This window comes from Acetobacter sicerae (assembly GCF_011516765.1).
In the GTDB taxonomy this organism is placed as follows: Bacteria; Pseudomonadota; Alphaproteobacteria; order Acetobacterales; family Acetobacteraceae; genus Acetobacter; species Acetobacter sicerae.
This window is the reverse complement of the sequence record NZ_JAAABN010000004.1, coordinates 1-57,671: the sequence shown is the minus strand read 5'-3', so window position 1 is coordinate 57,671 and position 57,671 is coordinate 1. Positions and strand designations below refer to the sequence as shown.

Annotated in this window: 45 protein-coding genes (1 of these 45 running past the window's edge); 35 read left to right on the top strand and 10 right to left on the bottom strand. The window is 56.3% G+C overall.

Annotated features, from left to right (window positions below):
* The 16 genes from GVI59_RS05815 to GVI59_RS05740 all read left to right on the top strand — a co-directional run.
* Positions 1-156, top strand: the end of a protein-coding gene (locus tag GVI59_RS05815; protein WP_173573366.1) for an ABC transporter ATP-binding protein. Its footprint begins 633 nt before the window's first position; only the last 156 of its 789 coding nucleotides appear in the window; its start codon lies off the left edge, out of view; it ends in the stop codon at positions 154-156.
* A complete protein-coding gene (locus GVI59_RS05810) occupies positions 153-908 on the top strand; it encodes an SDR family NAD(P)-dependent oxidoreductase (protein ID WP_173573365.1) in 756 nt (251 codons plus the stop codon). The genes GVI59_RS05815 and GVI59_RS05810 overlap by 4 nt, the downstream gene beginning before the upstream one ends.
* A 39-nt stretch (positions 909-947) precedes the next feature.
* Entirely contained in the window at positions 948-1,625 is a 678-nt protein-coding gene (locus GVI59_RS05805; RefSeq protein ID WP_338422072.1) for an SDR family NAD(P)-dependent oxidoreductase, read from the top strand.
* 31 nt (positions 1,626-1,656) lie between these two features.
* Positions 1,657-2,430: a creatininase gene (locus GVI59_RS05800; RefSeq protein ID WP_173573363.1), complete on the top strand. Its 774-nt coding sequence runs from the start codon at positions 1,657-1,659 to the stop codon at positions 2,428-2,430.
* Positions 2,427-3,377 carry an agmatinase gene (gene speB, locus GVI59_RS05795; RefSeq protein WP_173573362.1) on the top strand — a complete coding sequence of 317 codons (951 nt, stop codon included), beginning with the start codon at positions 2,427-2,429 and terminating at the stop codon, positions 3,375-3,377. Before GVI59_RS05800 ends, speB (GVI59_RS05795) begins: the two co-directional genes overlap by 4 nt.
* Positions 3,374-4,336, top strand: coding sequence for an agmatinase (gene speB, locus GVI59_RS05790; protein WP_173573361.1), 963 nt, complete (start codon positions 3,374-3,376; stop codon positions 4,334-4,336). Before speB (GVI59_RS05795) ends, speB (GVI59_RS05790) begins: the two co-directional genes overlap by 4 nt.
* A complete protein-coding gene (locus tag GVI59_RS05785) occupies positions 4,326-5,309 on the top strand; it encodes a LysR family transcriptional regulator (RefSeq protein ID WP_242012968.1) in 984 nt (327 codons plus the stop codon). Before speB (GVI59_RS05790) ends, GVI59_RS05785 begins: the two co-directional genes overlap by 11 nt.
* A 246-nt stretch (positions 5,310-5,555) precedes the next feature.
* Complete coding sequence (locus GVI59_RS05780) at positions 5,556-6,017, top strand: GatB/YqeY domain-containing protein (RefSeq protein WP_173573360.1); 462 nt, start codon at positions 5,556-5,558, stop codon at positions 6,015-6,017.
* A gap of 11 nt (positions 6,018-6,028) precedes the next feature.
* Positions 6,029-7,894, top strand: coding sequence for a DNA primase (gene dnaG, locus GVI59_RS05775; RefSeq protein WP_173573359.1), 1,866 nt, complete (start codon positions 6,029-6,031; stop codon positions 7,892-7,894).
* Positions 7,895-8,065: 171 nt separating this feature from the next.
* Entirely contained in the window at positions 8,066-10,057 is a 1,992-nt protein-coding gene (gene rpoD / locus GVI59_RS05770; protein WP_173573358.1) for an RNA polymerase sigma factor RpoD, read from the top strand.
* 4 nt (positions 10,058-10,061) lie between these two features.
* Entirely contained in the window at positions 10,062-10,622 is a 561-nt protein-coding gene (locus GVI59_RS05765) for a GNAT family N-acetyltransferase (RefSeq protein WP_173573357.1), read from the top strand.
* A gap of 200 nt (positions 10,623-10,822) precedes the next feature.
* On the top strand, positions 10,823-11,284 hold the full coding sequence (gene rpsF / locus GVI59_RS05760; RefSeq protein ID WP_173573356.1) for a 30S ribosomal protein S6: 462 nt from the start codon (positions 10,823-10,825) through the stop codon (positions 11,282-11,284).
* A 6-nt stretch (positions 11,285-11,290) separates the two neighbouring features.
* Positions 11,291-11,566: a 30S ribosomal protein S18 gene (gene rpsR, locus GVI59_RS05755; protein WP_010668229.1), complete on the top strand. Its 276-nt coding sequence runs from the start codon at positions 11,291-11,293 to the stop codon at positions 11,564-11,566.
* 11 nt (positions 11,567-11,577) lie between these two features.
* The gene (gene rplI / locus GVI59_RS05750; protein ID WP_173573355.1) at positions 11,578-12,162 is read left to right on the top strand and encodes a 50S ribosomal protein L9; all 585 of its coding nucleotides are present in this window, start codon (positions 11,578-11,580) and stop codon (positions 12,160-12,162) included.
* A 406-nt stretch (positions 12,163-12,568) separates the two neighbouring features.
* Positions 12,569-13,786: an SAM-dependent methyltransferase gene (locus tag GVI59_RS05745; RefSeq protein WP_173573354.1), complete on the top strand. Its 1,218-nt coding sequence runs from the start codon at positions 12,569-12,571 to the stop codon at positions 13,784-13,786.
* 350 nt (positions 13,787-14,136) lie between these two features.
* Entirely contained in the window at positions 14,137-15,606 is a 1,470-nt protein-coding gene (locus GVI59_RS05740) for a sugar porter family MFS transporter (RefSeq protein ID WP_173573353.1), read from the top strand.
* A gap of 121 nt (positions 15,607-15,727) precedes the next feature.
* On the opposite strand, the gene ubiG is transcribed toward GVI59_RS05740, so the two are convergent.
* Complete coding sequence (gene ubiG / locus GVI59_RS05735; RefSeq protein WP_173573352.1) at positions 15,728-16,522, bottom strand: bifunctional 2-polyprenyl-6-hydroxyphenol methylase/3-demethylubiquinol 3-O-methyltransferase UbiG; 795 nt, start codon at positions 16,520-16,522, stop codon at positions 15,728-15,730.
* A gap of 269 nt (positions 16,523-16,791) precedes the next feature.
* Between ubiG and GVI59_RS05730 the strand changes: the two genes are divergently transcribed.
* From GVI59_RS05730 to GVI59_RS19360, 7 genes are all read left to right on the top strand, one after another.
* On the top strand, positions 16,792-18,045 hold the full coding sequence (locus GVI59_RS05730) for an aspartate kinase (protein ID WP_173573551.1): 1,254 nt from the start codon (positions 16,792-16,794) through the stop codon (positions 18,043-18,045).
* A 20-nt stretch (positions 18,046-18,065) separates the two neighbouring features.
* On the top strand, positions 18,066-19,148 hold the full coding sequence (locus GVI59_RS05725) for an NAD(P)H-dependent flavin oxidoreductase (RefSeq protein WP_173573351.1): 1,083 nt from the start codon (positions 18,066-18,068) through the stop codon (positions 19,146-19,148).
* A complete protein-coding gene (locus GVI59_RS05720) occupies positions 19,149-20,435 on the top strand; it encodes a helix-turn-helix domain-containing protein (RefSeq protein ID WP_173573350.1) in 1,287 nt (428 codons plus the stop codon). It begins immediately after the preceding gene.
* A 170-nt stretch (positions 20,436-20,605) separates the two neighbouring features.
* Positions 20,606-21,766, top strand: coding sequence for a flavodoxin-dependent (E)-4-hydroxy-3-methylbut-2-enyl-diphosphate synthase (gene ispG, locus GVI59_RS05715; RefSeq protein ID WP_173573349.1), 1,161 nt, complete (start codon positions 20,606-20,608; stop codon positions 21,764-21,766).
* Positions 21,767-21,892: 126 nt separating this feature from the next.
* The gene (gene hisS, locus GVI59_RS05710) at positions 21,893-23,149 is read left to right on the top strand and encodes a histidine--tRNA ligase (protein ID WP_173573348.1); all 1,257 of its coding nucleotides are present in this window, start codon (positions 21,893-21,895) and stop codon (positions 23,147-23,149) included.
* Positions 23,146-24,204 (top strand): peptide chain release factor 1, encoded by a 1,059-nt coding sequence (gene prfA / locus GVI59_RS05705; protein ID WP_173573347.1) that lies wholly within the window; start codon positions 23,146-23,148, stop codon positions 24,202-24,204. Before hisS ends, prfA begins: the two co-directional genes overlap by 4 nt.
* 135 nt (positions 24,205-24,339) lie before the next feature.
* A complete protein-coding gene (locus GVI59_RS19360) occupies positions 24,340-27,309 on the top strand; it encodes a diguanylate cyclase domain-containing protein (protein WP_173573346.1) in 2,970 nt (989 codons plus the stop codon).
* A gap of 162 nt (positions 27,310-27,471) precedes the next feature.
* On the opposite strand, the gene GVI59_RS05695 is transcribed toward GVI59_RS19360, so the two are convergent.
* From GVI59_RS05695 to GVI59_RS05685, 3 genes are all read right to left on the bottom strand, one after another.
* Positions 27,472-27,900, bottom strand: coding sequence for a DUF4167 domain-containing protein (locus tag GVI59_RS05695; RefSeq protein WP_173573345.1), 429 nt, complete (start codon positions 27,898-27,900; stop codon positions 27,472-27,474).
* Between the two features lie 575 nt (positions 27,901-28,475).
* Positions 28,476-29,258 carry a sulfite exporter TauE/SafE family protein gene (locus GVI59_RS05690; protein WP_173573344.1) on the bottom strand — a complete coding sequence of 261 codons (783 nt, stop codon included), beginning with the start codon at positions 29,256-29,258 and terminating at the stop codon, positions 28,476-28,478.
* Positions 29,259-29,676: 418 nt separating this feature from the next.
* Positions 29,677-30,600 (bottom strand): MBL fold metallo-hydrolase, encoded by a 924-nt coding sequence (locus GVI59_RS05685; protein ID WP_173573343.1) that lies wholly within the window; start codon positions 30,598-30,600, stop codon positions 29,677-29,679.
* Positions 30,601-31,210: 610 nt separating this feature from the next.
* Here GVI59_RS05685 and GVI59_RS05680 point away from each other — a divergent pair.
* Together GVI59_RS05680 and GVI59_RS05675 are read left to right on the top strand one after the other, a co-directional pair.
* Positions 31,211-32,653, top strand: a complete 1,443-nt coding sequence (locus GVI59_RS05680; RefSeq protein WP_408736606.1) for a carbohydrate porin — start codon at positions 31,211-31,213, stop codon at positions 32,651-32,653.
* 156 nt (positions 32,654-32,809) lie between these two features.
* Entirely contained in the window at positions 32,810-33,310 is a 501-nt protein-coding gene (locus GVI59_RS05675; RefSeq protein WP_173573342.1) for a DUF2721 domain-containing protein, read from the top strand.
* Positions 33,311-33,457: 147 nt separating this feature from the next.
* Here the strand turns inward: GVI59_RS05675 and GVI59_RS05670 are convergent, their stop codons facing one another.
* The gene (locus GVI59_RS05670; protein ID WP_173573341.1) at positions 33,458-33,928 is read right to left on the bottom strand and encodes a DUF3465 domain-containing protein; all 471 of its coding nucleotides are present in this window, start codon (positions 33,926-33,928) and stop codon (positions 33,458-33,460) included.
* 93 nt (positions 33,929-34,021) lie between these two features.
* Complete coding sequence (locus GVI59_RS05665; RefSeq protein WP_173573340.1) at positions 34,022-35,002, bottom strand: N-acetylmuramoyl-L-alanine amidase family protein; 981 nt, start codon at positions 35,000-35,002, stop codon at positions 34,022-34,024.
* Positions 35,003-35,563: 561 nt separating this feature from the next.
* Here GVI59_RS05665 and GVI59_RS05660 point away from each other — a divergent pair.
* The 3 genes from GVI59_RS05660 (at position 35,564) to GVI59_RS05650 (ending at position 41,049) form a co-directional block, all read left to right on the top strand.
* Complete coding sequence (locus tag GVI59_RS05660) at positions 35,564-38,380, top strand: Rne/Rng family ribonuclease (protein ID WP_173573339.1); 2,817 nt, start codon at positions 35,564-35,566, stop codon at positions 38,378-38,380.
* Between the two features lie 107 nt (positions 38,381-38,487).
* The gene (gene uvrB, locus GVI59_RS05655) at positions 38,488-40,701 is read left to right on the top strand and encodes an excinuclease ABC subunit UvrB (RefSeq protein WP_173573338.1); all 2,214 of its coding nucleotides are present in this window, start codon (positions 38,488-38,490) and stop codon (positions 40,699-40,701) included.
* A 180-nt stretch (positions 40,702-40,881) separates the two neighbouring features.
* Positions 40,882-41,049 (top strand): hypothetical protein, encoded by a 168-nt coding sequence (locus tag GVI59_RS05650; RefSeq protein ID WP_173573337.1) that lies wholly within the window; start codon positions 40,882-40,884, stop codon positions 41,047-41,049.
* 52 nt (positions 41,050-41,101) lie between these two features.
* Here GVI59_RS05650 and GVI59_RS05645 read toward each other — a convergent pair whose 3' ends face one another.
* Both GVI59_RS05645 and recG read right to left on the bottom strand, forming a co-directional pair.
* Entirely contained in the window at positions 41,102-42,775 is a 1,674-nt protein-coding gene (locus GVI59_RS05645; protein ID WP_173573336.1) for a GGDEF domain-containing phosphodiesterase, read from the bottom strand.
* A 148-nt stretch (positions 42,776-42,923) separates the two neighbouring features.
* On the bottom strand, positions 42,924-45,050 hold the full coding sequence (recG, locus tag GVI59_RS05640; RefSeq protein WP_173573549.1) for an ATP-dependent DNA helicase RecG: 2,127 nt from the start codon (positions 45,048-45,050) through the stop codon (positions 42,924-42,926).
* Between the two features lie 116 nt (positions 45,051-45,166).
* Between recG and GVI59_RS05635 the strand changes: the two genes are divergently transcribed.
* Positions 45,167-45,487 carry an FAD assembly factor SdhE gene (locus GVI59_RS05635; RefSeq protein WP_173573335.1) on the top strand — a complete coding sequence of 107 codons (321 nt, stop codon included), beginning with the start codon at positions 45,167-45,169 and terminating at the stop codon, positions 45,485-45,487.
* A 32-nt stretch (positions 45,488-45,519) separates the two neighbouring features.
* The gene (mfd, locus tag GVI59_RS05630) at positions 45,520-49,005 is read left to right on the top strand and encodes a transcription-repair coupling factor (protein ID WP_173573334.1); all 3,486 of its coding nucleotides are present in this window, start codon (positions 45,520-45,522) and stop codon (positions 49,003-49,005) included.
* A 117-nt stretch (positions 49,006-49,122) separates the two neighbouring features.
* Here mfd and GVI59_RS05625 read toward each other — a convergent pair whose 3' ends face one another.
* On the bottom strand, positions 49,123-51,198 hold the full coding sequence (locus tag GVI59_RS05625) for a TonB-dependent hemoglobin/transferrin/lactoferrin family receptor (RefSeq protein WP_242012966.1): 2,076 nt from the start codon (positions 51,196-51,198) through the stop codon (positions 49,123-49,125).
* Between the two features lie 446 nt (positions 51,199-51,644).
* Between GVI59_RS05625 and GVI59_RS05620 the strand changes: the two genes are divergently transcribed.
* From GVI59_RS05620 to GVI59_RS05600, 5 genes are read left to right on the top strand one after another with little or no spacing between them, the layout of a single operon-like run.
* The gene (locus GVI59_RS05620) at positions 51,645-51,965 is read left to right on the top strand and encodes an antibiotic biosynthesis monooxygenase family protein (RefSeq protein ID WP_173573332.1); all 321 of its coding nucleotides are present in this window, start codon (positions 51,645-51,647) and stop codon (positions 51,963-51,965) included.
* 15 nt (positions 51,966-51,980) lie between these two features.
* Positions 51,981-52,928: a heme/hemin ABC transporter substrate-binding protein gene (locus tag GVI59_RS05615; RefSeq protein ID WP_242012965.1), complete on the top strand. Its 948-nt coding sequence runs from the start codon at positions 51,981-51,983 to the stop codon at positions 52,926-52,928.
* The gene (locus GVI59_RS05610) at positions 52,925-53,950 is read left to right on the top strand and encodes a FecCD family ABC transporter permease (RefSeq protein ID WP_173573331.1); all 1,026 of its coding nucleotides are present in this window, start codon (positions 52,925-52,927) and stop codon (positions 53,948-53,950) included. Before GVI59_RS05615 ends, GVI59_RS05610 begins: the two co-directional genes overlap by 4 nt.
* A complete protein-coding gene (locus tag GVI59_RS05605) occupies positions 53,947-54,747 on the top strand; it encodes an ATP-binding cassette domain-containing protein (protein WP_173573330.1) in 801 nt (266 codons plus the stop codon). Before GVI59_RS05610 ends, GVI59_RS05605 begins: the two co-directional genes overlap by 4 nt.
* 17 nt (positions 54,748-54,764) lie before the next feature.
* On the top strand, positions 54,765-55,085 hold the full coding sequence (locus tag GVI59_RS05600; RefSeq protein ID WP_173573329.1) for an antibiotic biosynthesis monooxygenase family protein: 321 nt from the start codon (positions 54,765-54,767) through the stop codon (positions 55,083-55,085).
* A gap of 506 nt (positions 55,086-55,591) precedes the next feature.
* Here the strand turns inward: GVI59_RS05600 and GVI59_RS05595 are convergent.
* Positions 55,592-57,442: an autotransporter outer membrane beta-barrel domain-containing protein gene (locus GVI59_RS05595; RefSeq protein WP_173573328.1), complete on the bottom strand. Its 1,851-nt coding sequence runs from the start codon at positions 57,440-57,442 to the stop codon at positions 55,592-55,594.
* Between the last annotated feature and the right edge of the window lie 229 nt (positions 57,443-57,671).

The following is a 57,671-nucleotide window of genomic DNA, read 5'->3' as shown; positions in this document are numbered from 1 at the left end:
TCTCGTCCGGCTCATGTTATCGCGGATATCGATGTGACTTCCCTGATAGGTGCGGAGAGAAACGAAACCGTGCGAGACAGTGAGCGGTTTTTCCACCTGCGTACGGAGATCCTGCATCGTCTGCGAGGACGCCAGGTGAAGGCGGTTGCTGCATGATGATGGATTTTTCGAAAAAGTCCGTTTTCATCACGGGAGCAAGCCGGGGGATCGGCCTCGGCGTGGCGCAGGCTTTCGCGCGCGCAGGGGCATCCCTGACACTTCTCGCTAACGACGATGCGATTTTCGATGTGGCCGCCTCTCTCAGTGGGAAGGCTGTAAAAGCAGATATCGGAAACGCGTCTGCCATAGCTGAAGGGTTGCGCGATCACGGACCGATCGACGTGCTGATCAATAATGCCGGGCTTGAACGGCTGACCCCGCTGGAGAGTCAGGACGCCGAAACCGTCGCGATGTTTGAGCGGGTCATCCACACCAATGTCGTCGGCACCTATCATGTCACGCGTCTGGTGCGTCCTCTCATGCGGGCTGGGGGGGCTGTCATCAACACGGCGTCGATCTGGGGCCGTGTAGCGGAGCCGCTTTTTGGCGCCTATGTCGCTTCCAAACACGCCATCATCGGTCTGACAAAAACCTGGGCGCTTGAGCTTGGGGCGCAGGGTATTCGCGTCAATGCCGTAGCGCCGGGCTGGGTGCGCACGGAGGCCGCCATGCGCTCTCTGGCGACGATGTCGGAACGGAGCGGGAAAAGCGAAGATGGCTGTCTGAACGACATTATCGCAGCTCAGGCTCTTCCGGGCCTCATGACGGCGTCGGATGTGGCGGATACCTATCTGTTTCTTGCGTCTCCCCTCGCAGCAAGCATCACCGGCCAGACGATCCAGATCGATCGCGGCGAATATCCCCTGTAGGTTCCAATGAAAATACAGTCCTCACATCAGCATGTTCTTGTGACAGGAGCTTCGTCAGGGATCGGGCTTGCCATTGCGCAGGCGTGGTCAGTGGCTGGGGCCAATGTGATCGGCCTGGATCGTAAAGCACCTGTTGAGGGGCTTGATGGTCTGGAAGTCGATCTGACAGATGTCGCAGCTCTGCAAAAAGGCGTCAGGAACGCCGCGGCGCATCTGGAAAACCGGATCGACGTTCTGGTCAACTGCGCTGGTATCATGATCGAAGAAACGCTTCAGGATTTAACCAGTGAAGCACTCGATCTTACGCTGGCAGTCAATCTGCGCGCGCCCTTTCTGGTCACACAGTGCGCTCTGCCGTTCATGGGTGAAGGTAGCTGTATTCTCAATATCGCGTCCGAATTGGCCTATCTCGGACGTGCCGGGGCTTCGGCGTACTGCGCAACCAAGGGAGCGACCCTGTCGATGACGCGTTCATGGGCGCGTGAACTTGCGCCCCGCATCCGGGTGAACGCCATCGCGCCCGGACCAGTCGATACACCACTGCTGAATTTCGCCCAGCAGGATGCCGCCACACAGGCTCAGGATCTTTCCAATCCGCTGGGGCGCATCGGACGACCTGAGGAAATTGCCCGGGTTGCTCTCTTTCTCGCGTCTGAGGACGCATCCTTCATCACCGGCCAGTGCCTTAACGTGGATGGCGGCGCCGCCATGCACTGACCTGCTTTCCGTTAGGAGGCTTCAGTCCATCATGTCCAGAACTGTCAAACTTGCTGAACTCACATGGCCAGATTTCGCTGCCCGTGTGGCGGAGAATCCCGTGGTGTTCCTGCCGATCGGCGCCACGGAACAGCACGGCCCGCATCTGCCGCTGAATGTTGATCAGGTCCTTCCCACGGCCGTCGCCGAACGTGTGGCGGAAAAGGTGGGCGGGCTGGTCGCCCCGACGCTGCCTTACGGCTACAAATCGCAGCCCCGTTCAGGCGGTGGCGAGCATTTTCCCGGCACAATCGGGCTGGATGCCAATACGCTCACCCTCGTCATCCGCGATATCGTGTGTCGGCTGGCGCATCATGGTGTCAAACGGATCGTTCTCGTGAACGGTCATTTCGAAAATGCATGGCCTGCCGTGGAAGGTCTCGATCTCGCCATGCGTGATGTCCGACGCGACGGGATCGAAGGTCTCACCGCCATGCGTCTGGAATACTGGGATTTCGTCGAACGCGCGACGCTTGATCGTCTGTTTCCGGAAGGATTTCCCGGCACGGAACTTGAGCATGCAAGCCTGCTCGAAACTTCGCTGATGCTGCTCGTGCGCGACGATCTGGTTGATATGAACAAGGTCCCCAATGACGGACCCGCTACATTCCCACCCTATGACCGCTGGCCGCTGCGAGCGGATTTTGTTCCTCCCTCCGGCGTGCTGGCCAGAGCGCAGGGTTCCACGGCCGAAAAAGGGCAGTGGCTGATGGATGATCACACACGTCTGTTGGCGGAAGCCATCAGCAAGGAGTTCGGACTATGACGCATCACGGTGAAACCCATGTGATCGACGCCAGTCAGGTGCCCCGTTTTGCAGGGGTGCCGACCTTCATGCGTCTCCCGCTGGCCAGCAGCGCTGATGGGTATGACGTCGTTTTTACTGGTATTCCCTATGACGGCGGCACAACCAACCGTTCCGGTGCGCGCCATGGTCCGCGTGAAATGCGGAACGCCTCGTCCATGATGCGGCAGGTCAATGCCAACGGGATCGCTCCATATCAGTCGCTTAATGTGGCTGATATCGGAGATTGCCCGGTCAATCCGTTCAATGTGACGGAGTGTCTGGACATGATCACCGCGCATTACGCTGCCATTGCGGCCGCAGGTGCGGTGCCCATCACGGCGGGTGGCGACCATCTTGTCAGTTTGCCTATCCTGCGTGGCCTTGCGGCTGAGCGTCCTGTCGGGCTGATCCACTTCGACAGTCATACCGACACCGGTGACGCCTATTTCGGGAAAAACCGTTATACTCACGGCACTCCTTTCCGGCGTGCGGTGGAGGAGGGGCTGATCGACAGCAGCCGGACGCTTCAGATCGGTCTGCGCGGCTCGCTGTATTCTCCAACGGATTACGATTTCGCTCGTGAAGCCGGGTTCCGCCTGATCCTCATGGATGAGGCGGTGGACCTTGGGCCGGACGGCATCATCCGCGCCATTCGTGAGCGCGTAGGTGACGGCCCCGTTTATGTGTCGTTCGATATTGACTGTCTTGATCCTTCGGTTGCTCCAGGCACAGGCACGCCGGAAGCTGGAGGTTTTCTGATGCGTGAAGCACAGAAGATGGTCCGCGGTCTCAATGGTCTCGATATCATTGGCGCCGATGTCGTGGAGGTGTCTCCCCCATTCGATGTAGGAGGCATTACATCTCTTGCCGGTGCGACCATGATGTTTGAGCTGCTTTGTGCTGTCGCGGCAGGAGAGAAGGCATGAAAAACGGCTACGACAGCGGCCGCCTTGATCTGCCTTTTGTCGGCATATGCAGCTTCGGAAAATATCCGATACAGACGGACTGGTCCGCCATCGATGCGGACGTCGCCATCATGGGCGCGCCTTTCGACTGCGGCACCCAGTGGCGCAGTGGAACCCGCTTTGGTCCCCGCAGCATTCGGGAGGCTTCGACCCTCTTCGCCTTCGGCCATGCCGGTGCCTACGATCATGAAGATGACCGGGTTTATCTTGATGGAACCGGAGGGCGCATTGTCGATATAGGCGATGCCGATATCGTGCATACGGATACGGAGCGGAGCCACGCGAACATTGAAGCAGGTGTTCGCGCCATCCTGGCCGCGGGGGCGCTACCGATCGTGCTGGGTGGCGATCATTCCATCAACATCCCCTGCATCCGGGCGTTCGATGATCAACCCCCGATGCATCTTATCCAGATCGATGCACATCTCGACTTCGTGGATGAGCGGCAGGGGGTTCGTCATGGTCACGGTAATCCGATGCGTCGTGCCGCAGAACAGTCTTACATCACCGGCATGACGCAGATCGGTATCCGTAACGTGTCTTCCACAGCGCGCGAAGGATATGAAGATGCGCGGGAGTTCGGCTCGGATATTCTCAGCGTGCGACAGGTGCGCAAGATGGGGCTGGAAGCCCTGCTTGAACGTATTCCTGCTGGTGTGAACTATTATCTTTCCATCGACATTGATGCTTTCGACCCATCCATTGCTCCCGGAACAGGCACGCCAAGTCATGGTGGCTTCCTGTATTATGAAATACTGGAACTGCTTGCGGCTCTGGCGGAAAGAGGCCATGTCGCCGGGATTGATCTGGTGGAGGTCGCGCCCGATTACGATCCTGCCAAAATAACGCCCATACTGGCGGCGCAATTGCTGCTTAATTTTATCGGACGCATCCTGTATTTCAGGAAGCATGAGTCCTAAACGCCCTCCATCGGCGCATTCCCTCCCGCCTGCCCCAAAAAAGCAGGCTGCTCCTGGCGCTACGAGGATGCGGCGGTTCGACAATATTGATCTGCGCCTCTTGCGGGTTTTTGCGACACTCGCAGAAACGGGCAGCTTTTCGGCTGCCCAGATAACCCTCAATCTCAGCCAGTCCACATTGAGCACCCATCTGGCCGCGCTGGAGCAGCGACTGGGCGGCGCGCTGTGTCTTCGGGGGCGCAAGGGCTTTCGACTGACGCCTCTGGGGGAGGAGACAGTCGAGGCAATTCAGGATCTTTTTGAAAGTATCGACACTTTCCAATCCCGGATCAGTCAGGCTCCAACTGAATTGGGGGGGAGACTGCGGATTGGCACAATCGGAGGAATCATAAATAGTCCTGAGATGGCGCTTCAGCATGTATTGGCGCGCGTGGTGGCTCAAATCCCCAATATCCATATTGATCTGCGATTGGGGGTGCCGCAGGATCTTGAGCTTCAGGTGGCGGACGGAACGCGCGATGTCGTGGTGGGGCCTTTCGCCCGTCACGCTCCCGGCGTGCAGTATGTGGAGCTTTGTGAGGAGCCGCACGCTTTATATTGCGGCAACCAGCATCCGTTCTTTGGCACAAAAGATGCTGATATTTCGAAAGACATGATTGATCAGGCCCGGTTTTCCGTAAGGGCCTATCGCAAGCTTGAGGATCTTCAGCGTATCCGGCATCCACGCGCCAGTGGCAGCATTGTGCATATGGAGGCGCAACTGATGATGATTCTGTCAGGAAGTTTCATCGGATTTCTGCCTGAGCAGGCAGCGCTTCCTTATGTCAGAAGTAAGCAGATGCGGGCCATCAAGCGTGATATATATAAATTTTCATCAAAGCATTATGTGGCGTTTAGAACGATAGATGAGAAAAACAGAATAATAAATATGTTCGTCGACGAGATCATAAAAGGAAGCCGTATTGGTAAGTGAATATCTGAATTTGTAATTGGTTAAATGATCTGTTTTTGTAAATTTATCCTTCTATAGCCTGATAATTTGGGTGCTATTCAAATCCCTGTTTCAGATGCGCTTGCTGTCAGGTGAGTGTGAGGCATAGGCCTCTACCTTGGAAAGCGCGTCCGGAAGGCAGGCTGCCTTGAACCAGTTTGGCTTGACCAGCCTGCGAATAAGGGAGACACCCCCTGCATCTGATCCACTCTATTGGAGGCTCGTGCCATGACCGATATCCGTGCCCGCATCGCTGACGAAACGAAGACTGCCATGAAGGCCGGTCAGAAAGAGCGCGTCACCACGCTCCGCATGATTGGCGCGAAAATCAAGGATGCCGACATCGCTGCGCGCGGGCAGGGCAAGGAGGCGCTCTCGGATGACGACATCACCTCTACGCTCCGCAGCATGGTCAAGTCGCGGCAGGAATCAGTGAAAATGTACCTTGAAGGTGGTCGGGAAGACCTTGCCGAAAAGGAACAGCACGAAATCGAAGTCATTCGCGAATTCCTGCCGCCGGAAATGGACGAAGCCGCGCTGAAGGCCGCTGTCGAAGCCGCCATCGCTGAGGCTGGCGCAACAACCATGAAGGACATGGGCAAGGTCATGGGCGCCCTGAAATCCAAATTCGGCGCATCCCTCGACCTCGGCCGTGCAAATGGTCTCGTCAAGGCCGCTCTCTCCGCCTAAATCATGGTCGCATGAGCCTTGACGCCGCCTTCCTCGACGAACTCCGCGCGAGAACCCCACTTGCGCCCCTGATCGCTCGTCGCGTCAAGCTCACGCGCTCTGGCCGAAACTGGAAGGGGTGCTGCCCCTTCCACGGCGAGAAAACCCCGTCCTTCTACGTCTACGACGACCATTTCCACTGCTTCGGATGCGGCGCGCACGGTGACGCCATCTCCTTCGTCATGCAGATTGAAGGGAAGGGCTTTCCTGAAGCTGTGGAAACCCTCGCCGGGGAGGCGGGACTCAGCGTTCCCAAACCCAGCCCTCAGGCCCGCGAGGAAGCCGCCCGCCAGAAAACCCTTGGCGACGTGCTCGAAGCCGCGCAGCGCATCTACGCCCACGACCTGCACCAGCCCGCCGGACGCCCCGGCCTAGACTACCTCCGCCGACGCGGCCTCACCGACGAGACCATCGCCGCCTTTGGTCTCGGTTGGGCCAGCGACCGCCGCAACGCCCTCGTGGATGCCCTCAAGCCGCAGGGCATCACTCCGGAAGCCATGGCCGAAGCTGGCCTCATGCGCCTTGATGAGCAGGGACGCCCCAAAGGCGAGTTGTTCTGGAACCGCGTGACCTTCCCCATCCGCGACCGCCGCGGCGACCTCGTCTCCTTCGGCGGCCGCATCCTCGGCGACGGCCAGCCCAAATACCTCAACGGTCCCGAAACCGCGCTCTACTCCAAGCGCCGCCTCCTGTTCGGCTTCGACCGCGCCCGTGCAGCCCTCCGCGCCGCCCGCCCCAGAGGCGCGCCACCGGTCGAGGCGCTCGTCGTTGAAGGTTATATGGACGTTATCGCGCTCCATCAGGCAGGCTTCCACGGCGCCGTCGCCCCGCTCGGCACCGCCATGACGCCCGAGCAGCTCGAAATTCTCTGGCAGGCTACTCCGTCGCCCATCCTCTGCTTTGACGGTGATCCCGCAGGTCGTCGCGCCGCCGTTCGTGCAGCCGAGACCGCGCTTCCTCTCATCTCCGCCGATCGAGGCCTGCGTATCTGCCTGCTTCCCGAAGGCGAGGATCCCGACAGTCTCCTTCAGCGACGAGGACTGGACGCTGTCGCTGGACTGTTCGCGCAGGCCCGTCCTCTGGCCGACATGCTTTTCGATCTTCTTTCCGAAGGCACGCCCGCGCAACCGACACCGGAGCAGCGCGCTGCTCTCCGTAGTCGCCTTACGCAGGCCGCCGCGAAGATCGAGGACAAGACGCTCGGTGGTGAATATCGCTCTACACTCCTCGACAGATTTTTTCAGACCTATCGACAGAAGCGCCCTGCATATGGTGGAGGTCGATCAGGGAAGGGCGGTCCTGCTCTCCCCGACATCAGTCTGGGGGCGCGGGCGGAGACACCCTTTAGCGGTGATCGGGGTAGTCTGGAGAAGCTTACGGATCTGGTGCTGCGCTATCCGTGGCTGGCTGATCGCGTCGGGGATGCGTGGTGTCGTCTGACGTTACCGAAGGACCTGACCGATCTGCGCTCCGCGATCATGATGTTTGTGGAAGACGATCTGGATGCCGAAGGACAGTTTCATCCGGAAGATATACATGCAAGACTGATGCAGGTTTTGGCGGTTCAGGGGTTGAGTGAGAAGGCTGAGACTGTAATCAGGGCTTCCTGTAGCCCGACAGCAGACCGCGACCCCGATCCGGCGACCGCTGACGAGACGCCGGAAATGCAATGGTGGCATTTTTATGCTAACGTCAATCGCTCGGAGTTTGAGGCCGATGTGGTGCGGGATACCGAGGCCTGGACGAGGAATGGGATGGACCCCGAAGAGTGGGACAGGCTGAAATCCCGAATCGACGCGCTGGCGGCGTTGCGGCGGATGGAGGACGGGTTCAGTTGAGAAATCGTGTGTTGCAGATGCAACGCACAGATAACTTGCCTGTTTGTTGATGAAGCGGCCTTGACTTCCGGAGTTGGATCGACCACCTCCACGCTGCCTAATTCTTTATGTATGCATTGAGCTGTCTTGTCTTCCTTCTGCAGGAAGCGAGCAGAGGGAGACTATCCAGGGATGGCGACTAAGACTGCAGCCGGGACGAGCACCACGTCTGGTGAACAGGACGGAGATAACGCACTCCTCGACACCCGCTCCGGCGCCGTTAAACGTCTGATAGCCAAGGGCCGCGAGCGTGGTTACATCACGTTTGATGAGCTGAATGCGGTTCTGCCTCAGGATCAGATGTCTTCCGAGCAGATCGAGGACGTCATGGCCATTCTCTCCGAGATGGGCATTCAGGTCGTAGAAAACGAAGATAACGACGAGACCGAGACTCCGGCTGAAAAGACCGCCGAGGGTGAGGAAGAGGAAGCCGAGGAAGAAGAGGCTGAAGCCGAGGCCGGCACGGAAAGTGCTACCGGCAATGTCAGCGAAAACCTTGGTCGCACCGATGATCCGGTCCGGATGTACCTGCGTGAGATGGGGTCGGTCGAACTCCTCTCGCGTGAGGGCGAAATCGCCATCGCCAAGCGCATCGAGGCTGGCCGGAACGAGATGATCGGTGGGCTCTGCGAGAGTCCGCTTACTTTCCGCGCCATCATCTCGTGGCATGAGCGCCTCAAGGTCGGCGACATGCTGCTGCGTGATATTGTCGATCTTGAAGCCATGCAGGCTGACCAGAACGGCCCGGAAGGCGTTCCAGCCGAGGGTGAAGACGGCGAAGAGAACAGCGAAGACGAGACGGATGATGCTGAGGAAGCAGAGGAAGTCGACGGTGCTGAAGGGGAAGGCAGTGGTCTTTCCCTGTCTGCTCTCGAAGAAAAGCTGAAGCCCGACATTCTTGTGCAGTTCGATGAGATCGAGCCGCTTTATGAGAAGCTGCAGAAAATGCAGGACAAGCGTCTTGAAGCGCTTGTGGCGGGTGAAGAAACCACCGACAAGATCGAAGCTGACTATCAGAAGCTTCGACTGGAGCTGGTGGCGAAAGTTGAGCAGGTCCATCTGCACAACAACCGGATCGAAGAACTGGTCATGCAGCTCAAGGAGCTGTTCCAGAGCCTGAACGCCTTTGAAGGCAGGATGCTCCGGCTGGCGGAAAGCTGCAAAGTCTCCCGTGACGACTTCCTGCTGAAATATCGTGGCCACGAGCTTGAGCCGGGCTGGATGGACATGATCACGACGCTTCCGGGTAAGGGGTGGAAAAACCTTGTTACGAAGCACACGGACACGATGAATAACCTGCGGACGCAGGTTGCCGAACTGGCGCAGGACACTGGTCTGTCCGTTGGTGAATTCCGTCGCGTCTATGCCACTGTCGCCCGTGGCGAGCGTGATTCAGCCCGCGCCAAGAAGGAGATGATCGAGGCCAATCTGCGTCTCGTGATCTCCATCGCCAAGAAATATACCAACCGTGGTCTTCAGTTCCTCGATCTGATTCAGGAAGGCAACATCGGCCTGATGAAGGCGGTGGACAAGTTCGAGTATCGTCGCGGCTACAAGTTCTCCACTTACGCCACATGGTGGATCCGTCAGGCCATCACGCGCTCCATTGCGGATCAGGCCCGTACGATCCGTATCCCGGTCCACATGATCGAGACGATCAACAAGCTGGTCCGCACCTCGCGGCAGATGCTGCATGAGATCGGTCGTGAGCCCGCGCCGGAAGAACTGGCCGAAAAGCTCGGTATGCCGCTGGAGAAGGTGCGCAAGGTTCTCAAGATCGCCAAGGAGCCGATCTCACTCGAAACACCGATTGGTGACGAGGAAGACAGCCATCTCGGTGATTTCATCGAGGACAAGACGGCCATCATTCCGCTGGACGCCGCCATCCAGACCAATCTGCGTGAAGCGACAACCCGTGTGCTCGCCTCTCTTACGCCGCGTGAAGAGCGTGTCCTGCGTATGCGCTTCGGCATCGGCATGAACACCGATCACACGCTGGAAGAAGTCGGGCAGCAGTTCAACGTGACCCGCGAACGTATCCGTCAGATCGAAGCCAAGGCGCTCCGCAAGCTCAAGCATCCGAGCCGCAGCCGCAAACTCCGGTCGTTCCTCGACGACAACTGAGACTATGGAGCCTGTTGATCGGGTTCTGGTGGACGTCACCTTTCTGGAGATGATCCACCCCCCGAGATTTCCGGCAATGGCTCTGCCGTCGGGTTTCCGGATCGAGCAGGAACATGCGCCGACTGTCACGCTGTATCGTCAGTTGCACAGGGAAGTAGGCGGAAAGCATTGCTGGTGGATGCGTCGGGTTAAATCCGATGGAGAACTGGCGGCCATTCTTGCCGAGCCACGGCGGTCATTCTTTCTGTTGAAAGAGCACGGCGTCGTCCGTGGTTTTTTCGAGTTTGAGTTACAGCCGCACAGGACGGTCAATCTCGCCTACTTTGGCCTTGTGCCGGATATGATTGGCCGAGGAATAGGACGCGCCTTTCTGTCGCAGGCCGTGGACATGGCGTGGTCCGCCAGTCCGTTCCGTGTGACGGTCAATACCTGCACGGCGGATCACCGGCGCGCCCTGCCGTCCTATCTGGCAATCGGTTTTCGGGTTCTGGGTGTTGTCAGGGAGGAGTGGGATATTCCCCTCCGTCTGGATTTGCCTGTCCCGGAGCATCTGACCAGGCTCTGACTGTTCGTTCGTCGGTGGAAAAAGCTGATGAAAGTGCGAAAAAACTTGCTTTTCAGACCCAGTCGTGTTTGATCGCCCCTCTTCCCTGCCGGGCGCGTGGCATCGTGTCCGGCTATACCCGTGCGTTCAAGGCTTTCCCGCCACGCAGCATTGCCGGAACGGTCCGCAGTGTTTGGGTTGAAGCAATCCGGAGGGACTGCATGCCATTGTACGAAACCGTGCTTATCGCACGTAATGACATCAACCAGCAGCAGGTTGAAGCAATTGCCGAAATGATCAAGGGTCTCCTTGAGGCAGACGGCGGCTCCATCAAGAAGCAGGAATACTGGGGTCTGCGTTCACTCGCTTACCGCATCAAGAAGAACCGCAAGGGCCATTACATGCTCCTCGGTCTTGAGGCGAAGCCTGAGACGCTGCGTGAAGTTGAGCGTCAGCTCAGCCTCAACGAAGACATCCTGCGCGTTCTGACGCTGCGTGTTGAGGAAATCGACGAGAACCCGTCTCCGGTTCTGTCCCGCAAGGGTGACGACCGTGGCGAGCGTGGCTTCCGTGGTCCGAAGCCGTCCGGTCGCTTTGAAAGCGGTCGTTCCTCACGTCGTTCTTATGACGATCGCGAAGAATATCGCGCTCGTGAAGAGAACGCCGAAGCCGCAGCGGAGTAAGGTCGAATGTCCGAAAGCAACGAAATCAATCCGGGTGCCCGTCGCGTTGCCGTTGGTGCGCGCCGCCCGTTCTACCGTCGTCGCAAGGCTTGCCCGTTCTCCGGGCCGAACGCGCCGAAGATCGACTACAAGGACGTCCGTCTGCTGAGCCGCTTCCTCTCGGAGCGTGGCAAGATCGTCCCTAGCCGTATCACGGCCGTGTCCGCGAAGAAGCAGCGTGAACTGGCTCAGGCCATCAAGCGCGCCCGCTTCCTTGCCCTGCTGCCCTATGTTGTGGGCTGAGGGAGAAGATCATGGCTGCAACTGAAGTTATCCTGCTCCAGCGCGTCGAGCATCTCGGCCAGATGGGCGACCTTGTGAAGGTGAAGCCGGGTTATGCCCGTAACTTCCTCCTGCCACAGGGCAAGGCGATTCGCGCCAATGCTGCGAACCGTGAGCGCTTCGAGCGCGAGCGCATCCAGCTTGAGGCTCAGAACGTCAAGCGTCGTGAAGAGGCCGAGCGCCTTTCCGAGCGTATGGAAGGTCTGTCGGTCGTTCTGATCCGTCAGGCTGGTGACGGCGGCAACCTGTATGGTTCCGTCTCCACCCGTGACATCGCTCAGGCGACAACCGAGGCTGGTCTGACGATCACCCGTAATCAGGTGTTCCTCCCGCACCCGATCAAGTCTCTGGGTCTGTATGACGTCCGCGTCGCACTGCACCCGGAAGTCTCCATCTCCGTTCGCGTCAACGTGGCCCGTACGGTTGAAGAGGCCGAGCGTCAGGCACGCGGTGAAGTGATCGGCGCCGAGGAAGAAGAGGAAGAGACACCCGTTCTCGAACTCGTCGAGGAAGAGACTGTTTCTGAGGCTCCGGCTGAAGAAGAAGCCTCTGCATAAGACTTTCTGTCTTATTCGGAATCCTGAAAAGGGCCGGGATGGTTTGACCATCCCGGCCCTTTTTTTGACGTTTATATGGTTTGTAAAAGCTCTTTCAGGGCTCTGCGCGAACCCCATAACTGGCGCGTATCGTCATTTTGAAAGACAAATTTGAGATTATATTTTGTTGGCAAGCCTCTGGTTTGAAAAGTCTTGAGAGACGCCATGAAGGGCTGCGAGACGGGGCGCGGAATATCTCATCCCTCAAAGCCTGCGTCTTCCTTTCTGAGACAATATCTTTTCTGTCGTGATAGAAAAACAGATCGGATGCATGTGTCAGATCGAGATAAGATATAAGAAAACCAACCTGTTCGGGATATGAGCGTGGTAGTTACAACCGGACATTTTGTTTTGGGAGAGACGACGCATGAAGAGCCTACTTAATATTCTCCTTCGACGCTTTATTTCGGTTGGTTCTCTGGGCGTTGTCTTTGCCGATGGATCTTCGGCTCTCTTCAGGGGCGCTCAGGCAGGTCCGCACGCAGCGCTTCGTTTCACAAGTGTGGAAGCTGAGAAACGTCTTCTGCTCAATCCGGGTCTGGGGTTTGGCGAAGCCTATATGGATGGTGGCCTGCAACCCGATGACTGCACGCTCTACGATCTGCTGAATGTCATGATGATCAACGCCATGAAGCCGGGCGGTCATATTGGCGAAGCGATTTCCGCGACGACACGTTATGCAAGGCGTAGCTGGATTCAGTTCAATCCGGAGAGTCGGTCACGCAAGAACGTCGCGCATCATTATGACCTCGATACGCGCCTGTATGATCTGTTTCTGGACAAGGATCGTCAGTATTCCTGTGCTTATTTCCGGACAGGAAAGGAAACGCTGGACGAAGCACAGGAGGCTAAAAAACGTCATATAGCCTCAAAGCTTCTGCTCGACCGGCCGGGACTGGAAGTGCTCGATATAGGGTGTGGCTGGGGCGGTATGGCGCTGACGCTGGCCCGGGATTACGGGGCGACGGTGACCGGCGTCACGCTCTCGGTCGAACAACTGAAAATAGCTCGTGAAAGGGCGCAGGAAGCGGGTCTTTCAAATCGGGTCAGATTTGAACTGCTTGATTACAGGCATGTTCAGACACGGTATGACCGGATCGTGTCTGTCGGCATGTTCGAGCATGTCGGAATTGGACATTATCAGGCATTTTTCAGGAAAGTTCGGGAATGCCTGAAAGACGATGGTGTGGCGCTCCTGCATTCCATCGGCCGCAGTGATGAGCCGGGGACGACCAATCCCTGGATTGATAAATATATCTTCCCTGGTGGTTATTCACCCAGTCTGAGCGAAACATTCTCTGCGATTGAAAAGACAGGACTGTGGGTAACGGATTGTGAAATCCTAAGATTACACTACGCAAAAACGATATCCATCTGGAGGAAGCGTTTTGCGGAGCAGCGTGAAAACGCCAAGGCTCTGTATGATGAGCGCTTCTGCCGCATGTTCGAATTCTACCTTGCGGGAGCAGAGCTTTCCTTTGAGGTGCAGGGTCACATGAATTTTCAGATCCAGCTGACCCGCGACATCCGTGCGGTCCCATTAACGCGCGATTACATGTTTGAAGCTGAAAGATCAGTGAAATAGAGAGAGCGAGCTTTATGCTCGCTTTTGATGTAGTATTTACAATAATACTGAAAATTATGAATAGAACGAAAAAGATTGGAATTTCTTTTTCCTCTTTATGAGATGATCGCTGCTATACAGCGATAAAGATTTCGTGATTGTGGTATTTTCCGTACCTGTTTGATTTTTATAATCCCTTTTTATGATCAGCGAAAAATCCATTTCTGTAAATCATTTGTGCCAATTGTTGGCTGATTGGACGGGAAACTTCTGAACGGCCGGAATGTTTCAAACTTTGATCGCTCACATTGCCCGAGCATTACCGTGTGTAAATTTTCAGGGAAATCGACCGAAAGATCGATGCTTGCCATATGAGAGAGCGAAGCGAAGCAGATAGGCTGATTACAAAAATTGTTGTTGTCGCAACGATGGGTGCGCTGGCGTTCGGCTATGATACTGGTGTCATAGCGGGCGCTTTGCCGTTCATGCAGCATCCTGTTTCAGAGGGCGGTCTCGGACTGACACCGCTGACAGAGGGGCTGGTGACATCTTCTCTGGTTGTAGGCGCTGCCTTCGGTTCTCTGCTTTGTGGCAATCTGGCCGACCGCTTTGGGCGGCGTGACAGTCTTATGGGGCTTTCCGTTGTTTTCATGATGGGAGCGATCGGAACTGCGCTGGCTCCATCAATTGCTTTCATGACCCTGATGCGTTTTGTTCTCGGTTTCGCAGTGGGCGGTGCGTCGGCTCTCGTGCCGATGTTCATCTCGGAAATGGCGCCTCCAGGCAGACGCGGCCGGCTGGTCAGTCAGAATGAAATGATGATCGTGACCGGGCAGCTTGTTGCCTACGTTCTCAGCGCATTGCTAGCCAGATTTTCTGGGTCTCCGGAAATCTGGCGCACAATGCTGATGATTGCAGCCGTGCCTGCTGTTCTGCTGGGGGTGGGGCTGATCTTTGTTCCCCGTTCGCCTCGCTGGCTGGCCAGTCATGGTCGGATTGAAGAAGCTGAAGAAGTTCTGACGCTCATCCGGTCGTCAGACAAACAGGTCCGTAAGGAACTGACCGCCATCGGCATGCAGGTCGATCAGGAAACCGAGCAGGTGGGTTGGCGGCAGGCGCTGAGTGAAGTCTGGATGCGGCGGCTGCTGATGCTTGGAATCAGTCTCGGTTTTGTCGCGCAGTTCACGGGTGTGAACGCCTTCATGTATTTCACGCCGATCATTCTCAGGGAAACTGGTCTGGGTGTGCAGGCCACCCTGATTGCGACAATCGGCAATGGTCTTGTTGCGGTCGGAGCGACATTCGCCGCATTGTGGATGATCGGACGTTTTCCGCGCCGTCTTACATTGATGTGCGGGTTGGCTGGTGTCGTGCTTGCGCATGTGGGTCTGGGTGCAACGCTTCTGTTCCTGCATGGATCGCCAATTGAGAGCTTTGTCGCGCTGGGCTTCATTCTTTTTGCTCTGCTGTTTATCCAGATGATGGTGTCGCCACTTTACTGGCTGCTGATGTCAGAGCTGTTTCCAATGCGTGTGCGTGGCGCTCTCACGGGATTGTCCGTGTCAGCACAGTGGCTTTTCAATGCGACGGTTGCTTTTCTGTTTCCCGTTCTTCTTCATGCAATCGGTCCGGGAACATTTTTTGCCTTTGCCGTCATTAATGCCATCTCGCTGGCAGTTGTGGCACGCTTTCTGCCGGAAACCAAAGGTCGCACACTTGAGCAACTGGAGACCTATCTGAAAAACCATTTCTCGGACGAGGAGGGGGTGTCAGGCAGGAAAGAGTCCTTGCTGAATATCGCAGCCGATAAGAATGCGATGCTGGAGCATAAAGTCGTCTGAGGTTTCTTCTGGTCGCGTTAATGGACTGTCGCTTTTTCGGTCTGAAAGTGACAGTCCATTGAAAAGCTCAATTGCTGATAACTCTTGAAGGAAGTCCCGACGGGATGCTTCTGCGAGCCAGTCAGCCCCGCGTAAACGCCGCGATATAATTCACGCCCAGATCACGGCTTTCCCGCCAGCTGTCGCCCAGCAGGGAAGGGGTCATGCCGGCAATATCCTCCAGCCTGAGGCCTGCCTGACGCCCGTAATGTCCCAGTTCGGACGGCATCACGAATTTGCGCCAGTCATGCGTGCCGACAGGAAGAAGCCGCATGATGTATTCCGCCCCGACTTTTGCGAAGGCAAAGGCGCGAGCGGTGCGGTTCATCGTGGAGACAAACACCCAGCCGCCCGGTTTCACCAGACTGGCGAGCATCGACATGAAAGCAGTCGGGTCCGTGACGTGCTCGATGATTTCAAGAGCCACAACGGCGTCAAACGTCACGCCTTCAGCCACAAGCGCTTCAGCGCTGCCGACGCGGTAGGCGAGGGAGCCGGACCCGGCAGGGAGCGGATTGTCTTCAAGATGTCTGCGGGCAGCAGCAATGCCTTCGGCCGACGCGTCCATGCCCAGCACGTCATGACCTGTCTTGGCCAGAGCCTCGCTGGCCAGGCCTGCGCCGCATCCGAGGTCGAGCACGGTCAACGGCGACTGTTTTCTGCTTCTCAGGGGCAGGTGGCGGTCAATCCAGCCGATGCGGAGGGGGTTCATGGCATGCAATGGACGCATTGGTCCGGTCGGGTCCCACCATTCCCGGGCGATCGCGCTGAAACGGGCGATTTCTTCAGGAGAAACAGAGGCAGCCGAAGCATTGGCCTGTCCGGTTGCTGTTTCCGGCTCTGTTGTCTGCCAGTCACTGTCATGAGCAGAATGCATGAAACGACACCTTTCAACTGCGTTCCCGGCTGGACGTAAGCCAAGGGCGAGGTTATGTGACGCGGCTTGCACGCGTTGGCAATGGCTGGTCATGCAGGGGAATGGTTGCTGATACGTATCGGCAACTCCCGGTGTACACAGACAGTCCATTCGTCGAACGTAAGAGATAACACAAGACACGCAGGGTTCAGGTGGCGTTTCTGGCATCTGGACGCCTGCGTGAAAAGAGCAGGCCTCCGCACGGACGGGGGATGGAGACAGGTCAGATCATGGAGCGCACTCCACCACGGATCGTCATGAAGTTCGGCGGCACGTCAGTCGGCGACCTCGATCGGATCCGTGCGGTCGCCAAGCGGGTTCAGGCGCAGGTCAACGCCGGTTGCGAAGTGGCGGTGGTCGTCTCCGCCATGTCCGGAGAAACGAACAAGCTGGTCGGTTTCTGTGAAAGCCTGTCACCGCTTTACGATCCGCGTGAATATGATGCGGTAGTCGCAACGGGTGAGGAAGTCACCAGCGGTCTGCTCGCGATCGCCTTGCAGGCGCTCGGCGTGAACGCGCGGTCCTGGCAGGGGTGGCAGGTTCCCATCCGGACCGATAGCGCACACGGCAAAGCCCGTATCGACTCCATCGATGGCGAAGGGCTTTCTTCCTGCATGAAGGCAGGGCAGGTGCCTGTTATCGCCGGGTTCCAGGGCGTGTCCCCGGAAGGACGCGTGACAACGCTCGGACGTGGCGGGTCGGATACGTCCGCCGTGGCCATTGCGGCAGCCGTCAAGGCGGACCGCTGCGACATCTATACGGACGTGGACGGTGTCTACACGACCGATCCGCGGATCGTGCCGAAGGCCCGCAAACTCGCCAAGATCACTTATGAAGAGATGCTGGAACTGGCATCCGTCGGCGCGAAGGTGCTGCAGACCCGCAGTGTCGAACTCGCCATGAAAGAGCGCGTGCGTGTGCAGGTGCTTTCCAGCTTCGCTGAAGAAGCTCCCGCAGAAAATGGCCACCTGCCCGGGTCGCTTGTGGTTGATGAGGACGAAATCGTGGAACAGGAACTCGTTACAGGCATCGCTTATTCCCGCGACGAAGCCAGGATCTCGATGCGCCGCATTCCGGATCGTCCCGGTATCGCCGCCGCCATCTTCGGTCCTCTGTCCGAGAACAGCATCAATGTCGACATGATCGTCCAGAGCACGGGCGAGGACGGCATGACCAACATGACATTCACGACCAGTAAGACGGACCTCGCCCGCGCCATGGCGGTGATCGAGGCGGCAAGTCCGGACATCCAGTATGGTGAAGTCGTCACGGACGACGCCGTGGTCAAAATCAGCGTGGTGGGTGTGGGTATGCGTTCGCACGCGGGTGTCGCCAGCACGATGTTCCGCACGCTGTCGGAGCGCGGGATCAACATTCAGGTTATTTCCACCAGTGAGATCAAGGTGTCCGTGCTGATCCCGGCAGACTACGCGGAGCTGGCCATCCGGGCGCTTCACACCGCCTATGGGCTCGACGCAGCGTAAGCTGTCGATTTTCTGACGCCATGACGGAGCATTCTGTGACGACCGCCGCACCTTCTGACACGCTGGCTCCTGACATGCAGGCTGCCCGCCGGGAACTTGATCGGCTCTGGTCCCGTGGCACCGCATTTCTGGGCACTGAATACGCCATTCTCGGCGGCGCCATGTCGTGGGTGAGTGAGCGCAATCTCGTCGCGGCGATCTCCAATGCTGGTGGCTTCGGGGTGATCGCCTGTGGCGCCATGACGCCGGAACTGCTGGAGAAAGAAATCGCGGCGACGCAAAGCCTGACCAGCAGACCGTTCGGCGTGAACCTCATCACCATGCATCCCCAGCTTGATGATCTGGTTCAGGTCTGTCTCAGGGCTGGTGTAGGTCACATTGTTCTGGCGGGCGGCATCCCTCCGTCATCTGCGATCCGTACGGCCAAGGATGGTGGAGCAAAGGTTGTCGCCTTCTCTCCGGCGCTGGTTCTGGCCAAACGTCTGATCCGCATGGGCGTCGATGCGCTGGTGATCGAAGGCGCTGAAGCCGGCGGGCATGTCGGCCCGGTTTCCCTGACCGTTCTGGCTCAGGAAATTCTGCCGCATATTCAGGATGTGCCCGTCTTTGTGGCCGGTGGCATTGCCCGAGGCGATGCGATCGTCGGTTTTCTGGAGCAGGGGGCGTCCGGCGCGCAGCTGGGAACGCGTTTTGCGGCGGCTGAGGAAAGCATCGCGCACCCACGGTTCAAACAGGCCTTCATCCGGGCTGCTGCCCGTGATGCGACGACTTCGGTGCAACTGGATCCCCGATTCCCTGTTATCCCTGTCCGTGGGTTGGTGAATGAGGGGAGCAAGAACTTTCTTGCCCATCAGTCGGAGACGCTTCGGCGGTTTCAGGCGGAAGAGCTGACCAAAGAGGAAGCGCAGCTTGAAATCGAGCATTTCTGGGCTGGCGCATTGCGTCGCGCCGTGATTGACGGTGATGTGGAGACCGGATCGGTCATGGCCGGGCAGTCGGTTGGCATGGTAAAGACCGTCCAGCCGGTGAAGGACATCATCGAAGAACTCGTCCAGCAGGCAGTCGGCGCTCTGGTGCAGCGGAGTGCTCGTCGAGGAGAGTGAATGAACGTGGAGACCTCGAAGCGAATCGAGGAAGACACAATGGGCAAGGACGACCCGCAGGACACTGTGCAGATCCCTGATCAGAATCCTGATCAGGCTGCGGAGGCCTCCCGTGCGTGGTCTGTCCCATTGCCCGACTTTCAGTCACTTGGCGTGGGGCATGCGCTCAGAATACGCCGCGAAACCCTCGGCTGGTCCTTGCCCGATATCGCGGCGTGGCTCTGCATCAAACAATCCTATCTCGAAGCTCTGGAGCATGATCGGGCGGACACCATTCCGGCCGGAGCCTATGCACTGGGCTTTCTGCGCACTTATGCCGCTGCTCTGGGATTCCCCGCCGAAGCGATGGTGGCCCGCTTCAAGCGTGAAGTCCGTAATGTCGCGAAAAAACCTGAGCTGACATTTCTGACGCCCGAGCCCGAGAGGACAGTTCCTGCGAGCGCCTTTGTGCTGGCAGGTCTGTTCGTCATCGTGCTGGCTTATGTCGGCTGGTATGAAATGGGCGGTCATGAACCGGTGCATCTGGAGAAAGTGCCTTCCGTCGCCAGTGTGATGCCGGGTGTGAACAGCGCAGCCGCGCCGTCACCGCAGATTGCGACGTTGATGCCGGATGCCGCGCCTTCGGTGCTGAACGGCAGCACACCTTCTGCTCTTCCGGCGAAGCAGCCTGACGCGTCCAGTCATGTCAGCGCGGATGAATTCGCAAAAGCAGTGACCATGCCGTCTGAGCAGTCTGCTGGCTCCGCGTCTGGGGCAGTGGGGCCGATGTCGTCTGGCAATGAAACCGGTGAAAACGCTCCTGGAGCCCCAGAGCTAAAAGCGGCACAGATCAAGGCGACGGCCAAAAGCTGGATTCAGGTCAAAAGCGCTGACGGCAAGGTGGTGTATGATCACATCATGGAGCCGGAGGAGACCTGGGAGTTTCCAAAGGATGGCGCGCCGTTCACTCTGACCGTAGGGAATGCGGGCGGTGTGGTTCTGGCTGTCGACAATGTGGTCACCCAGCCGCTGGGGCGGGATGGTGCTGTCCGACGCAATGTTCCGGTCAGCGATGAGGCGATCCGGGATGGCAGTATTGCAGCCCTAGCGCCAAAAACAGGAGACGCCGCGATTTCTCCAGCCGTTGTGCCGGGCGATGATGTTTCTGCGGAGGAAAAGGCCCCGATTCCCCTTCCTCCGCCACCTGTGGTAAAGCCACGGGTGTTGCGCCCCAGATCAGAGCCAAAAGAGCTTTCTGCGGATGATCTGAATGCGCGCCAGTTGAAGACTATGGGCGATCCTCGTTGATATGCCTTACAGGAAATGACCTGCCCGTTCTTACCGCGGTCTGTGGAACGCACCCCGGTCAGGGCTTGCGCTCTGGCTTTCGGATGACAAATTTGGCAGGAAGACCCGAACACCAATACCGAGGCATCCTTTCTCAGCCTCGACCTTCGCCCCGACAGGAGGATTGAACGATGAGTGGCTACAGGCCCTATCAGTATATTGAACGCCGCAAGTCGCGTCAGATTCACGTCGGCAAGGTCGCGGTCGGTGGTGATGCGCCGATTTCGGTCCAGACGATGACCAACACCCTGACCAGTGATGCCGAGGCGACGATCGCGCAGATCCGTCGTGCCGAACTGGCTGGTGTGGATATCGTGCGCGTGTCCTGCCCTGACGAGGAAAGCACGGCTGCTCTCCACGAGATCGTGCGTGAAGTGAATGTTCCCATCGTTGCGGACATCCACTTCCACTACAAGCGCGCCATTGAGGCTGCGAAAGCCGGTGCGGCCTGTCTGCGTATCAATCCGGGCAACATCGGCAGCGCCGAGCGTGTCCGTGAGGTTGTGAACGCCGCGAAGGACCATAACTGCTCCATCCGCATCGGCGTGAACGCCGGTTCGCTGGAAAAGCACCTGCTTGAAAAATACGGTGAGCCTAACCCCGATGCGCTAGTCGAAAGCGCTCTGGAGCACGCCAAGATCCTTCAGGATCACGACTTCCACGAGTTCAAGATCAGCGTGAAAGCGTCGGATGTCTTCCTCGCCGTGGCGGCTTACCAGCAGCTTGCCGATGCGTGTGATCATCCGCTGCATATTGGCATCACCGAAGCAGGCAGCCGCCGCGCCGGAACGGTGAAATCCTCCATCGGTCTTGGAAATCTCCTGTGGGCCGGTGTGGGCGACACGATGCGCGTTTCTCTTTCCGCCGAGCCGGAAGAGGAAGTGCTGGTGGGCTGGGATATCCTCAAGTCCCTCGGTCTGCGTCACCGTGGTGTGAAGATCATTTCCTGCCCGTCCTGCGCCCGTCAGGGGTTCAACGTCATCCAGACGGTCCAGACGCTGGAAGATCGTCTCGCGCACATCAAGACGCCGCTGACGCTGTCCATCATCGGTTGCGTTGTGAATGGTCCGGGTGAGGCGCTGATGACCGATCTCGGTGTGACCGGCGGTGGTTCAGGCCGTCACATGGTCTATTCGTCCGGCAAGCAGGACCACACGGTACCAGCCAACGACATGATCGAACACATCGTGGGTCTGGTTGAAGAGCGTGTAGCGAACATCGAGGCAGAGGAAGCCAAGGAAAAGGCGGAAGGTGTTGACCTGCCGCTGCCTGATCTCGCCAGCGCGAAATAAAATACCCAGGTTCCGGAGGCTCTCTTTCTTCGGGACAGTCTATGAGAGACGCCTTTGCGGCCATCAGGCGTTTTTGTCTGATGGCCCGCTGGCGTCCTGAAGCCATTTTTTCGGAGTCCTGTCCTTATGAGCACCATCAGACCCGTTCGCGGTACCCACGATCTGATTGGAGAGGACCAGCGTCGTCACGCCCATGTCGTTGAGACAGCCCGGCGAGTCACGGCCCTGTATGGCTTTGAAGAATGGGCGACGCCTGTTTTTGAAGAGACGGGCGTTTTCTCCCGTTCCCTCGGCGACACGTCGGACGTTGTTTCCAAGGAAATGTATACCTTCGAGGATCGTGGGGGAGACTCCCTGACGCTCCGTCCGGAAGGCACGGCCGCCATCTGCCGGGCGCTTGTCACCAACGGACTGACGCAGTCGCTGCCGCAGAAGGTGTTCTATGCGGGGCCCATGTTCCGTTATGAGCGGCCCCAGAAGGGACGTTACCGCCAGTTTCATCAGATTGGCGCGGAACTGATCGGTCCCGGTGAGCCGATGGCCGACGCCGAGGCCATCGCCATGGGACGTGACGTTCTGGCGGCTCTGGGGATCGTGGATGATGTTGTTCTTGAGCTGAACACGCTCGGCGATGCGGAAAGTCGCGCTGCCTGGCGTGAGGGGCTGGTCGCCTATTTTTCAGACTTCCGCGATCGTCTTTCAGAGGACAGCCGGAACCGTCTGGAACGCAATCCGCTCCGTATTCTCGACAGCAAGGCGCCAGAGGATCGTGAACTGGTGGCCGATGCGCCCATGCTGGCATCCTTTCTGAATGATGCGTCCCGTCGTTTCTGGGATGATCTGCGTGAAGCGCTTCGCATGTTCGGCGTTGCCTATACCGAGAACCCCCGTATCGTTCGCGGACTCGACTATTACAGTCACACGGCGTTCGAGTTTGTAACAACCAACCTCGGCACGCAGGGCACCGTGCTCGCTGGCGGGCGTTATGATGGTCTTGTGTCGGAGATGGGAGGGCCTCAGACCCCTGCCATCGGCTGGGCGGGTGGCATTGAGCGCCTGGCCATGTTGCTGGATACGGCTCCGGCCGTGCAGCAGCCCGTCGCGGTGATCCCGGTTGGCGATGTGGCGCAGGAAGCTGCGGTCCGCGCCCTTGCGGCGCTGCGGGCGGGAGGCATCCGGGCTGAGATGGCCTATCGCGGCAATCTGAAAAAACGCATGGAGCGCGCCAACAAGACCAGGGCGTCCCATGTTGTGATTATTGGCGAGACCGAAGTGGCCGGGGGAACGGTGCAGGTCCGTGATCTCGCCACCGGCCTGCAGAATGAAGTCGCGGCGTCTGCGCTGGTTCTGGCCATTCGCCAGTCAGGAGAAGTCCGCGCGTGAATCTGGACGACCGGCTTGATCGTATCGTTGCTCGCAGTGAGGAACTCGAGGCGCTGCTGGCGAGCGGTGTAACTGGAGAAGATTTCACACGGGCTTCCCGTGAATACGGGGAAATCGAACCTCTGGTGGCGCGGGTCAACGCCCTGCGCGCCGTACAGGCGGAAGAGCAGGATCTGAAACAGCTTCTGGATGATCCGGAAATGAAGGCGCTGGCGGAAAGCGAGCTTCATGAGGTGAAGGATCGTATCGGCGCGCTTCAGCAGGATGTCCGTCTGGCGATGCTGCCCAAGGATGCGGCTGACGAACGTAGCGCCATTCTTGAGATACGCCCTGCTGCCGGAGGTGATGAGGCGGCGCTGTTCGCATCTGAGCTGTTCGGAGCATACCGTCGTTACGCTGATCTTCGTGGCTGGAAGTTTGAAGTCATGGAGTATGACGAAAGCGAGCTTGGCGGTCTGCGCGAAGGTATTGCGACCATCAGCGGGAAGGGTGTTTTTGCACGTCTGAAATATGAATCCGGGGTTCATCGTGTTCAGCGTGTGCCAGCCACGGAAAGTCAGGGGCGTATTCACACCTCCACCATCACCGTCGCCGTTCTGCCGGAAGCGGAAGAGGTCGATGTGCAGATTGATGAAAAAGATCTGCGTATCGACGTTTACCGGGCTTCCGGGGCAGGGGGACAGCACGTCAACAAGACGGAAAGCGCCGTGCGGATCACGCATCTGCCGACAGGTGTTGTTGTGGCGATGCAGGAAGAGAAAAGTCAGCACAAGAACCGTGCGAAGGCGATGAAGATTCTGCGGTCCCGTCTTTATGAGCAGCAGCGAGTCAGTCTCCACGAGTCCCGGGCCGCCGATCGGAAATCGCAGGTGGGAACCGGGGACCGTTCCGAACGGATACGGACTTACAATTTTCCTCAGGGTCGTGTGACCGATCATCGTATCGGTCTGACGCTTCACAAGATTGACCGCGTGATGCTGGGTGAGCTTGACGAAATTGTTGATACGTTGATTCAGGAAGATCAGGCGGCGCAACTCGCGGCGGCCGGTCTGTAATTCTATTAAATATTTATCAGTTAGAAGATAACGGTATGTTTTAACTGAATAATAATAATGCCGGTTCTAACATCCTGCTATTGGGGTTCATAAAGCAGGTTGATTTCGTTGCTGTATTTTCCTTGCACTCCCGTAGTGCAGTCGCAAAAGAAACCCGATTATTTTCGTTTTTCCTTTAAGCTAAAGATAGCCTTTTGGAACTGGACAGGTCTGCCTTCTAAAATAGGCAGTGTGCTGGCTGCCATCCTGATCGGTTTTTTCGGGCTCTGCACGACACCTGCTCCGGCACAGACAGTGCGTTTTTTTAACGGGCAAAATGGTCTTGCTGATATTTCCCGAAATATCTTTGCGCAAAATTCTGATGGCTTTTTCTATATCGGGAATAAAACGGGATTGTATGTCAGTTCCGGTGGAGAGTTTACACGTATCGACAAGCCTGATGGATCTCCTTTCAAAGATACAGCTGCCATCGCGGGAGGATCTGATGGCAGCGTTCTGGTCGCCGCCGATAAGGAATTATGGCTGAGAACCAGAGGTGGTTTTGAAAAAATACCGTTTCAGTTTGATGGCAGGATATCCCTTGCCGCTTATGGAATGGATTTTATTGTTCTGTCGGGTGAAGGGCCTGCACGAAATGGAGGCATCTGGCGGCTGTACCGTCATCAGGGGGCAAACCCTGTATTTGTCCCTCTGGTGAAAGATCATGCGGACAGTCAGGTGCCATCCAGAAGTCCGCTTAAAACAGAAGCCCTCTCCGTTATGGCTTCTGAAGAAAAAACTGTGTGGGTGGGTTGTGGTGCGGCGCTCTGTCGTTATCGGGACGGGGGTGTCGACACTTTTGATGAACGTCAGGGAGTGCCGCATGAGATCTGGCGTGCGCTGGTCATTTCCCCAGATGGATCCCTGATTGCCCGAAGTGACGGGAAGCTGGTGATTATCGCCGCTAATGGTGGCGTGCATGTGGAAGACATTCCATATGGTTTGCCGGAATATTTCAGACAAAGACCGTCTGAAATTTTTATGCTCCGTATGACCGATGGCTCCTTGCTGACGCCCGGGCACGGTTCGCTTGTCCTCCGGTCCTCTGCTGGACGCTGGGATGATATGGACTGGCCTCCTGGTTATTCTCCGCAGGTGATTTCAAGCGCTTTTATTGACAGGGAATATGGGATCTGGCTGGACAGTCCCGGACGTGGTCCCGTTAGGATAGCGGGCTTTCCTTTCTGGAAAATATTTCTTTCCAGCAATGATATATCACCGGTGCATGTGTCTGGCATAAGACATGACGCAGCTGGTAACTTCTGGATTGCAGCTGCAAACGGTCTTTTTGAATATGCAGCATCACCATCTGGTCATGATGGTGATCATCTTCTGAAACATCTTGAGCTTGAAAACATTAGTTTCCTTATTCGGACCGGGGACGGTGCGCTCTGGACTGCGGAAAAAGGAAAGGGTCTGATCCGGATTGACCCTGTAAGCGGTCAGGTCAGGACGCTTCCTTCTCCAGAGCCGGTGACGGGCGCACTGGCTCTGGATAGCGGAGGCCGGATATGGGTTGGTACCGTTGCTGGTCTCGTACGCATAGACGATCCTTTACGCTACGTTTCCCATTTGCCGACCGTATTCGCATTACAGAATCGTCGTATCAATGCTCTGTGTTTTGATCAGTTTGGACGACTTCTTGTTTTGACGGATAGCGTTCTGTTCCAGCAAACAGCGGAAGAGAACGTTTTTGATCCCCGTGTTGATCTGGAAAGTTTTGATATCGGAGACGGCAGGGCCATGGCGGTGGCAATGTCCAACGATGTCTGGGTTTTAGGAACCAAAGGAAGCGTCAGAAAGATTTTCCTTCCGGAAGATGGTTCTCCAGTCGCGTCCATTCTGGATGATGGTCCTAAAAACTCTGATTCCACAACAATTTTTCGGGATAGTCGAGGCTGGATATGGCTGGGCGGTTCTCATGGACTGGATGTTTCGACACCGAATGGCTGGTCTCATTTTGATTTGACGAGTGGGTTAACTTCCAGTCGCATTCTTCCTGGTTCTATCAATGAAGATGACGATGGATCACTCTGGTTTGGTACAGAAAATGGACTGAATCATCTCAGGGAGCCCGGTTCTCTCCCGGTACTTCCTGATTTACATACAGATTTTCTTTCTGCCCGTCTGGATAATATAGATCTTTTAGGAAGGCAGCGTTTCTGGCCAGAAGGAGACAGAAAGCTTTCTCTTCAATTTATCGCTCCAACATTTACAGGCAATAGAGAGATTAAATATCAGTACCAACTTGTGGGTGTTGATCCTGAAGTCAGGTATTCTTCGATAAACTTTATAAATTATAATAATATAAAAGGAGAAAAAATAATTTTTCAGGTCCAGGCGCAGGATCTTCTGAATTATCGTGCTGCCAGCAGCGCCGTTTTGTCTGTGCGTTCTTCTGGTCTGAAAGTATCAGGTTTCAAAGGTAGCTGGTGGGTCGTATTTTCACTTTTGGCAGTGGCGCTACTCAGCATCATTTTATACAGAAGAATAAAGCTTCTGAGACAAAAGAATTTTGAAGCCGCCGTGCGAGGACGTACTCGTATGATGGAAGAAATGCAGACACAGCTTTTGCACCAGTCGCGCATTGATAGTCTGACGGGGCTGCTTAATCGTCGGAGTATCCTTGATGAACTTGATGAGTTGGTTGCATCCCTCTCTCCAAATGAGCTCATCGCTACCGCGCTTATTGATATCGATCATTTTAAAACGATTAACGATACACTTGGTCATCAGGGTGGTGATTATGTTCTGGAGCAGTATGGCCAACGTTTACGACAATCCGCTGGATCAACTGCGATTTGCGGGCGCTACGGGGGAGAGGAGCTGATCGTGGTGTTCATGTCGGTTTCTTCCACGGAAGAACTGCTGACGCAGATCACGAAGGTACATGAATGCTTACGTGAACCGATGATTTACGGTATGTCCGAGGTGGTTGCCACCTGTAGTGTAGGTTTGGCGGTTATTCTGCCCGGTGATACTGCGTCGAAACTGATTGGACGAGCAGATCGTGCGCTTTATAGAGGTAAGAAACGCGGAAGAAATTGCATTGTTGTTGCTGATTGAATGCAATTTCAGCAATTGAAATTATACAGGTTTTTAACAGGACAATTCCTATATAATTTCTTTTGCCCTGCTGCTTCTGGCGATCGCAGGGCAAAAGAAAGTGATTCATGATATCTTGGGAACAGATTCCTGTAGCTTGTACAGTGTACTGTCTGATCAGAATCAGAAGGACGCACCTTCAGTTGCAGCAAAAGATTCGGGCTGAGGATCGTTCCTGTTTTCTTCGTCTTCCTGAGCAGGCTCGGCATCCTGTTTGTAAGACGCTCTGGCGCGAGCGGAACGCTCCTGCCTTTCCTGCTGTGCCTGCTGCGCAGCCTGATTCATCGCATTCAGAATGCGGAAATAATGTTCTGCATGTTGAAAATAGGCTTCTGCCAGAACCCTGTCACCGCTGCTCGTGGCGTCACGGCCGAGCTGAAGATATTTCTCAAAGAGCTGCTGTGCCGTGCCCCGAATGCGAACCTCAGGACCATTGCTGTCAAATACGTGATTACGATTAAGAGGTATCTGACCGTTCTGGTGGCGCGTGCCTCCTCCGCCGTTACTTCCGCCGGGACGATGATTACGGTTGCGCATGCGCTTTATATTCATGGCGTTACCACGATGCCTTCTTGGTTTTCAATCGATTGGTCCTCTGGACAGCTAGCTGAACCCCTGATTTACCCTCACCATCATTCTGAAGTGTATTCACACTTCATCTGGCAAGACGTCCAAGGAGTTTAGAGGGGCTATTGGTAACGAGCGGCATAAATAGAACATCCACCGCTTCCGCCAATGCTCGGGACTCTTTGACCATAAGAATGAGCTACATGCAAGGGTAGATATGCAATTTGAGTGATAATATCGTTATTGTTGGTGAGACCATATCCGTCGGCACATAGTTGGAAAAAACGAAATAAATCTTAACGCTCTGATATGAAATGGGAAACATGGGTCATAATCACGCTAAACCTGCCGGGACTGTTCAACGCCTCGAACGAGTCCTCTCGCGTCTGCCGGGCGATTGGGAGGTGCGTATCGAACGCTCCAGTGCGTCGCAGCAATGGCGCGCCTTAACTTATGCGCCCGGCATGAAGGGGGTCTGGAGCGGAGATGAGGCTACTTTGATTGATGCGCTTGAAAGTGCATGGAGACTGAATAGACAGATGCCATCTTCCGCAGCAGACTCAGAGAGTATGGACCCCGCGCCAGATAATGTACCCAGCGACAATAAAAATAATACTGGCAAAAATAGTTGTTAAGCGGCCATCCTTCTTGCACAAAACTCGGGCGCAATGACTGCCGCTGTATGTGCCGATGACCCCGCCAAGAATGAAGAAAGCGGCCAGCCCCCAATCTATGTAGCCTGAAAGAACGTAACTTACCGCTGTGCTGATGCCAAAAGCAGCCACTGCCACCAGCGATGTGCTGACAGCATTGATGATCGGCATATGTGTTGACGCCATGAGGCCAGGTACAATCAGGAAACCCCCACCAATGCCGAAAAAACCTGATAACAGACCTGTGCCGGCTCCAAAGCTGGCAATTTTCACAATGTTTTTTTGAGTATAACTAGTGTCTTCGTGACCAGACTCATGATGGTCACGGAGCATCATGATGCCGACGGCTATCATCAGAAAAGCGAATAAGAGCAGTAAACTCTGCCCGTCCATGGCTTTTCCAAGCCATGCGCCGCATAGGGCGCCCACCACGCCACACGAAGCAAATACGGCTGCACACCGCCATTGCACAGTGCCGCTTCGCGCATGCTGTATCAGCCCGGTAAGAGCGTTGACGGCTACAGCAAGCGCGCTTGTGCCAATGGCGACATGAGGATCCTTCACTCCAACCAGATAAACCATCAGGGGGACAGCAAGAATGGAGCCGCCGCCGCCAATCAGCCCGAGAGTGAAGCCAACGGGGACGCCGGACAAAACTTCCAGCGTTGCGTGGCTCAGATCAATCTGCATGTTTTCTGTATCTGGTCGTGGGAGAGAAACTCATGATTGTGATCATAAGCCCTTTAGGTACATTCCGATATAAAGGCATTAAATCGTTAAATTTATTTGGATATATTTGGTAAGTTTCTTTTTGTTTGTCATTTTGTAAAAGCACTACCAAGAATGAGAAAAATTTTCTCTGTAGCCAATCATCCAGAATATTTCGGTTGTTTCGCACGAATGTGAGTGAGTGGTATAACTATCAATAAAAGGGTAATGGCGCGTTTGTACGCAAATGCAATGGGAAATCTGATGATTGTAATCGTAAGGCGGCCTAATTATCGGGGAAGATTCTTCTTATTCTCCTGATGGACTGGCTGGTCACGTCAAGGGATGCGGCCTGATAACGATCAGGCCGCTTTTTAACTAATGACCGGCTCTATCTGAGTCACATACGATTGACGGGAATCTTTATGTAACTCACACCATTTTCTTCTGGCTCAGGCAGGTGTCCAGCCCGCATGTTCACCTGAACAGAGGGCATGATCAGATGCGGTAGAGAAAGGGTTTTGTCCCTGCTGGTTCGCATACTGACGAACTGATCTTCGGAAACACCATCATGCACATGAATGTTGTTCCGTTCGTCGCCAATTGTTGTTTCCCACCTGAATTCATGACGGTCAGCTGTTTTGTAATCGTGACAGAGAAAGACACGAGTTTTGTCAGGAAGGGAAAGCAGACGTTGAATCGAACGATAAAGCTGGCGCGCATCACCTCCCGGAAAATCAGCCCGAGCAGTACCATAATCCGGCATGAAGAGTGTATCGCCAATGAAGGCGGCATCTCCAATGATGTAGACCATGTCTGCAGGAGTGTGTCCGGGCACAGAGAGGGCTATGGCTGGCAATGAGCCAACAGAGAACGTCTCCCCGTCGTGGAAAAGCTTATCAAACTGTGAGCCGTCTCGGGAAAAGTTTTTTTCAGCATTAAAGATCTTGCCGAATGCATCCTGCACGTGAGTGATGTTCTCGCCGATCGCGATCCTGCCTCCCAGTTTCTCCTTTAGCCACACTGCGGCGGAAAGATGGTCAGCGTGAGCATGTGTCTCCAGTTGCCATTCGACAACAAGGTTATTCTCCTGAATATAATTCAGGACTCGATGGGCAGAAGTGTTTTGAGTGCGCCCTGATGCGGGATCGTAGTCAAGGACACTGTCAATTATGACAGCTTTCCGTGTGGCAGGATCGTGGGCAATATGAGTTGCCGTGAAAGTTGTTTCGTCAAAGAAGGTCTGAACGACAGGCCGAAGTTTCGGGTCGAGAATTGCCTGTTCGATTTGCCGGGATGCTGCGGAAAGCCTGATGTCGGACATGAGAAACCTTTCATGTTATGAAAGTATTTTTTTCAAAAATAAGCTTTGATGCAATCCAAGTCAATATAAACTTTATCTTATTTATATTCTGTTTTTAAATTAACTTGGTTAATTAAATTTATAATTAAAAACAATGTAATTTAATATGCTTGTATTTTTGTAATTTATATTTTTATTTTTCAAGTTATTGCGTTGTATTTTGCTTTGTTGCAATTAGAGTTTTGGATATTTTTATTCCATAAAAACAATATAAATTGCAATATGGCATTATTATAAATATATATTTATAATTTAATAGTAATAAATTACGAAAAAATCAATTTTATTTATGGTTTTTTATAACGAAAAATTGTGTTGTCTCTTTGCAACATTCTCTGGAAATTGAGATGTCAAACGATGCCGCTAATATTGGAAGAAGGGGTAATTCGTAGTACGTGTCGGGGGTCAAGGTGAGTTAGTGGTAATGAAAAAAATAAGAAAAATACCCCTCTCCGTTAACCAGCCGTCTGTCGTTTCGCGTCGAAGTGGCTGGATTTTGTGTGCTCCGTTCTGGGTGCTGGCGGTTTGCTTCGCCGGCTCCACGGAGGTGCGAGCGGAAAATCAGGAGATTGTGCAGCGCCCAAAGGCAGATGTGCCTGTTTCTGTGCAGAAAAAGCCTGGCCCGTATGATGCGCCTGTTCATGCGGCGCCCAAGAAAACGGTCATAACGCCTGCTCAGCGTCTGGATGCCCTGTTCGACACTGAAAGCATTTCGTCCCTGCTTAACAACAGGGATGACGCCATTCGCGAGCGTGATCTGTCCGCAGGTTATTACGTTCCTGCCCAGACGTTCGGTAATCTGGTTCCTCAGTTGCAGCCATGGCGTAAGTGGATGCAGGATCGCGGGTTCAGCTTTCAGTTCGCCTATAAGGGTGAGGGTATAGCCAATACGGGAGGCGGCCTTGCCAGAGGAATGGATTACGCCCACGAACTGACTCTCACCACGAGGTTTGATCTGGGTAAACTTGTCGGGTGGAACGGCTGGATTTTGCATGCCGTTCTGATGGAGCGCGCCGGTCGTCAGGTTACAACGGACTATGTTGGCGACCATCGCATGCTGCTGTCCGAAGTCTACAGCCTGTCAGGGCATATGGCCGCCCATCTCGCCGATATCTACCTTGAGAAATCCCTTTTTCATAACAAGGTCAACATCAACGTCGGTCGACTGACCCTGACGCATACCTACGCAACGTCGGTTCTGCTGTGCACATTCATGATCCAGTGCTCTGCGCCGGTCGCTCTCAAATCGCAGGCGGGCTGGAGTGTGTATCCGAAAGCAAGCTGGGGCGGCACAATCCGTCTGAGGCCAATGCGCGATCTTACGCTGACCACAGGTGTATACGCTTCGGGACCGCTGACCTCGAACCCGTCTGGATGGGCGTGGGGCAGTGAGGAACATACAGGCGTCATGCTGCCGATCGAACTGGCATGGGAGCCGTTTTTCGGAAAAAAGAAACTGCCGGGCCATTACAAGATCGGCTTCGGACATGACACAAGTCATTATGACGATATGCTGGGCAGTATTCCCGCAGCTTACAGGCATGATTATCTGGGTCATGATGGCGGGCCGCGGGATACGTTCTACTTTGAAGCGGATCAGATGGTGTACCGTAAAGGCGGCGATCATCAGATGGCGGGTGGATATCTGCTTGCCGGGTATATTCATAATACCCCGAGTGTTTCGGTATGGTCGGATCAGTTTTATGTCGGCGCCTCTCTGCTCGGCATCCTGCCTTATCGCCCGTTTGACCGCTTTGGCGTGATGTATTCGTACTATCAGATCAGTCACAATCTGACGGAGGGGCAGCGTTTGCGTCAGATGGCGGGTATGTCGATGGGGGCATATGTCAATGGCCCGCAGACCCATGCCGCAACACTTGAAGCTTATTACGGTATTCCGGTGGTGCCTGGTCTCGTGATGCAGCCAGTGTTTGAATATATAATGCGTCCGGGGGAAACATCCGTTATCCCGAATGCAATTCTGGGTGGTTTGAAGATTCTTGCTGCGTTGTAACGGGGGTTCGTCCTGTTTCCCGGTGTGCGGGAAACAGGATGCGCACTCGGGATATTTTTGACGGTCGTCTCACAGCCCTCTTATTCAGTCTTATTTGAAGTTTCGTGCGGTTCTCTGTAGGGAGTGTGCTCTCTATTGTGACGGCGTGGTTCAATTATGGCTCTTCCTCTTTCTGCTCTTGCATCCGACTCAGCCGGTGATGTCGCGCATCTGATCGAGACGGCCCTTACGCCGGTTTTCATGTTGTCCGGTGTGGGAACACTGCTCAATCTATTGAACACACGGGCAAGCCGTGTCGCGGATCAGATTGAAAAAGCGTCTGATCTCCTCACGGACGAAGAGGATGATAAGGCGAGGCGCAAGCTTCAAAGGCATTTTATGCGCTTGCAGAAACGTGTCATGGTTCTTGATATGGCCATCATGTTTGGCGGTCTCGCTGGAGCCATGACATGCGGCGCTGCATTCGTGCTTTTCCTTGGCACTGTCAGGGATGCTTCGATCGCGCTGTGGCTGGTAGGGCTGTTTGGGGCTGCGCTGCTCTGCACGATTGCGTCGCTGGCATCCTTTCTTGGAGATTGCTTTCTGTCTTGGGATAGTTTGAAAAAAGTCGGTCCTTTGCCGAAGAGCGTCAAAAAATCGGATGGAAAAACAAGTTAGTTGTAAAAGCTTTTATAGGATATCGTTTTTAATGATTCATCTTTTGGAAAATCAGAGGAGCTGATTTTCCAAAAGACGTATTCTCAAAGGGTATTCTTTTAAAACGCCTTTCTCTTCATACATTAAGAAGAAAAAGGCGTTCTTGTCTCAGTCGAACCGTTTGCCGTTGATGATTGCGTAACCGGGAATGTCCCAGGAACGGCTGGTCCCTTTGTGGGTCCAGTCAATTCCCTGACTGCGGGGAGAGTCATAGTAATAACGCCCTACGATATCCGCCATATCGCCATCCCGTACCCATGGCCATTCCGGGGCGTTGATTTCGTCGAGATTGCTGACCACGCGGATTGAAATGCCCTGTCCGACATTCACATAAAAATAACCATGCCAACCGCTGCGTGTGTGTTTGGCTTTTTCTGAAACGGCTATAACCTGTCCGCAGATATGAACAGGAATATTCTCCCTTTTCCGGCCATTCTCGAACGACTGTTGCGCCTGAACAAAACTGCTGTTGTCGCAGATGGAGGAGACAGTGCGCGCAAAAGATGATGCGCTTCCCAGTGTAAGTGCGAAAAAGACCCCGGCTAACAGGGCTCCGGACTGTCTGGATGATGCGATCATGAAATTTCCTTTGTTTCCCTGACTGAGATGCTCTGGGTATTCTGAAGCCTGCTGATGGCGTAGATGAGGCAGTCTGCGTTGTGTGGACAGATTTTAACCAACGCCGATACGCGTCGTGGCAAAATAGCGATCCACGGCGTCCCGCATGGCGCCGGCTACCATGGCTCTGTGGCCTGCCTGTCGTAACGCTGCCTCATCGCTGCGATTGGACATGAAGCCCATTTCCACCAGCACTGAAGGAATGTCTGCCGCCTTGAGAACCACGAAGGCGGCATGGCGATGCGGATGCGACAGCAACGAGATGCGGGACTGGAAGGAAGAGACAACCTGATTGGCGATGTGGGTTGAGCCCCGTCGAGTTTCTTCCGAAACCAGACTGGCCAGTATCTGCTGCACTTCCGGGGATGTCGCGTGGACATGCGGTCCCCCGAAAAGATCCGCGCTGTTCTCGCTCTGGGCGATCATGGCTGTCTGGGAATCCGACGCGGCTCCGGCAAGGGTGTAAACACTGGCGCCACGAACGGCGGAGTCATGTAACGCATCGGCATGCATGGAAATGAACAGCGACGCCTTGTGCGCCTGTGCCATCTCCACACGTCCTTCCAGCGGAATGAAACGGTCACTGGAGCGTGTCAGGGCAACCCGATAGCGGCCTGTCGCCAGCAGTTGCCGTTCCAGTTCAGCGGCGGCCGCCTCCGAGACATGCTTCTCATATGTGCCTGAATAACCAACGGCGCCCGGATCTTTTCCGCCATGGCCAGGGTCCAGCATGACCAGGGGAGGAGGTGGAGCCGCTCCCCTGATGATGGCGGGGGCGTGTAGAGTGTTGTGGGAGTGTGTGGAGAGAGAAGTGTGAGCGCCTGTTCCGGTGCGAGCCAACGCAGCCTGCGGAAGCAGAGGCGCAAGGCTGGCGATGAGGGCGGTTCTGCGGGGCAGGGAGAGGCCCAGAAGGCCGGATGTGGCTTCAGCAGCCAGAGGGGCCGCCGCTTTGGCGGTACAGCCCTGCCGGAATGATTTGCCGGGAAGCAGGCGGTCGGTGGGCAATTTATCTCCGTTATCCGGTTTCTGAGCCATGAACTGCGTCCTGAAAGAGGCTGCTGCGATTTTGCCATGCTGACGTTGGGAAGTCATTAATGAACGATGATTATGTCAGGAGAGTGTGAGGTTCGTTGCGGCTACATTCACTGCCGGTTACATACAGTTGTATCCGATGGCTTGCGTACTCTGTTGGTTTCGGCCATGTTTGCGAGCATGTGGCCCGTTTGTGACGGTTACCCACGCTGCCCGGACCAAGGCAAGCCGCTTTTTCATCATTCAGAGAGCGGCTGAGTTTTGGGTCAGGCCTAATTTATACTGATCGACAAGGGCGGATGAGAGCAGGTCTGGACACACTGGCGGAACAAGGGAAGGGCAGGGAGCGCAAGTGTCCTCTTCATGCCCCATTTCCGCTGTCAGTGATGGACTGTCATGCCGGCATCACTGTCTCCCGAAAGTCGCTCACGCCCGTTATCCCCGATCATATAATCGATTTGCCCGCAGCGCTCCCGCGCGGCGCCCATTTCCATGTTGGTTTGTTCCAATCTGGTTGGCTGCGCCCGTCTGGACGAGCGCCGGGACACCGGAGTTTCCTTTTTTATGAACAAGCGTATGCTGATAGACGCAACGCACGCGGAAGAAACCCGCGTCGTTGTGATGGACGGGAACCGTCTTGAGGATTACGACGTCGAGGCTGCCAATCGTAAGCAGCTCAAAGGCAATATCTATCTTGCCAAGGTTATCCGCGTCGAGCCCAGCCTTCAGGCTGCCTTCGTAGAATATGGCGGAAACCGTCACGGTTTCCTTGCTTTCAGCGAAATTCATCCTGACTACTATCAGATTCCGGTTGCCGACCGCGAAAAACTGCTGGCGCTTCAGGAAGAAGAGCCAGCCGAAGACGATCTGACGGACGAATCTGCCGCATCCGATGATGCCGAGCAGCCTGAGGAAACAACCCGTTCTGAAGAAAACGGCGAAGAGTCCTCATCCGAGCAGACCCCTGATTTTGTCGGCGGCGAAACGGACACCGGCGAAGAAGCCATGGTGCAGAAGCGCATGGCCCGCTTCCTGCGCAGCTACAAGATTCAGGAAGTCATCCGTCGCCGGCAGGTTCTGCTGGTGCAGGTCGTCAAGGAAGAGCGCGGCAACAAGGGCGCTGCGCTGACTACCTACATCTCGCTGGCCGGACGTTATTGCGTGCTGATGCCGAACGCCCTGCGCGGCGGTGGTGTGTCCCGCAAGATCACGTCGGTTGCCGATCGTAAGCGTCTCAAAGACATCATCGCGGATCTGCAACTGCCCCGCGGCATGGCCATGATCGTGCGTACCGCCGGTGGACAGCGTCCCCGCCCCGAAGTGATGCGCGACTGCGAGTATCTGCTGCATCTGTGGGATGAGATTCGCGAGCATACCCTCAATTCGGTCGCACCGGCTCTGATTTACGAGGAAGCCAGCCTCGTCAAACGGGCGATCCGTGACGTCTACACCCGCGATATCGACGAAATTCTTGTTGATGGTGAGCAGGGCTGGCGTGCTGCGCGCGATTTCATGCGGATGCTGATGCCGCAGAGCGCGCAGCGGGTGAAGCTGTGGCGTAAGGAAAATCAGCCGCTCTTCAGCCATTATCAGGTCGAAGGTCAGCTGGACGGAATGCTGTCGCCGACAGTTCAGCTCCGTTCAGGTGGCTATCTGGTTATCAACCAGACGGAAGCTCTGGTCGCGATCGACGTGAACTCGGGACGCGCGACACGTGAGCGCAATATCGAGGAGACAGCGGTAAAGACCAACCTTGAAGCCGCTGATGAAGTAGCGCGTCAGCTCCGTCTGCGGGATCTCGCCGGTCTGATCGTTATCGACTTTATCGACATGGAATCCCGGCGTCATAATACGCAGGTCGAGCGTCGTCTGAAGGATGCCCTGCGTCATGACCGCGCCCGCATTCAGGTGGGAGGAATCTCTCACTTCGGGCTGCTGGAAATGTCCCGTCAGCGGCTGCGTCCTTCTGTCGCTGAGTCCGCCTTTGTGCCATGCCCGCACTGCCAGGGCACCGGTATCGTGCGCGGTATCGAAAGTTCGGCGCTCCATGTGCTTCGTGCCGTGGAAGATGAGGGCGGTCAGCGTCGTGCGGCGGAAATTGTCGTGTATGTCGCCGGTGAGATTGCACTCTACATTCTCAATAACAAGCGCGACTGGCTGACGGCCATCGAAACCCGCCACAAGATGCGGGTGATCTTCTCGGCGGATCAGTCTCTGCCCGCGCCACAGATCCGGATCGAACGTCGCCGCGCACAGACGGCGCGCTTCGACGCGCCTGAGATTGCAGCGTCGGTTGAGGATGAAGCTTCTTCATCAAGCCGTCACTCCGCTCCCAGAAAGGATGAGGCAGCGTCCGCTGAGACGCGGACAAAGGTCATCGCCATCAGTGACGAGCCGCCCGGTGCGCAGGGTGAAGCCCGGGATCATGCTGAGACGCAGGAAGAAGAGCGGAGCGAAGGTGATGGCACCGGCCGTCGCCGTCGTCGTCGCCGTCGTCGTCGTGGACCGAGAGAAGAAGGTGCGGCTGAGACGCGTGGTGCAGAAGGCGTGACTTCTGAAAGCACAGGCGAGCGTCCTGTCGCTGAGGAAGATCCCTATGCGGACAATGCGGCTGCACCTGCTCCGGAAGCGAACGAAAATCTGGTTCCGGGTCGCAACCGTACCCGTTATTCCCGCAAGACGCCGTCTTCTCCTCAGGCAGAAACACGGACGCCAGCAGAGCAGCGTCAGACAGGTGAGAGAAATCAGCCTGCCAAAGCACCGGCTCCAGCGGCAGCATCAGGCTGGCGTGGTCCGACACCGGCTGATCCGTTCGGCGGTAGCTTCGATATCTTCGACATCATGGATCAGGTCGATTTTGAAGCATCGTCCGAACCAAAGTCAGAAACGGCCCCCAAGACCGCTGCCCAGCGGCATGAGCCGGCTTCTGCTGCCGAAGCCATGGGCGACGAGGCTGACCATGCCGTGAAGGCGGTTGAAGCCGAGGTTTCTGAGGGAGAAGAGCCCGCTCAGGAAGCACGTCCGGCTCGTCGTCGCAGTCGTGGACGTCGTGGTTCTGGCGCGTCCAGAAACGCGGCAGAAACGACGCGGGAAGAACCGGTTGAAGCGGAGGCTCCTGCTCCTGCTCCTGCTCCTGCGCCTGTTGCTGAGACGGAAACAGAAGTGCAGGCAGATGAAAAACCTGCTCCTCGTGGTCGTCGTCGGACACGGAGAAGTCCGGAGACAGCTCCGGTCGCCGAAGCCCCTGTAGCAGAAGCGCCTTCAGCAGCACCAAAGGAAGATGCTCCGAAAAATGATCGGAAGCCGGTTGTGGTTGAGCCGAAGATCATTGATGAGGACACTCCTGTGGCGAAGCCGCGCACAGGTTGGTGGCGTCGTTAAAACCGTCTTCTTCTGAAGAGCGTGTAATGGAAACGGGGACGAGGCAGATGCTTCCGTCCCCGTTTCTGTCTCTTGCGGGTTGAACGATGAACGCCCATGTTCACGAAATGGCCACTCGCTCCCGATCCTCCCTTGAGGGAAATCCCGCACTCCTGTTCCAGCCTGAGCGCCAGCCTCCGAAGGAGAAGCGCTTCCGCATGGAAGTGGTGTCGGAGTATGAGCCTGCTGGTGATCAGCCCACAGCGATCCGTGAACTGTCCGCCGGTGTGCAGGAAAATCTGCGGGATCAGGTTCTGCTTGGCGTGACCGGTTCCGGCAAGACCTTCACCATGGCCAAGGTCATTGAGGCCACACAGAAACCCACGCTCATTCTTGCGCCTAACAAGACGCTGGCGGCCCAGCTCTACGGGGAAATGAAGCAGTTTTTCCCCAACAACGCTGTCGAGTATTTCGTCAGTTACTACGACTATTACCAGCCGGAAGCCTATGTGCCGCGTTCCGACACGTACATAGAAAAAGACAGCCAGATCAACGAGCAGATCGACCGGATGCGGCATGCGGCCACGCAGGCGCTGCTTGAACGTAACGACGTCATCATCGTGGCGTCTGTTTCCTGCATCTACGGTATCGGGTCGGTCGAAACCTATTCCCGCATGGTCGTACGGCTGGAGGTCGGTGGTGAAATCGATCGTGACAAGCTGATCAAGGGACTGGTGGAGCTCCAGTATCGGCGAAATGATGCGGCCTTCGTGCGTGGCGCGTTCCGTGTGCGGGGAGAGAGTATCGACATCTTCCCTTCCCAGAATGAGGACCGTGCATGGCGGGTGTCCCTGTTTGGTGACGAGATCGACCAGATCATTGAGTTCGATCCGCTGACCGGTGAAAAAACAGCCGATCTTCAGGAAGTCAGCCTTTACGCCAACAGCCATTATGTCACGCCGCGCCCGACGCTGAATCAGGCGATCGTCGGCATCAAGCAGGAACTGAAGCAGCAACTCGCGAAGTTCATTGAGGAAGGCAAACTGCTGGAGGCGGAGCGCCTCCAGCAGCGCACGACCTTTGATCTTGAAATGCTGGAAACAACCGGCGTCTGCAAAGGGATCGAGAACTACTCACGCTATCTGTCAGGTCGCGCAGCGGGTGATCCGCCGCCGACACTGTTCGAATATCTGCCGGAAGACGCCCTGCTGATTGTGGATGAAAGCCACGTCACTGTTCCGCAGATTGGCGGCATGGAGCGGGGAGACCATGCGCGTAAATCCGTTCTTGCCGAATTCGGGTTTCGCCTTCCGTCCTGTCTCGATAATCGACCGTTGAAGTTTGAAGAATGGGAAGCCTATCGCCCCCAGACGCTGTTTGTCAGTGCGACCCCCGGTCCCTGGGAGATTGAGAGGACAGCGGGTGTTTTCAGCGAGCAGGTCATTCGGCCAACCGGTCTGATTGATCCTGTGACTGAGGTGCGTCCGGTCGAACGGCAGGTGGATGATCTTCTGGCTGAGTGTCGGGAGACAATCGGTAAGGGCGGGCGTGTGCTGGTCACGGTGTTGACCAAGCGCATGGCCGAGGATCTGACGGAGTATCTGGATGAGGCCGGTATAAAAGTCCGTTACCTTCACTCGGATATTGATACGCTTGAACGGATCGAGATCATCCGTGATTTGCGTCTTGGCGCTTTCGATGTGCTGATCGGCATCAACCTTCTGCGTGAGGGGCTTGATATTCCGGAATGTTCTCTCGTTGCGATTCTTGATGCTGACAAGGAAGGTTTTCTGAGATCGAAGACATCTCTGATTCAGACGATCGGCCGTGCCGCCCGTAACATCGACGGCCGTGTGCTGCTGTATGCAGACCGCATGACCGACAGTCTGCGTTACGCCATTGAGGAAACAGCGCGTCGTCGTGAGAAGCAGTCTCTCTGGAATACGGAACATGGCATCACGCCGCAGGGTGTCCGCAAGCAGATCGGTAATATTGTCGGTTCCGTGTTCGAGCAGGATTATGTGACGGTCACACCGACGCAGGGTGCCGAAGCCGATGAATTTGTCGGCAAAAATCTCGATCAGACGATTGCCGAGCTTGAAAAGAAGATGCGGGCGGCGGCAGCTGATCTTGAGTTCGAGACGGCGGCTCGGCTGCGTGATGAAGTCAAAAGGCTTGAAGCCCTGCAACTGGGCATTGAACCCCCGCCGCCATCATCACCGCGTCAGAAGACGGGAGGCGGCAGAAAAAACAGCGGACCTGTGCCACTTGGTCCGGGTGGAGGCGGCTACGATCCCGAGAAGAAACGTGGGCGGGCGAGGGGGCGTGGCAAGGCGAAATGAAGGTGCTGACGTCGCTTTCAGTCACCCGTAGGTAACGTCTCGTTTGGATTTGAAAAAATTCCTTACGGAAACGGGGAGTTTAGCCCTGATTTTGCCTTAAATGAGGCCTCCTGTAGCGTGAGAAACTCGCCTCTGCCCTGCCGGGCTATCGGGTGGACAGATACAAGGGGAAAATTCCTCATGAACCACGCAATGAATCAGGAAGAACCTGACGTTTCGGTCTCAACAGTTTCCGGAATCGCGCGTTTCCGACGCAAGACAGCACGTCTCTGCGCAACCTGTGCAATGGGCGCATGGGTTGTGCTGGGCGCTGTGCCGTTTCTGATCATGCTGATCGAACTGATCTGAAATAAAAACCGGAACCCGACAGGCAGGAGCCGGTTTCTCGGAAAGAAACGTGTCAGTCCGCCCGACTGTCGGGTTGCCGCAACGTAGGTTGTCCGATCAGATAACCCTGAATTTCTTCACATCCATGAGCTTCCAGAAAGCCAAGCTGCTCTTCGGTTTCAACACCTTCCGCACAGCAGGTCATGTTCAGCGCGTGGATCATATAAAGCGTGCAGCGAAGAACCGTCTCAACGCGGCTGTCGACACCCACGCGGCGCACAAATGAACGGTCCAGCTTGACCTGATCGAAGGGGTAGTTGGTCAGACGTTCCAGTGCGCCGAAACCGGTTCCGAAATCATCCAGAATAAGCCGGACGCCCATCCCCCTGATTCGCGCAAGTTCCTTTCGGGCAATGTCGAGGGACCCGAAATCACTTTTCTCCGAGAATTCGATCTGGAGACGGAGGGGGTCGAGGCCGCTTGTCTCGAGAGCCGAGCGGATTGTCGTGGCGACGCGTTCAGTCGCGAGCCATGAGGGGGAAACATTCACACTCAGCCCGAGCGGTTCTTTCCAGTTCTGGGCCTGATGACAGGCGGTGTGCAGCACCCATGAGTCGATATCCTCGATCAGGCCCGCCAGTTCGGCGCATCGCAGGAATTGCGAGGGCTCGACATCGCCGTGATTGGGACGTTTCCAGCGTACCAGAGCTTCGAACGTGACAACGTGCTCTGTTCCCGTCTCAAGAACAGGAAGCCAGTTCAGTGTGAAGGCATTGTCAATCAGGGCCTGTCGCAGATCGCTTTCCATACCGATTTCGTCAGCATGGGCGTGAGCGATCTCGGGAGCAACCCTGTTGATATGAGGGCCCGCACGGAGCCCCCGAATGCGGGCCAGTGCGGCGTTGGCGAACCCGATCAGCGTGTTGGCGTCAGGAGCGTCGAATGGATAACAGGCCCAGCCGATATAAGGTTCGAAAGGAAAACCATCCTTGGGAGCAATGACGTCTCCCTGCATGCGTCTGACGAGAGCCTCAGCAAGAGTTTCTGCTTCGGACACATCTTTTTCGACAGGAAGCACGATGGCGAAGCTGCCGCCCCCTAGATGCACGGTGAAGCAGTGAGCGGGGACAAACTCGCGGATCAGCGTGTGGGCCCTGTCGATGAGAGCATCGGAAGCAGGCCAGCCGTCCCGATCGTTGATCGGGACAATCTTGCCGAGATCAAGCCGGAGCAAAGCCAGCGGCGTTGAAGAGGAAATTTCAGACGGCGAAATCCGTGTATCCAGATACCGCGCCAGATCAGAAATGCGTGAAACAGAGCGGGTCTGGCCGCTCTTTTTTCTGGTGTCCGACGAGGTGGTGTTGGCCGTGAGTGTCGCCAGTCTGGTCAGCGCCGGAGATGGAAAAGGTTCTGTGCTGCTGTTCAGGCACAGGACCAGCACCTTGTGACCGTCTTTCGATCCGATGGGTTTGCTGGCCCAGGACCGGAAGCCATTGACAGACTCAGGGAACAGACCCGCTTCCACTCCACCTTCGGCGGACAGTCTCGCTGTGGACAGCGTCAACGCCTCAAGCAGGAATGGGGCCGTGAAAGCCTTTTCATGATCCGGGCTACAGCTCAGGATTATGGGAGCCGAACCCGTTTCAAGTATCACGGCAGCTTCACAAGGCAGAAGCTGCGGCAAGAGATGGCACAGCACGTTGCAGGACACATCCGGGCCGCTGTTGTCTGCCTTGTTGTCACTCATCGAAATCATGGCCTTTACAAATAAGGCTGACGAGGAAGAACGGCTCTCCGCGTGCCTCTGTATTGATCGGTCTCTATGGTAGCAGAGGCCTGTAAATCTAAAATTAATGACATAATAATCAAAAGTTAGAATACCCTCACCGTCAATACTATGCCTGTAAAATTGAAGCAAAATTACTTTTTTTAAACAGGGATAGAAGGCAGAGAATGTTTTCGGGCACATCACGTTCCCGTTTCATCTGTCCTGACAGGGTCTCTGCTGTCTGGCGTGCGAGAACGAGCAGCGTGCCGATATCGATGTCGCAGTTCTCCGGGTCAGCGAGCCTGAAGCCCGGAAGACCTGACTGGCGGTTTCCGGTCACGTCCCCGCCGCCCCGGATACGGAAATCCTCATCGGCAATGAGGAAACCATCTTCCGTTTCCCGCAGAAGACTGAGGCGCTGACGGGCGACCTGTCCCATTTCGCTCCCATGCAGGAGCAGGCAGAACGACTCCGCTGCGCCACGCCCCACACGCCCGCGTAGCTGGTGTAACTGCGCGAGTCCGAAGCGCTCGGCGTGTTCGATCACCATGACGGTAGCGCTCGGCACATCGACGCCCACTTCGATGACCGTCGTGGCCACCAGCAGCTTCGTACGTCCCTCGGCAAAGTCGGTCAGCGCCGCTTCACGCACAGCAATATCCTGCTGTCCGTGCGCCAGCCCCACACCGAACCGCTCGCCGAACTGCTGTTCCAGTGAAATATGCCGCGCCTCGGCAGCGGCGATATCCAGCGCCTCGCTTTCGCTGACCAGCGGGCAGACCCAGAAGATTCTGGCTCCCGATTTCAGCGCGCGCTCCAGACCAGCCAGCACGCCCTGAAAAGAGTCCGGTCCATGAACCGATGTACGGATGGGTTTACGACCGGCAGGTTTGCTGTCCAGACGGCTGACCTCCATCTCGCCCCATTGCGCCAGAAGGAGCGTGCGCGGAATGGGGGTGGCGGTCATGACCAGCATGTCCACGGCCTCACCCTTGGCGCCGAGCGTCAGCCGCTGCCCGACCCCGAAACGGTGCTGCTCGTCCACCACGGCCAGAGCCAGATCATGATAGTGAACAGCGTCCTGAACGAGCGCGTGCGTGCCGACAATCAGAACGGCGGAGCCGTCCGCGATGGCGGCAAGAGCCTCGCGACGCGTCTTGCCGCGTACTGAACCGGAGAGAAATACGACCGGAACCGGGGACAGCCGCTCGAACGTCGCGAAATGCTGGCGGGCGAGGATTTCCGTGGGGGCCATGATCGCCGCCTGCGCCCCGGCCTCGGCTGCCCGCAGCATCGCCAGAAGCGCCACCAGCGTCTTGCCCGCGCCGACATCGCCCTGAAGCAGACGCACCATGCGGCGGGGGGCGGCGAGGTCAATGTCGATTTCCCTCAGCGCCCTGGACTGGGCGGAGGTCAGGGGATGGCCAAACCGGGCGAGGGCTTCCCGACGCAGATGACCGTCGCCTTTCAGGGCGCGACCGGGGCGCGACCGGTTGGCCTCACGCGCCAGAAGTGTGGCGATCTGATCGGCCAGCAGTTCATCCGCCGCCAGTCGCTCCCGTGCTTTGCGACGGCTTTCGCGCCATGTCTCACCGTCCTGAAACTCCGGCACGTCGCCGGGAAAGTGGGTCCAGAGCAGCGCCGTCCTGAAATCCGGCCAGTTGCGCTTTTTCACCGCGGCCGGATTCTGCCATTCGGGCAGATCGCTCGGCACACGGGCAAAAGCCCGACGCATCGCAGCCCGCACCTGTCCGCCGAACAGCCCCGCTGTCAGCGGCCAGACCGGATCGAGCGGCGGGATATGATCATCGGCCGATACGAAATAGTCCGGCGTATTCATGACTTTGCGGCCATTGAACAGTTCGATGCGGCCGGACACCTGCATGACGGCGTTCATAACGGCGCGTTTGGCCATCCATTTCGAGAAAAAGGCGATATCCAGCGCGCCCGTGTCGTCGGTGAGCGTGACGGTCCAGGGCTGCCGTCTGTGCGCCGGTTCAGAGATTCGTGTGACTGTTCCCGTCAGCGTGACGATCTGACCCGGCTCAAGGGCTGCGATCGTTGAGCGGCAGCGCCGGTCGATGACGTTTTCCGGCATCAGGAACAGCAGGTCGATGATCCGGCTGCCGCCAGCGACCCGGGACAGAAGCTTGACCGTCGCCTCGCCAATGCCGGGGAGGGCGGTCAGAGGTTCCAGAAGCGGCGCGATGCAGGCAGGCGGCTGCGCTGCCTCCGTTTCTTGCGGGGCAGGTATGACCTCACCCGCCCGTGAGGGGGCCTCCGGGCGAACTGGTCTGGACACGGGCGGCGCAACGGCCTTTCTTGTCGGGCTGACAGGCATCAGTCATGAGGCTATAGGACACCACAGCCATGGAACAAAACGAAACCGTATCTGCTCCGGAATCAGCGCAGGGTTCCGAACCCGATCTTGAGACACGGCGGCGGCGTCTTGTCTTCCGTGCGCGTCATCGTGGCACCTTCGAGACCGATATCCTGATCGGCGGTTTTGTCGACCGGAACGTGGACAGGATGGACGCCGCGGCCCTCACCGACATGGAGGCCGTGCTGGAAATGCCTGACCCCGACCTTTCGGACTGGCTGTTCGGGCGTCTGCCCCTGCCGAAAGAGCGCGAGACCCCCATGCTGGTGGCCATGATCCGGGATTGCCGGGCGCAACGCGGTGAAGACTGAACCTTATCTCTGACTTGATGGACCCCTCGCCGATGGACGTGGACGTACGCAACACCCGGACTGTTACCACTGCCGCGACCACAATATGGGGTGCGCCGGATGGCTTCGATGCGCTTCTGCTGGTCAAGCGCGCGCGTGAGCATAATGGTCCTGTGCTGCATGTCGCCAAGGACGATGCCGCGCTCAATCGGCTCGGCGAGGCGCTGGACTACATGGGAGAGAAGACCGAGGTTCTGCGCTTTCCCGCGTGGGACTGCCTCCCTTACGACCGCGTTTCTCCCAATCCGGTTCTGATCGCCGAACGTGTCGCCACCCTGACGCGTCTGCTGGAACCGACGAAAGCGAAAGCCGGCCGGATCGTTCTTACGACGCCTGCCGCCCTGATGCAGCGTGTTGCCCCTCGCCCGGCGTTTGAAGGTCAGTCGCTTGAGGTCGCGCAGGGCGAAAGTCTTGATCAGTCCTTTCTGATCGAACTGCTGATCGCCAACGGTTACACCCGCACCGACACGGTGATGGAGCCGGGCGAGTTCGCCTCCCGTGGCGGGATTTTCGACCTGTTTCCCGCAGGGCAGGCAGAACCGGTGCGGCTCGATCTGTTCGGTGACGAGGTCGAGAATATCCGCCATTTCGATCCCGGCACCCAGCGTTCGACGGGCAAGGCCGAGCGCCTGACTCTCCGCCCGGTCTCCGAGTTCTCTCTTGATCCGGACAGCATCTCACGTTTCCGCTCCGCATGGCGCGACCAGTTCGGGCAGGCCGCCGCCACGGATTCGCTCTACGAGCATGTCAGCGAAGGGCGTCGCTATACCGGAATCGAACACTGGTTGCCGCTGTTCCATGCGGACATGGAAACGCTGTTCGACTATCTGAAAAACCCGGCCATCTCGCTCGATCATCAGGTCGATGAATCCCTGACTGCGCGGATGGAGATGGTGCAGGACCATTACGAGGCGCGAAAGACCCCGCCTCGTGAAGGGGAGACACCGTATCGCGCCCTGCCGCCGCATCTGCTGTATCTCGACCGCAAGGGGTGGGACGCCGCGCTATCACGCTTCCCGGTCACGAAGTTCAGTCCCTTCGCCAAGCCGGATGGCGCGGAGGGGATCGACGCGGGCGGTCGCCCCGGCATCATGTTCGCCAAAATGGCGCCGCAGGGCGAGCGCGAGAAGGTCTTCGACCTGATCGCTGATTACGCGCAGCAATGGGCGCAGACGAAACGTCGCTGTTTTGTCGCCGCGTGGACCAAAGGCTCCCGCGAGCGGATCAAGACGCTGCTCATGGAGCATCGTGTGGCGGTCGAGACTTTCGATAGCTGGGATGCCGCCAGCAAGATGAAGGCGGGGCCGGTCGGGCTGCTGATCTTCGGCATAGATCGCGGTTTTGTCGGTGATGACATCGCCATCGTCTCCGAACAGGATCTGCTGGGCGAACGGATTGGTCGCCCGCCACGCAAGCGTCGTCGTGCTGACGAACTGATTTCCGAAGCGGGCGAGATCACCGAGGGCGATCTGGTCGTCCATCAGGATTACGGCATCGGGCGGTATGACGGGCTGGAAACGGTCAGCGTCGGGGTCGCGCCGCATGACTGTCTGCGTCTGCTCTATGATGGCGGCCAGAAGCTGTATCTGCCGGTTGAGAACATCGAACTGCTGAGCCGCTTCGGCTCGGATCAGGCCGGTGTGGCGCTCGACAAACTGGGCGGCGTGGCCTGGCAGGCCCGCAAGTCCAAGATGAAGGAGCGCATCCGCGACATGGCGGGCGCTCTTATCCGCACGGCGGCGGCGAGGGCGCTGCGTGAAGCGCCTTCACTGGCGCCGCCGGAAGGAATGTGGGAGGAATTCTGCGCCCGCTTCCCATTTGTGGAGACGGACGATCAGGCCCGCGCCATTGCTGATGTGATCGAGGATATGGCGTCCGGTCGGCCGATGGATCGTCTTGTCTGCGGTGATGTCGGGTTCGGCAAGACCGAGGTGGCGCTCCGTGCGGCTTTCGTGGCGGCGATGTCCGGCACGCAGGTGGCGGTCGTGGTGCCGACCACGCTGCTGGCCCGTCAGCATTTCCGCACGTTTGAGACCCGGTTTGAAGGGTTCCCAATTCACGTCGCGCAGCTTTCGCGCATGGTCACGGCCAAGCAGGCGACCGAAGTACGCAAGGGGATTGCCGACGGCACGGTGAATATCGTGATCGGTACACATGCGCTTCTGGCCAAGACCGTGAAATTCGCTGATCTGGGCTTGCTGATTATCGATGAAGAGCAGCATTTCGGTGTGAGCCACAAGGAGAAACTGAAAGCCCTGCGCGAAGACGTGCATGTGCTGACGCTTTCCGCCACACCGCTGCCGCGCACGTTGCAGCTTTCCCTGTCCGGCGTGCGCGAGATGAGTCTGATCGCCACACCGCCGACCGACCGTCTGGCTGTGCGCACCTTCATCATGCCGTTCGACAGCGTGGTGATCCGCGAGGCGATCCAGCGCGAGCGGTTCCGCGGTGGTCAGATCTTCTGTGTTGCGCCACGTATCGAAGATCTGAACCGTCTGGCGGAGCGTCTGGCCGACATTGTGCCGGACGCAAAGGTCGTTCAGGCGCACGGGCAGTTATCACCGACCGATCTTGAGCGGGTGATGACGGAATTTGCTGATGGCAAATACGATATTCTGCTTTCCACCAATATCGTGGAAAGCGGGCTGGATATGCCGTCCGTCAACACGCTCATCATCCATCGTGCCGACATGTTCGGACTTGGGCAGCTTTACCAGCTTCGCGGGCGTGTCGGACGCGGCAAGCAGCGTGGTTACGCCTATCTGACATGGCCGCAGACGCATCTGCTGTCCGCCGCCGCCCAGAAACGACTTGAGATCATGCAGACGCTCGACACGCTGGGTGCCGGCTTTACGCTGGCCTCGCACGATCTCGATCTGCGTGGCGCGGGCAATCTGCTGGGCGACGAGCAGTCCGGTCATATCCGTGAAGTGGGTATCGAGCTTTATCAGCAGATGTTGCAGGACGCGGTGGCGGATCTGCGAGCCGAAAAAGGCAAGGCGAAGCGGGAAGACCGCGACTGGACGCCGAACATCGTTCTTGGGTTGCCGGTTCTCATCCCTGACACCTATGTCACGGATCTGCCAGTCAGGCTCAGCCTGTATCGCCGGATTGCCTCGCTGGCGTCAGCCGCCGAGGATGAGGCGATGGAGGCCGAACTGGTTGATCGCTTTGGCGCCGTGCCACCTGAGCTGAAAAACCTGCTCGACGTGGTGGCGATCAAACGGTCGTGCCGCGCTGCCGGCGTTGAGCGTGTGGAAGCCGGGCCGAAAGGCATGGTGATCCAGTTCCGTGGCAATCACTTCGCCAATCCGGATGGCTTGATCCGCTGGATGGGAAAATGGACGGATGGCCAGATCCGCGTTCGTCCTGACCATAAATTGTCCATCGTGCGTGAGTTGCTCAATGCGCAGCGGGTTGGTCTGGCGCAGAAGGTGACGACTGTTCTGGCGAAGCTGGCGGCAAAAGTGGAGGGGTGAGAGCCCCAACCTGAACTGCCGCAGGTCAGGAGAGAGCGTGATCTGTGGCCACGATATGCTGAATTTCTGCCGGATTCAGCATGTCATGGCCGTAATCGAAATTAACTGGTGATAGATCTAGAAGTTTATCAATGCCGTGACTTTGAAGCTGCGTCCCGGCTGTGAGTAATATGCCTTTTTCACTGTGGAACTGTCGGGAATATCGAGAGCGCTGTAATACCGCTTGTTGAACATGTTGTACATCCCGGCCTGTATCTTCATGTTTGGAAAAAAGGCAGGTGAATACCATCCGTTCAGATCAAAGATGGCGTATCCGGGAGTCTTGTTCAGGGAGGATGAGGGGTCCTGCACCTTGTTCCGGGCCGCGGCGAATGTTGTGGAGAAGTTTGCGCCCCAGCGGTCGGACACATAACCGACGCCGACAATTCCCCTGAATGGCGCAACGGAATTCAGATGCACATGTTCCTGCTGATCTTTTCCGTCGGAATAGGCAAGGGAGGTCCACGCCAGCCAATGCTCGCCAAAGGTCCAGTTTGCACGGGCTTCAACACCGTAAATCCGCACACGCTGACGATTGACGTATTTGAAGACGCCAAATGGAAAGCTTCCGTCAATTCCGGCTTCATCCGCCGTTGTGGTGACCTGATCGATGAAGTTGTGATAATAATTGTCGTAGACGGAAATATTCGCGCCGCGTTTTGAATCTCCATAACGGACACCGGCTTCCCAACCCCGGCTTGTTTCCGGCTTGAGCGCAGGATTGCCGATTGCAGCGTAGGACCCTGTTCCGCCATAGGTCAGATAAAGCTCGTTTGCGGAGGGAGCGCGAAATGCCGTGTTATATTGGGCGTAAAGTGTGACCTTATCCGCCACACGGACTTCCGCCAGCACCTTGGGAGAAAAATGCGAGGTGCTGGAGGCCGCTGGAAATCCGTCATAGATGGCGTTGGCGGTATAGGACGCTGTCTGCTGCGGGTTACGTTTATACCAGTCGAAGCGGAATCCGGGTGTGATGTGTAGCCATTCATGTTTCCCGTATCCGATACGGTCCTGCACAATGGCGCCAAGATCCGTGCCGTGAACATTCGGCATGTCCGACTGGTTGTTGTGCAGATAGGCGCAGGCATAGATGGACGCAGTGCAGTTGTCCCGCCCAGCCGCATATTCACTGGTGTCGGTCAGATAGGCCTCGCCTCCAAGCGTGATCGCATGATGAAAAGGACCGGTAAAAACATTGGATGAAACAGAACCGGTCACGCCGTAGGATGACGTCGTCAGCTTGTCATTCCGGTCATAAATGCCGATTGGCGCGATCAGCCGGTTGGAGGCAGTGTTGGTGATCGTGTCGACCTTCTGCCAGTAGGCGATCAGATGCGCTTCACTGATGAAAGCGAGCGGATTGACAGACTTGTAGTCATAGCCGCCAGACACACGGGAACGCTTTGTTTCTTCCAGCGTATGATAGGTGCTGTAGGTGCTGTTTATGTTTGACAGCGTGTTTTCATTGTAATTGCGATCGAAGACTTCTCCCGTCAGACCGATCCGGTGACCGCCTGCAAAATAATGCTGAATTTTTCCAAGAAAATTGCCCTGTGTGTAGGAAGCAGGATCCCGTTTCGTTCGTGATGTTCCGACACCCCCTACGGTTCCCCGGTTGCCTGTCTGGCTGCCGTCCTGAAATCCGCCCTGAACCAGCACGACGGTGTTATGGTAACGCGCTGCAAAGGCCTGATTGAGATAGGCGCTTTCGCTGGAACCGTCATAGGTCAGCTTTGTCAGACCTCCGACTGTCTTGCCGGGTTTGAGAATGTCTTCCGGTTCAAGCGTGCGCATTGCCACGACACCGCCTAGCGCACCGGTGCCGAAAAAGCTTGAACTCGCGTTCTTCACCACATCAATGGCGCTGAGCGAGTTGAAATCGTAGCCTGAAATACCGCCTTCAAGGCCGCGAGCGCCGTTATTGGTCCAGACACTGCGGATGCCGTCGATAGTGGTGAGAATGCGGTTCTGATCAAGGCCGCGCATATTGATCGACGAATTGTTCGTATTGAAATTCACCGCCGCATCCACGCGACGGCTGTAATCGGAGATGTTGTCGATCATCCGGTCCTGGAAGGTCTTCATTGTGGTTGTCTGTGTCAGGACACGTGCTTTGCCGACATTGCTGTAATCCGCATCCGGATCGATTTTCATGGAGCCGACGAGATCCGTTGACCGCCCCTGAACCCGGAGGGGAGAAAGAGCAATCGGCGATACCGGAGAAGCGGCGGTTTGCGACGGTGCTGATGGCGCAGACGTGTGCGACGAGGCTTTGGTTTTCTTCTCTGGAGAGACCGAAACGGCATCCTGCCCCAAAGCTGCTGATGAGACTGATGTAAGGAGAAATGCAGGAAATGCCAGAAGGAAAGAACATCTTACGGCATGGACTGACCGAAGGAGAGGCATGACCATCATCTTTCTTATTGAGAATTGTTCGCAACAAGAAACGGATTGATCGGCAATGTCAAGATAGTGATATTGATTCTCATTTGCATTAATGTAAGACTTCATTGCTGAGACATCAAAGTCACACTGGCGCATGCGGGGATCAGAAATGGGCCGCCCGCTGCGACGTGCTGTTTTTATAAGGTTTTTCGCGCATGTTCATTGCTATGAATCGTTTCAAGGTGCGTCCGGATAGCGAAGACATGTTTCTCTCCCGGTGGCTGGATCGTGAGGTCAGCCTGCGCGACGTACCTGGATTTGTTACGATCCGTTTCATGAAAGGTGAGGTGTACGACACCTATATTCTTTATGCGTCGGAGACGACATGGGCCTCTCGGGAGGCCTTCGATGACTGGAAGCAGTCCGACGCGTTCAGGACAGCGCATCGTACTGCCGGTCAGGGCGAAATGCTGACGATCGAGCGGCGGGAATCGAATGGTTTCGAAGTTCTGAAAACGGTCAGTGCGCTATCCTGAGCGAGGAATATCACCATGGATATGAGAACAAAGCTGATAACGCGACGTCTTTTCGGAATAGGTCTGACTACGGGTCTTCTCGCCGCAGGGAGCGCAGTTGGGGCGCTCGCCGCCGATGGGCCTGTTGTGACCGACTGTCGGGGGCGTCGGGTCAATCCGGGAAAGGCCCGCAGGATTGTCTCCGTGGGCGGCGCAGTTACGGAAACACTGTATGCGCTCGGAGCCGCGGACCGGATTGTCGGTGTGGATTCAACCTCGACCTGGCCGGAGGCGGCGCTGCATGACAAGCCCTCGGTCGGCTACATGCGGGCCCTGTCCTCCGAAGGGGTGCTGGCGCTCCGTCCCGATCTTGTCCTCACAATGAACAATGCCGGACCACCAACGGCTCTCGATCAGCTCATGGCGTCTCGCGTTCCGGTGATTTTTGTGGATTCGACACCCTCTGCGGAAGCGATCGTGGATCGGACACGCTTTATCGCAAACCTGATGCAGGCTGGAGCAGAAGGTGATCGCTTGTGTGCTGATCTTTCACGACGTTTCGAGACCCTGACGGCCTGGCGCGCTGCCCATCCTCTTGCGCAACGTGTGCTGTTTGTGATGCGCATGACGAACAATCGACCGATGGTAGCCGGAACCGGGACTGCGGCGGACGCCGTGATCCGACTGACGGGAGCCGTCAATGCGGGCGCTGCGATGCAGGGATACAAGATTGTGGATCAGGAAAATCTCATTGCCCTGAAACCCGATGTCATTCTTGTCATGGCTCAGGGAAGTGAGGACATCCGCAAAAACCTTCTGGCCGATCCGGGCTTCCGTCTGACATCGGCAGGCCGGTCCGGAGCGATCATTTCCATGGAAGGCGAGCGTCTTCTGGGATTGGGATTGCGCACGCCGGATGCGGCTCTTGAACTCGCGCAGAAACTCGCGGAGATGCCGGTGCAGACGACCGGACAGCCCGGATGATGGCGCGTCGTTCCATTCTGTTCTGGCTCCTGTTTCTGCTGCCCAGCCTGTTGCTGATCACGATGGTGCTGTCAGTCAACATTGGCGCGACCGGTTTGCACTTTGATGCGTTGTGGCGTGGGGGAGATGATGCGGACGCCTCGGTGGCGTGGCTGGTGCTTACGCAGATCCGGGCACCCCGTGTGGTCATGGCGAGCCTGACGGGTGCGGCCCTCGGTGCGTCGGGCGCGATCATGCAGGGGCTTTTTCGAAACCCACTGGCCGATCCGGGATTGATCGGTATTTCCGCTGGTGCTGGTCTGGCGGCTGCCTGTGTCATTGTTCTTGGCAGTGCAAGTGGTTTTTCCATTCTTTCCTCGGCGTGGGCAGTGCCAGCCGCTGGTGTTCTGGGCAGTTTTGGCGCGACGTTGACACTGTATCTTTTTGCGACACGCGAAGGCATTACGTCCATCACGCGCGTTCTTCTGGCGGGTGTAGCGTTTGGAACTCTTGCCGCCGCACTCACGGGTGTTCTTGTCTTTCGGGCCAATGATACAGCCCTGCGTGATCTGACTTTCTGGACCATGGGCAGTTTCGCGGGATCGACCTGGCCCCGTATCGTCATTCTATCTCCGTTTCTCATTGCGGCGACGGTTGGCGTCATGTGGCTCGCCGGACCTCTGAATGCGATGTTGCTGGGGGAGGGGGACGCGCGTCTGATGGGATATCCGGTCGAGCGTGTGAAAACGGTCGGCATGCTGACCGTCGCCTGCGCGGTGGGGCCTGCGGTCGCCTTCACCGGTGTCATTGGCTTCATCGGTGTCGTGGTGCCTCATCTGGTCCGGCTGATCACCGGTCCGGATCACAGGCTCGTGCTGCCGGGGAGTGTCCTTCTTGGGGCGGTATTGCTGACTGGCGCGGACACACTGGCGCGGACGCTGGCAAGCCCGGCTGATGTTCCGGTCGGAATTGTGACAGCCATTCTCGGTACACCGATTTTCGTCTGGCTTCTTGCCCGCACTCATGATGGAGTGGGTGTATGACAATCGCCCTCGAAAACGCTTTCTGGGAGGCAGGAAACCGGGCCATCGTGAATGACGTCTCGGTCGTGTTCTCTCCGGGGCAGGTGACGGCAATTGTCGGTCCTAATGGCGCTGGGAAAAGCTCCCTGCTTCGCCTCGCCAGTGGGCTTACGTCTCTTTCGCGCGGGAAGGTTCTGCTTGATGACCTTCCTCTCTCTTCCTTCAGCCCGGCCGTCATGGCGGCGCGGCGGGCGATGTTGATGCAGGATGGCGTTCTGACCGCACGCTTTACGGCCCGGCAACTGGTCGTGCTTGGAGCGTCCGTCTCGGCTGCTCACCTGCCGCATGTGAAGCGTATCGCGATGGCTGATGAGATTCTGGATCGGGTGGGCCTTCTTGCTTTTGCCGGGCGGGATGTGATGAGCCTGTCGGGTGGCGAACGCCAGCGCGTGCATCTTGCCCGTGTGCTGATGCAGCTTGAAGCGGCCGCGATTGATACTTCTCCTGGGTTTCTGCTTCTTGATGAGCCGATTTCCGCACAGGATCCTGCACGGCAGGAACTCATTCTGAGGATCGCCAGAGCGCACGCCGATCGTGGCGGCGGGGTCGTAATGGTGTTGCACGATCTGAACTGGGCGGCAGCGTGCGCCGACAGGATCGTGGTCGTCCATGACGGACGGATCTATGCTCAGGGTGCGCCACAGACAGTGCTCTCAGGCCCCTTGATCCGTTCGGTTTTCGGGCTTGCGGAAGGATGCGTGCGCACGCATGAGCGGACAGGAAAACCCTATATGCTTCCGCATGATATCATGCATTGAAAGGAAAAATCACAACCATGAACAAATACATCGCGATGAACCGTTTCAAGGTGCTTCCGGAAAGTGAGGATGCTTTCCGTAGTCGCTGGCTGGATCGGGAAGTCCTGCTCAAGACGGTTCCCGGTTTCATAAGCTTTCAGTTTCTGAAAGGCCCTGAAAAAGACGGATACATTCTCTACGCATCTCACACCGTATGGGCATCGTATGACGCCTTTATCGGCTGGACCAACTCGGAGCAGTTCCGTCAGGCTCATGCCGGTGCGGGGCAGAGCAAGCCACAGACGGCCGGCCCGCCAGTTTTCGAAGGCTTCGAGGTGCTTCAGGATATTGAGCTCTGAAGAGCAAAAGAATGAAGAGGCGAAAGCTGGTTTGTCAGTCTGTTGAAAGTCGGCAATCGCCTCATCTGTTTTAAGGTATGCTCACACAGCAAAGCGCCCTGATAACTTTGCTAGCCATGGTTGTGACTGATGCTATGGTTTTAGGCTCAAGATTCATAATCAGAACAAGATTATGGCAGAGAGGTAAGTAGTGAAGAAGAAAAAAGTGGCGGACACAGCCCTAACGTATTGCATCCTGCCTTGAGCGGAGCAAGCATGATTTCAATGTGCTTGCGACGTTTATAATGTCGCTCGTAGTGTATTACAGGGTCACGCAGGATTTCCATCCGGGAATACACGGCTTGATTCTCTTCGCCTGAACAGCGCCGCGGGACCAAGGGGTCTTCCGTTGCTGTCGATCACGGCATGAAGTTTCGTATTCATACCGTGATCGACGAACACATCAGGTCCGTACTGTCCGCGATTACTTACCTCATGAAACGCAACTATAGTCGCGGGCTGAATTCTCAGAAATCACTCAAAGCAACACGCCGCCAGTGATTGGCTGCAACGCAGACATAGTGATAGTTGGCGTCATCAGTGAATTGTCCGGTAGTGCAGTTTGCATGACCGGAAACCGGCGTGGTGAGTGATTCCATGAAGGATACCGCAGATGCTGTGCCTGTGATGGTCAGACTATTGCCGTAAAAGCCATTAACGCCCCGAAGATTTGCCCCGCCTGCAACCTGCGTGCCAACCACCCAGTCTCCCGCGTCACCAGAATACAACTGCGCACCGTTCGTTCCTTCGGAAGTCAAAGCATAAATAGCTCCTGTCCCAATATTGATCCCGCTTGATTGCAGATTTGTGGTCGTGATCGTCCCTGCTTTCAGCGTATCAGATACCGTTGCTTTCGGGGTTGTAAGCCCACTCTCCAGAGTTGCCGAATTAGCATACATTCCGTTAATACCACGGATATTAGCTCCGCCTGCAACCTGTGTTCCAATGATCCAGTCTCCTGAGTCGTTTGCATACAACTGGGTGCTGTAACCACCTTTGGAGGTTGTGGTCAGTATCTGACCTGTTCCAATATTAATGCCATTTGAATTGAGGGACGTGGTCGCAATGCTTCCGGCAGTTAGTGCGCCCGATATTGTTTCGGATGAAGCCGTCAACGTACCGCCAAAGCTTCCTGAATTCGCATAAATACCATTAAGACCGCGTATACTTCCGCCTCCGGATACCTGGGTCCCGACAAGCCAGTCACCGGCATCCGTGGGATAAAGTTGAACACTGCTGCTACCTTTTGTGGTCAGACCAAACACGCCACCTGTGCCGATATTGACACCTTTTGGTGACTGCAGAACCTGTAGAGGAATACTGACAGCTCCGGCACCATCCACCGTAAGGCCGCAATTACTTGCATAACCACAAAGAGACAAACCGCCGTAAAGACCGCCCTGGTCAAATTCAATATCACCTTCAGCACTGCCGCCATCTGCCAGGGGCGAACCACTCTGCTGTACAGAGCCATCAACAATAAGTCCCAGATGACTGACCACACTTTTCCAGCCTTCAGCATCCGGATTGCCTTTCTGATTCCACAATACAAACCTCATTGTGTTCGTATCATCTGCTCTCTGTTGCCATTCCTGACTGATCTGAGCCGCTTGGGATGTTCCTGTTCCACAAAATGCATTTGGAATAAAAACACCGTTTGCTTCCAGATCCCAGTTGCCACAACCGCCGTCTATAATAAGATGATGGTTAATCACTCCTCCCATGTAGAACTGGTGGCTGTTCGTGGTCAGAGCATCAGGTTTGTTTCCAGCATTCATATTGATACCTGTCCAGAGCACTGACCGGTCTGGAGGTGCTGGATCTGATGAACCATCTGTAAAATCGAGATCAATTTCGAGAGGTGTCAACTGACGGATAAGTGATCTATTTGTGTCTGACGGAAGTAGGTCATGCGTGTTGACCTGAAAAAACCAGTTATGCGCAAAAGCGGTAGCTGCCGCTCCTCCTCCCAGAAAAACAGTTGGTTCAGTGTAATGACTGAACACTGTGTCAAGAGAGGATTGTTCGGTCTGAGGGATCTGGCCGACTACTTTCGTACCATACGTCGGGACATCCCATCCGTAGACATCAATCTCTGTGTCACCCGCCTTAGGTTGAGCTGACACAAAACCGGCATAAAGATTTCGCGCCGGAAGCGTTCCTCCGGCGGTTGCCGGAGACAGCGCAGTATTGAGACTATTGGTCGTAATATACATATCAATATGAATCTGGACAGCCTGAGCAGCTGTCAGCGGGACCTTCAGCTGAACGCTGGTCTGCGTGTAATTCTTTGCAGACAGAACCAGTCGTGCAGGCATATTTTTAACAAAAGTGCAGTTTGCAACCGTATCGACGCGGAAATCTCACAGAAGGGTTGTACATCGGGTTAGATTATGAAAAAGTCTGTTTTGTAGAAAAGAAATTTTCGTAAGCTATAAGAAAACCCGATGCAGACAGAGTGTAGCGCAGGCGCGTATGAGTTTCCAGCCTCCTGTGGACGGCGTGTTGTGGCCCGTTTTGACGGGGGTCGCATGAGTTCGGATGGGG

What these genes read in the sequence shown, in the direction of transcription:
- GVI59_RS05810 (WP_173573365.1), top strand. Translation starts at nt 153, where the DNA reads ATGATGATGGATTTTTCGAAAAAGTCCGTTTTCATCACGGGAGCAAGC.
- GVI59_RS05800 (WP_173573363.1), top strand. Translation starts at nt 1,657, where the DNA reads ATGTCCAGAACTGTCAAACTTGCTGAACTCACATGGCCAGATTTCGCT.
- speB (WP_173573362.1), top strand. Translation starts at nt 2,427, where the DNA reads ATGACGCATCACGGTGAAACCCATGTGATCGACGCCAGTCAGGTGCCC.
- speB (WP_173573361.1), top strand. Translation starts at nt 3,374, where the DNA reads ATGAAAAACGGCTACGACAGCGGCCGCCTTGATCTGCCTTTTGTCGGC.
- GVI59_RS05785 (WP_242012968.1), top strand. Translation starts at nt 4,326, where the DNA reads ATGAGTCCTAAACGCCCTCCATCGGCGCATTCCCTCCCGCCTGCCCCA.
- GVI59_RS05780 (WP_173573360.1), top strand. Translation starts at nt 5,556, where the DNA reads ATGACCGATATCCGTGCCCGCATCGCTGACGAAACGAAGACTGCCATG.
- dnaG (WP_173573359.1), top strand. Translation starts at nt 6,029, where the DNA reads ATGAGCCTTGACGCCGCCTTCCTCGACGAACTCCGCGCGAGAACCCCA.
- rpoD (WP_173573358.1), top strand. Translation starts at nt 8,066, where the DNA reads ATGGCGACTAAGACTGCAGCCGGGACGAGCACCACGTCTGGTGAACAG.
- GVI59_RS05765 (WP_173573357.1), top strand. Translation starts at nt 10,062, where the DNA reads ATGGAGCCTGTTGATCGGGTTCTGGTGGACGTCACCTTTCTGGAGATG.
- rpsF (WP_173573356.1), top strand. Translation starts at nt 10,823, where the DNA reads ATGCCATTGTACGAAACCGTGCTTATCGCACGTAATGACATCAACCAG.
- rpsR (WP_010668229.1), top strand. Translation starts at nt 11,291, where the DNA reads ATGTCCGAAAGCAACGAAATCAATCCGGGTGCCCGTCGCGTTGCCGTT.
- rplI (WP_173573355.1), top strand. Translation starts at nt 11,578, where the DNA reads ATGGCTGCAACTGAAGTTATCCTGCTCCAGCGCGTCGAGCATCTCGGC.
- GVI59_RS05745 (WP_173573354.1), top strand. Translation starts at nt 12,569, where the DNA reads ATGAAGAGCCTACTTAATATTCTCCTTCGACGCTTTATTTCGGTTGGT.
- GVI59_RS05740 (WP_173573353.1), top strand. Translation starts at nt 14,137, where the DNA reads ATGAGAGAGCGAAGCGAAGCAGATAGGCTGATTACAAAAATTGTTGTT.
- ubiG (WP_173573352.1), bottom strand. Translation starts at nt 16,522, where the DNA reads ATGCATTCTGCTCATGACAGTGACTGGCAGACAACAGAGCCGGAAACA.
- GVI59_RS05730 (WP_173573551.1), top strand. Translation starts at nt 16,792, where the DNA reads ATGGAGCGCACTCCACCACGGATCGTCATGAAGTTCGGCGGCACGTCA.
- GVI59_RS05725 (WP_173573351.1), top strand. Translation starts at nt 18,066, where the DNA reads ATGACGGAGCATTCTGTGACGACCGCCGCACCTTCTGACACGCTGGCT.
- GVI59_RS05720 (WP_173573350.1), top strand. Translation starts at nt 19,149, where the DNA reads ATGAACGTGGAGACCTCGAAGCGAATCGAGGAAGACACAATGGGCAAG.
- ispG (WP_173573349.1), top strand. Translation starts at nt 20,606, where the DNA reads ATGAGTGGCTACAGGCCCTATCAGTATATTGAACGCCGCAAGTCGCGT.
- hisS (WP_173573348.1), top strand. Translation starts at nt 21,893, where the DNA reads ATGAGCACCATCAGACCCGTTCGCGGTACCCACGATCTGATTGGAGAG.
- GVI59_RS05695 (WP_173573345.1), bottom strand. Translation starts at nt 27,900, where the DNA reads ATGAATATAAAGCGCATGCGCAACCGTAATCATCGTCCCGGCGGAAGT.
- GVI59_RS05690 (WP_173573344.1), bottom strand. Translation starts at nt 29,258, where the DNA reads ATGCAGATTGATCTGAGCCACGCAACGCTGGAAGTTTTGTCCGGCGTC.
- GVI59_RS05685 (WP_173573343.1), bottom strand. Translation starts at nt 30,600, where the DNA reads ATGTCCGACATCAGGCTTTCCGCAGCATCCCGGCAAATCGAACAGGCA.
- GVI59_RS05675 (WP_173573342.1), top strand. Translation starts at nt 32,810, where the DNA reads ATGGCTCTTCCTCTTTCTGCTCTTGCATCCGACTCAGCCGGTGATGTC.
- GVI59_RS05670 (WP_173573341.1), bottom strand. Translation starts at nt 33,928, where the DNA reads ATGATCGCATCATCCAGACAGTCCGGAGCCCTGTTAGCCGGGGTCTTT.
- GVI59_RS05665 (WP_173573340.1), bottom strand. Translation starts at nt 35,002, where the DNA reads ATGGCTCAGAAACCGGATAACGGAGATAAATTGCCCACCGACCGCCTG.
- GVI59_RS05660 (WP_173573339.1), top strand. Translation starts at nt 35,564, where the DNA reads ATGAACAAGCGTATGCTGATAGACGCAACGCACGCGGAAGAAACCCGC.
- uvrB (WP_173573338.1), top strand. Translation starts at nt 38,488, where the DNA reads ATGGCCACTCGCTCCCGATCCTCCCTTGAGGGAAATCCCGCACTCCTG.
- GVI59_RS05650 (WP_173573337.1), top strand. Translation starts at nt 40,882, where the DNA reads ATGAACCACGCAATGAATCAGGAAGAACCTGACGTTTCGGTCTCAACA.
- GVI59_RS05645 (WP_173573336.1), bottom strand. Translation starts at nt 42,775, where the DNA reads ATGAGTGACAACAAGGCAGACAACAGCGGCCCGGATGTGTCCTGCAAC.
- GVI59_RS05635 (WP_173573335.1), top strand. Translation starts at nt 45,167, where the DNA reads ATGGAACAAAACGAAACCGTATCTGCTCCGGAATCAGCGCAGGGTTCC.
- mfd (WP_173573334.1), top strand. Translation starts at nt 45,520, where the DNA reads ATGGACGTGGACGTACGCAACACCCGGACTGTTACCACTGCCGCGACC.
- GVI59_RS05625 (WP_242012966.1), bottom strand. Translation starts at nt 51,198, where the DNA reads ATGAAAATCGATCCGGATGCGGATTACAGCAATGTCGGCAAAGCACGT.
- GVI59_RS05620 (WP_173573332.1), top strand. Translation starts at nt 51,645, where the DNA reads ATGTTCATTGCTATGAATCGTTTCAAGGTGCGTCCGGATAGCGAAGAC.
- GVI59_RS05615 (WP_242012965.1), top strand. Translation starts at nt 51,981, where the DNA reads ATGGATATGAGAACAAAGCTGATAACGCGACGTCTTTTCGGAATAGGT.
- GVI59_RS05610 (WP_173573331.1), top strand. Translation starts at nt 52,925, where the DNA reads ATGATGGCGCGTCGTTCCATTCTGTTCTGGCTCCTGTTTCTGCTGCCC.
- GVI59_RS05605 (WP_173573330.1), top strand. Translation starts at nt 53,947, where the DNA reads ATGACAATCGCCCTCGAAAACGCTTTCTGGGAGGCAGGAAACCGGGCC.
- GVI59_RS05600 (WP_173573329.1), top strand. Translation starts at nt 54,765, where the DNA reads ATGAACAAATACATCGCGATGAACCGTTTCAAGGTGCTTCCGGAAAGT.
- GVI59_RS05595 (WP_173573328.1), bottom strand. Translation starts at nt 57,442, where the DNA reads ATGCCTGCACGACTGGTTCTGTCTGCAAAGAATTACACGCAGACCAGC.